Genomic DNA, 46,445 nt, shown 5'->3' with positions numbered 1-46,445 from the left:
CGGGGAGACACTCTGCCACCTCGACCGCACCGCCTACCGACGCCGCAACGTCGTCGAACGCTGCTTCAACAAGCTCAAGCAGAACAAAGCCCTCGCCACCCGCTACGACAAACGAGCCCGCCACTACAAAGCCCTGACCACCCTCGCCTGCCTACGACTCTGGCTCCCCACCGACATTGCGGACACCCCCTAGAGCCTGCCCCTTCGGGCACGGTGGGCTTGGCCCTTCGGGTACGGCGGGCTTGGCCCTTCGGGCACGGTGGGCTTGGCCCTTCGGGCACGCGGCCGGGTTCCTTCGGGCACGGCGGGCGGGGCCGCCCTCAGGTCGTCGGTACCGCCCGTACCGGATACACCCGCACCGCCACCCCCTCCTCGTCCAGACACCGCCCCGACTCCAGGTCGAACCGCTGCTTCAGCAGGGGGGACGCGACGAACGGGCGGCCCTCGTGGCTGCCGGTCAGACCGCGGGAGAGGACCGCCGCGCCGCTGAACGGATCACGGTTGTCGATGGCGTGGAGCCGGTCGGCGCGATCACGGAACAGGGCCACCTGCTCGCCGTCCGGCAGCAGGGCCGCCACACCCCGGCCGGGCAGCAGCCGGTCCAGGGCGCAGAGGGTGGACCAGACGTCGCCGGCCAGCCGGATCTGCACCACCACCGGGCCGACCGGGTCCGTGGCGCCGGGCGCGGGAGCGGTCGTTCCAGGGGTGCCGGTCGTTCCAGGGGTGGCGGTTGTTGCGGGGGTGGCGGTCATCGCTGGGCGGTTCCTTCCAGGACGGGGCCCGCGGGGCGCGGGCCGATCGCCAGCAGGGGGAGGTCGGGCTTGATCTGGTCGCGTTCGGGGACGAAACCGACGACCGGGTCGGGGGTGTCGGGCGCGTTCACGAAGGACACGAAACGGGCCAGCCGCTCGGGATCGGCGATGGTCTCGGCCCACTCGTCGCGGTAGTGGGTCACATGGGCGGCCATCAGCCGCTCCAGCTCGTCACCGATGCCGAGGGAGTCCCGCACCACCACGTCCCGTACGTGGTCCAGGCCGCCGGGCAGCCGCTCCAGCCAGGCCGAGGTGCGCTCCAGCCGGTCCGCCGTACGGATGTAGAACATCAGGAAGCGGTCGATCAGCCGGATCAGCCCGGCGTCGGACAGATCCTGGGCCAGCAGGTCCGCGTGGCGCGGGGACGCGCCCCCGTTGCCGCCGACGTACAGATTCCAGCCGCTCGCCGTCGCGATCACCCCGAAGTCCTTCGACCGGGCCTCCGCGCACTCACGGGCACAGCCCGACACCGCCGACTTGAGCTTGTGCGGCGCGCGCAGCCCCCGGTAGCGAAGCTCCAGGTCGATCGCCATCCGCACCGAGTCCTGGACGCCGTACCGGCACCAGGTCTCACCCACACAGGACTTCACCGTGCGCAGCGCCTTGCCGTACGCGTGCCCCGACTCGAAGCCCGCGTCCACCAACCGGGTCCAGATCAGCGGGAGTTGCTCCACCCGCGCACCGAACAGGTCGATCCGCTGACCGCCGGTGATCTTGGTGTAGAGGCCGAAGTCCCGGGCGATCTCGCCGAGGACGATCAGCTTCTCCGGGGTGATCTCGCCGCCGGGCACGCGGGGGACGACGGAGTACGAGCCGTTCCGCTGGAGGTTGGCGAGGAAGTGGTCGTTGCTGTCCTGGAGGGCCGCCTGTTCGCCGTCCAGGACGTAGCCGCTCGCGCCGATCGCGGGGGCGAGGGAGGCGATGAGCGAGCCGACGGCCGGTTTGCAGACCTCGCAGCCCTCACCGCCGCGCGCGTTCTCCCGGCCGTGGCGGTCGAGCAGTTCGCGGTGGGTGGTGATCCGCAGGGCGAGGACGATCTCGTACAACTCCTCGCGGGTCTGCGGGAAGCAGCCGCACAGGCCCTGGTCCACCTCGGCGCCGCCCGCCTCCCGTTCGGCGCCGACCAGCCGGCCCAGCATCTTGACGCAACTGCCGCAGCCGGTGCCGGCCCGGGTGCGCTTCTGCACCTCGGCGACGGAGACGCACCCGTGGTCGGTCACCGCGCACCGGACCGTGCCCTTGGTGACGTTGTGGCAGGAGCAGACGACCGCGTCGTCCGGGAGGGCGGAGGGGCCGAGGCGGTCGCCGCCGCCCGCGCCGGCCGGCAGCACCAGGGACTCGGCGGCGACCGGCGGGACCGAGCCGGTGAGGGCGCGCAGGGTGCCGTAGGCGTCGGCGTCGCCCACCAGGACGCCGCCGAGCAGGGTGCCGTCCCGGCCCATGACCAGCTTCTTGTACAGGCCCGAGCGGGAGTCGGAGTACACCACGTCCAGACAGTCGTCGGCCGTGCCGTGCGCGTCGCCGAAGGACGCCACGTCCACCCCCAGCAGCTTCAGCTTGGTGGAGAGGTCGGCGCCGGTGAAGGACACGGTCGCCGGGCCGGACCGCGCACCGGCCGCCGCGATCGTCGCCGCCGCCGTCTCCGCCTGCTCGTAGCCCGGCGCCACCAGCCCGTACACCCGGCCGTCCGCCGCCAGCGCGCACTCGCCGATCGCGAACACATGGGGATCGGTGACCGTACGGCACTGTTCGTCCACCGCGACGCCACCGCGTTCACCGACCGCGAGTCCGCAGGCGCGGGCCAGTGCGTCGCGGGGCCGGACACCGGCGCTGAACACCACCAGATCGACGGCGAGTTCACCGCCGTCGGACAGTCTCATGCCCGTCACCGCGCCCGCCGCGTCCGTGACGATCTCCTGGGTGCCCGTGCCGGTGTGGACGGTCAGCCCCATGCCCTCGACGGTGCGCAGCAGGGCCGCCCCGCCGCCCTCGTCCACCTGGACCGGCATCAGCCGGGGCGCGAACTCCACGATGTGCGTGTCCAGTCCGAGCCCCTGGAGCGCGCCCGCCGCCTCCAGGCCGAGCAGCCCGCCGCCGACCACCGCGCCGACCCGGGCCCCGGCCCGCGCGTACGCCTCGATCGCCAGCAGGTCCTCGATCGTGCGGTACACGAAACAGCCCTCGGCGTCCTTGCCGGGGACCGGCGGCACGAAGGGGGAGGAGCCGGTGGCCAGGACGAGGGTGTCGTAGGCGACGGTGAGCCCCGAGCGGGTGGTCACGGTCCTGGCCGTCCGGTCGACCGACTCGACCGGGTCCCCGGTCCTCAGCTCGATACCGTGCCGCGCGATGAACTCCGGCTCGGTCAGGGAGAGTTGTTCCGGAGTCCGGCCGGAGAAGTACGAGGTGAGCCCGACCCGGTCGTACGCCGGACGCGGCTCCTCACCGAGCACGACCACCCGGTGGCTGCCGACGGGTCCGCGCTCGGCGAGCGCCTCCAGGAAGCGCTGGCCGACCATGCCGTGGCCGACGAGCACGATCGTGGGGATGGCCCCCGAACTGCCGGTCATGCACGGGCCTCCGTCGTACGGGCCATCGCCATAGGGGCCTTCGTCGTACGGGCCTCAGCCCTGTGGGCCTTGGTGGTGCGGGCCTCAGTCATGTGGGCCTCCCTCGTGGGTTCCATGGGTGAGCAGATGGAGCAGCGGGCCTTCCTCGGGAAGCGGCTCCGTCCCCTCCCACGCGCGGGCGAGCGCGCCGACGCTGCCGAGTTCGCCGACCAGCACCCCGCCCACCAGCCGGTCGGCGCGGACGACGACCTTGCGGTACGTGCCCCGGGTGGCGTCGGTGAGCTGGACGACGTCGTCGCCGGGGAGGGGGACGGGGTCACCGAACGCGGCGAGGTCGAGATCGGGCCCCGCACCGGGTCCGAGTCCGGGTCCGGGGCCGGGGCCGGGGCCGGGGCCGAAGGGGGGAACAGGGGCGGGTGCCTCGCCGGTCAGGGTCAGCCGGGTCAGCGCGCGGGTGCCCGTGTACCGGGCCGTCCCGTCACCCGCGAGGAGTCGGGCGAGGGTGTCCGCCTGCTCCAGGGCGGGGGCGGCGAGTCCGTAGAGGGTGCCGTCGTGCCGGGCGCAGTCGCCGATCGCGTGGATGCGCGGGTCGGACGTCCGCAGCGCGTCGTCCACGAGGACGCCCTGGCGCACGGCCAGCCCGGCGTCCTCGGCGAGCCCCACGCGCGGCTGCACCCCGCAGGCCAGCACCACGAGGTCGGTGTCGAGCGCGTACCCGTCGGCCAGTTCGACCGCCTCTACGGTCCTCGCGCCGCCGTCCGCCCCGGCGGCGACCCGCACACCCCGCACCCGGCACTCGGTGTGCACTTCGACGCCCAGCCCCGTCAGATGGCGCCGGACGAGGGCGGAGGCGCCGGGGTCGAGATGGCGTTCCATGAGCCGCTCGGCCTGCTGGACGAGCACCACTCGGGCACCGCGTACGGCCAGTGCGCGGGCGGCGGAGACACCGAGCAGCCCGCCGCCGATGACGACCGCCCGCACCCCCGGCCGCAACGCCCGGGACAGGCCCAGACAGTCGTCCATGGTCCGGAACGCGTGCACCCCGTCCGGCAGTTCGGGCGCGGCGCCCGTGAACAGACCGCGCAGCGGCGGCAGCACCGGGTTGGAGCCGGTGGCCAGGACCAGGGTGTCGTACGGGATCGGCGTGCCGTCGGCGCAGCGCACCGTACGGGTGCGGCGGTCGATGCCGATGACCCGGGCGCGGGTCGGCGCCCCGCCGGAGGGGACGCCGATCACTTCCGGCGGGTACCGCCCCGCCAGCACCTCGGCGAGCAGCACCCGGTTGTACGGCCGGTGCCGCTCCTCGCCGACGAGCAGCGCGGGCCGGCCCAGTTCGCCCAGGCGGCGGGCGAGCCGGGCGCCCGCGAGTCCGGCGCCGATCACCACCACACGCGCATTCGAGGTCATGCACGGCAGCGTGCGCGGCGGGTGTTACCCGGCCGCATCCCCCCTGTTTCCCGCGCGGAACGCTGCGCTCAGCGGGGACGGGGGGTGGATGTGAGGACACGGCCCCCACCAGGGCATCTCCGAGCCCGGACCCGGACCCGGACCCGGGCCCGAACCTGGACCCGAGCCCGAGCCCGAGCCCGGACCCGGACCCGGACCCGGACCCGGACCCGGACCTTGACCTGGGCCGGGCCATACGTGAGTCCTTGCCCTGCGCGAGTCCTGGCGGAATAGCATTCCTCGAATGCGGACGGCGGCCCGGGATCGCGTTCCCTATCAAGAACCTGTCGAAAACCCTCAGTTCGGCAATGCCGTGGCAAGGTAGACACGTCAACCCGATGATGCCCCTATTCGCCAGGGCCGCACGGCAAGATCCAAGGGAGAGTCCATTGACGAGTCCTGATCCGGTGACGCGTGGCACCGGGCGACGCTCCGTCCTCAAGTACGCCGCCGCCGGCGCGATAGGCGTGGGCGCCTCGGCATTCGCGCACAGGGGCGCCTTCGCCGCGGCGTCGGCGGTCGACGGTGATGCCGCCCAGTATGTGCAGAAGTTGTACCAGGACGCGCTGGACGAGGGCGGCAAGCTTGTCGTCTGGGCCGGCGGCAGTTCCCCCAACCAGGAGGACAGGACGCGTGACGCGTTCGTCGCCGCCTTCCCCGGAATCGACGCCGTTTTCACCGTCCGCTACAGTCCGGTGCAAAGTGCCCTGGTCAATCGGCAATTGGCCCTGGGCGGTCTGGAACCGGACCTCATTCAGATACAGACCCTGTACGATTTCGACCACTGGAAATCCCAGAACGCACTCCTGCCGTACCGCCCGCCGGGCGCACCAGCGGTGTTTCCGCAGTACCGGGACCCCGACGACACCTATATCGGCATCATGGTCCGTTCGTTCGGCCGCGTCAGCAACAGCACCCTTCTCTCCGATGCCGAGGCGCCCAGGGACGCCAGTGACTTTCTGGCACCCGCGTTCCGCGACAAGATCGTGATTCCGGACCCGACCGCGGAAGACGTATCCTGTTCGCGTTCTACCTGGTGACGCAGAAATACGGTCTGCGCTACATGGAGCAGTTCATGGAGCAGCGGCCACTGATCGTCGCCAACGCGGGCGCGACCTCGGCGTCGCTGATCAGCGGGCAGCGGACGGCGACTCTCGCCCACATCGCGTCGTTGGCGCCCGTCCCGGGGCAGCCCCTTCGCTACGTCGTGCCACGGACCGACCAGTTCATGAGCTGGCCGCAGACGGCGGCGATCTTCCGCAAGGCGCGCCATCCGGCAGCGGCGAAGCTCTACCTCGCGTGGCAGATGACGGTGGCGCGACAGAGCGCCGGCTTGCAGTGGCCCACGCGCCGCGACGCCACGCCCGCCGCCGGCTGGAAGCACATCAACACATACAACAGCCGACTCGCCGGCTTCCGTGAGTTCCTCCGCGACCGCGCCGAGGTCGAACGCTACCGGTCGGTGATCAGAACCTTCGTCGCTCCCTAGCGGACGGAGCAGGCCGAGCGGACGGAGCCCGAGCAGGCCGAGCGGCCGAGCGGGCCCGAGACCGGCACGGAACCTCAGATGACGCTCAGGTACGTGGACGCCACACACACCCCGAACCTAAGGTCGCGATCATGCCCGACATATCGCTGACCATGCTGGCCGTCCTGTGCATCGCCGCCCTCGCGGCGGGCTGGATCGACGCCGTGGTCGGTGGTGGAGGGCTCCTGCTGCTGCCCGCCCTGCTGCTCGGGCTCCCCGGCTCGACCCCGGCCGCGCACGCCCTCGGCACCAACAAGGCGGTCGCTATCGTCGGCACCACGGGCGCCGCGATCACGTACGCCCGCAAGGCGCCCGTGGAGGTCGGCACCGCCGTCCGGATCGGACTCGCCGCGCTCGCCGGATCCTCGGGCGGTGCCTTCTTCGCGGCCGGGATGAGCACCGAGGTGCTCAAGCCGGTCATCATGGTGGTACTGCTCGGCGTCGCCGCCTTCGTGATCCTCAAGCCCGCCTTCGGCGCGGCCCCGGCGCCCGGCCCCGTCACCCGCCGCCGGGTCTTCGCCGCGATCGGCCTCGCCGGTCTCGGCATCGGCTTCTACGACGGTCTGGTGGGGCCCGGCACCGGCACCTTCCTGGTCCTCGCCCTGACCGCCGTGCTCCACCTCGACCTGGTGACCGCCTCGGCCACCGCGAAGATCGTGAACTGCTGCACCAACGCCGGCGCCCTCGCCATGTTCGCCTGGCAGGGCGCGGTGCTGTGGCAACTCGCCGCCCTGATGGCGGTCTTCAACCTCGCCGGTGGCATGCTCGGCGCGCACACCGCGCTGAAGAAGGGCAGCGGGTTCGTCCGGGTCGTACTGCTGACGGTGGTGTTCGCGCTCGTGGCGAACATGGCGTACGAGCAGTGGCTCGCGTAGCCGTTCCCCTCGGCCGACCCCCCGACCCCCCCGACCCCCCCGACCCCCCGACCCCCCGACCCCGACGCTCCGCCCAGCGCTCCGCCGGACCGCGAGCCCCGCGCCCCGCGGTCTACCGGGCCCATGCGCTACACGCTCTGCCCGGCGCCCCGCCTGACCAGCAGGTCCACCACACCGGTGGCGCCCTCGTCCGGGTGGCCCTCGGCCAGCCGCTGCTCCATCAGCCGCCAGATCGGCGTGAACAGCTCGGTGCTGACGCCCTGCTCCTCGGCGGTGCGGCGCATGGTCGCGTTGCCCGCCACCATCATGGCGAGGTTGGAGACCACGCCCTCGCGGTAGTCGCCGCTCTCCAACTGCTCCGCCACGCCGGACGCGAACGGCGCCATCGCCACGAGCCAGTCGATCAGCAGCGGCGCGAACTCCGTCGGCGCGATGTCCTCCCGGCGCAGCAGCGCGAAGGCGTGCAGCACCCCGCTGAACAGCCCGTCCAGCCCGCTCAGCAGCGCGATGTCGTGCAGCGCTGCGAAACCGGGGTCCTCACCCACGTACGTGGTGCCGCCCGGCACCGCGAGGGTCTCCCGGTGCTCCTCGAACAGCGCGGACGAACCGCTGTAGAAGACATAGCCGCCCGACTCGGGGTTCCCGATCATCGGCGGTACGGCCATGATCCCGGCGTCCAGGAAACGTGCGCCGCGCTCCTGGACCCAGGTGGCGCGGGTACGGCCGTCGGCCGGGGTGCCGGTGGTCAGGTTGACCACGTCGCGGCCGGTGAGGTCGGTGCCGTCGAGGGCCTCCCCGACGGAGGCGTCGTCGAGCAGGCAGACCACGACCAGCCGGTTCGCCGCCACGGCCTCGGCGGCGCTCGCGGCGACCTTCGCTCCGTCGGCGGCGAGGGCCTCGGCGCGGGCGGCGGTGCGGTTCCAGACGGTCACCGGGTGACCGGCGGCCAGCCAGGCACGGGCCAGGGCGGTACCCATGGCCCCGGCGCCGAGGAGAGTGACGGGGGTACGGGAGGAAGAAGAGGAAGAAGAGGAAGAAGAGAGGGAGGTGGCGGGGGAAGACGTCGTGTCGTTCATGACGTTTAGGCTCGTCGTAGGGACGTCCCCGCTCAAGTACGTACTTTGGAGTGGGCGGTTACCTCAAGGTAAGCGTCCTGCTGGGTGACGTGACGACGGAGTCGACGGAAGGGGCGGCCTGAAATGCCGAGCATGCGACGGCCGGGAGCGTACGTCTGCGGGATCGACGCCGCGATGGATGTGATCGGCGGCAAGTGGAAGGTGCTCATCCTCTGGGCGCTGGACGAGCGGCCCCACCGGTTCGGTGAACTGCGCCGGGGGCTGCCCGGGGTGACCGAGAAGGTGCTGGCCGCGCAGTTGCGGGAGCTTGAGGCGGACGGGATCGTGCACCGCGAGGAGTACGACGAGGTGCCGCCGCGGGTCGAGTACTCGCTCACCGAGCGCGGCACCTCGCTGAACGAGGCGCTGCTCCCGCTGGGGCAGTGGGGGCGCAGCCAGGTGCTGGGACTGGAGACACCGGAGCCGGTGCTGTCGCCGTGACCCCGCGGTCGCCATGACGGGTGCCCGGTCCGTCCGGTGGCGCCCGTCAGGACAATGACGTCCGTCGGATCAGTGGCTGCCCGTCAGATGGGCGAACACCACCACGTTCCCTTGGTAGCCGGTGTCCCGCGAGTAGCCGCCGCCGCAGGTGATCACCCGCAGTTCGGGCCGGTCGGCGGCGCCGTACACCTTCCGGTCGGGGAACGCGTCCGTGTCGTAGACCTCCACGGCGTCCACCGTGAACTCGGCGACCGTGCCGTCCCGCCGGTCCACCTCGATCCGGCTGCCCCGCTTGAGCGCGCCGAGCCGGTAGAAGACGGCGGGACCCTTCGCGTTGTCGACATGCCCGGCGACGACGGCGGTGCCGGTCTCGCCGGGCTGGGCGCCGGCCTCGTACCACCCCGCCAGGTTCTTCCGCTCGGCGGGCGGTACGTCCAGGCTGCCGCTCGTGGTGAGGCCGAGGCCCATCAGCGGGGCGTCCACGCCGATCGACGCGATACGCACCCGGTCCGGCGGGGACGGTGGCAGTGCGGGCGCGGCGGCCCCCGGCACGACAGGGGCGGAGCGGGCCGCCTCGGCGGCGGACGGCTGCGGCGGCGGTGCCGCGGGCCCCGTGCCGCTCAGCAGCCAGACGCCCGCGCAGAGCGCGACGACGGTGACCCCGGCTATCGCGGAGTCCCCCACGGTACGCATGACGACCCCTCTCCAGGCCCGGTCCCCGACGGACCCCTCCGCCTCGGTCTCTTCGGTCTCTCTGGCGGCCCGCCCGGTCGGCCCCCTCACCCCTCCGGGCCGCGAGGGGCGTCGGACCCGGAGGGGTGGGGGTCTGCGGTACCGGCGGACGGACAGCGGAGGGTGTCCGTCACATCCCGTCGCCTCTCGCCCGGCGATGCAGGAGCCAGGTACCGCCCGCGGCGGCGACGGCGAGCGCCGTCACACCGGCCGCGGTCTGTACGGGGTCGGGGCCCAGGGCGCCGCCGACCCCCGTCTTCACACTTCCGCGCGGATAGACCTGTCCATGGGCCGGCGTCAGCGCGACCACCAGGTCGCCCAGCGCCTCCCGCCGCCCGTCCAGGCACCGCGCGACGATCTCGTACGTCCCCGGCTGCGCGCTGGGCGGCACCCGGAACTGGCCGATCGCGTTGCCCTCGTCCGCGCTGGGCGCCAGGGTGAACCGTCCGGCGCCCACCGCGCCGGCGTCGCCGTCCGCGGTCCCGGCCCCGCCGCAGGCGCCCGTGCTCGCGGTGACATGGTCGCCGGGTGCCACGGTGCCCGGCGACACCTCCAGCACTCCGGTGGCCGGGTTCGTCCCGCCGCCGTACGCGGGGGCGGCGAGGCCGGCCACGCCGGTGGCGGCCAGCGCTCCGGCGGCGAGCAGCCGGGCGGTACGTCGCATCGGGGCTCCTTTGAGCTTCCACGGGGCGACGGCCCGCGGCACTTCTGTGCCGCTGTGGATGTCGAACGCGCCCCTGCCCTTCCGAGGAAACGGCCGACAGCATGCGCGCGCTTGTCGAGGAATCGGCCCGATGTGGGATGAACGGGTGGCGCTGATGCGGTCCGCAGGCCGAGGCGCGGGACGTTTCAGCAGGTCACGGGGAGGGGCCGGGCGGCCGACGGGGAACTGGGGGAAACGGGACGGCCCGAGGAGCCAAATGGGAGCCGAAGGGCGGCCGGGAGGGGACGAACGGGTGACCGAGGCACGGGCGCCCCCGCCCGCTTGACCTCAACCAATCTTGAGGTGCCAGCCTCTTGCCCCATGACCACAGAGACCCGAGAACACCCCATGACCGGTCGGACCCCCGCCACCGCACCGGCCCCGCTCGCCGTCACCGTCGTCGTCGGCAGCAACCGGCACGGCCGCTTCGGCCCGGTCGTCGCCTCCTGGCTGCTGGACCGGCTGCGCGCCCGCGTGGACCTGGAGCCCCGGACCGTGGACGTCGCCGAAGTGCACCTGCCCACCAGCATGGCGTCCACCCCCGAGGCCACCGCCGCACTCGACCAGGTCACCCCGCGGCTGGCGGTGGCGGACGCTTTCATCGTCCTGACCCCCGAGTACAACCACTCGTTCCCGGCCGGACTGAAGAACCTCATCGACTGGCACTACGACGAATGGCAGGCCAAGCCCGTCGCCCTCGTCTCCTACGGCGGACGCTCGGGCGGTCTGCGGGCGGTGGAGCATCTGCGCCAGGTCTTCGCCGAACTGCACGCCGTCACGGTCCGCGACTCGGTCTCCTTCCACAACGCCGGGGCCTCCTTCGACGACGCGGGCCGCCTGAAGGACCCGGCCGACGCCGACGCCGCCGCCAAGGCGATGCTCGATCAGCTCGTGTGGTGGGGGAGGGCGTTGCGCGAGGCCCGCCACACCACCCCCTACCAGGGATGACCCGCCGCCCGTACGCACAGGGGGGCGAGGGACAATCCCGTCCGTGACCCTCCCGTTCTTCGTCTACGGCACCCTCCGCCCCGGCGAGCCCAACCACGACGCCTTCCTGCGGGGACGCACCGGCGCGGAGGAACCCGCCCGCCTCACCGGCGCGGTCCTCTACGACGGCCCCGGCTATCCGTACGCCGTCCCGGAACCCGGCGGAGTGGTCCGCGGCGACCTGGTCACCGCCCTCCCGGACGCCTACGAGGCCCTGCTGACCACCCTGGACGAACTGGAGGAGTACGTCCCCGGCGACCCCCGCAGCCTCTACGAGCGGGCCGTGTGCGAAGTGACCCGCGAGACCGACGGCACCGCGGTCCGCGCCTGGGTCTACTTCGCCGCCCCGCCCGTCGCCGCGAGCCTACGCACCCGCGGCACCCGCATCACCAATGGCGACTGGCGAACCCGGGGCGGCGAGAGGCACCCCGGGTACGCCGAGGGATGACCGAGGACGCCGAAAGGCGGCTCGGGGACGCCGAGGGCCGAACCGGGGACGCCGAGGGTCGAACCGGGGACGCCGAGGGTCGAACCGGGGACGCCGAGGGTCGAACCGGGGGCGGCGAGGACCGAACCGGGGACGGCGAAAGCCGAACCGGCAACGGCGAGAGACAACCCGCGCCCCGCCCCCTCCCGGTCGGGTCAGGCGCCCCCTCCCGGCCCCGGGTCAGACGCCCCCCTCCCGGTCGGGTCAGCGCCCCCTCCCGGGCGGGTCAGGCGCCCTCCACCCGCACCGCGCACGCCTTGAACTCCGGCATTCCGGATGTCGGGTCCAGCGCCGGGTTGGTCAGGGTATTGGCGCGGCCCTCGCCCGGCCAGTGGAAGGGCATGAACACCGTGTCGGGCCGGATGGCGGAGGTGATCCGGGCCGGTGCCACCGCGCGCCCCCGCCGGGACACCACCGCCACCGGCTCCCCCTCGGCCACGCCCACCCGGGCCGCCAGCCGGGGATGCAACTCCACGAACGGCCCCGGCGCCGCCGCGTTCAGCTCGGGAACCCGCCGGGTCTGCGCCCCCGACTGGTACTGCGCCACCACCCGGCCCGTCGTCAGCAGCACCGGATACTCGGCGTCCGGCTCCTCGGCACCCGCCCGGTGCGACACGGCCACGAACCGCGCCTGCCCGTCCACCGTGGCGAACCGGTCGAGAAAGAGCCGTGGCGTCCCGGGATGAGGGACACCCTCACCCTCCCCACCCTCCCCGCCCGCCTCGCTGGCGGGACACGGCCAGAAGACTCCCCCCTCCTCCGCGAGCCGCCGGTAGGTGATCCCGGAGTAGTCCGCCGCCCCGCCCGCGCTCGCCCGGCGCAACTCCTCGAAGACCTCCTCCGGATCGACCGGGAACCCCTTCCCCACCCCCAGCCGGGCGGCCAGTCCGTGCAGCACCTCCAGATCGCTGCGCACCCCCCGCGGCGGAGCGACGGCCCGCCGCCGCAGCAGCACCCTGCCCTCCAGACTGGTCGTGGTCCCGCTCTCCTCCGCCCACTGGGTGACCGGCAGGACGACATCGGCGAGCGCCGCCGTCTCCGACAGCACCACATCGCACACCGCGAGGAACTCCAACGACCTGATCCGCTCCTCCACATGCGCGGCCCGCGGCGCCGACACCACCGGGTTGGAGCCCATCAGCAGCAGGGCGCGGAGGTCGGTGCCGAGCGCGTTCAGCAGTTCGTACGCGCTGCGCCCCGGCCCGGGGAGGGAGTCCGGGTCCACGCCCCACACCCCGGCGACATGCCGCCGCGCCGCCGGGTCGTCCAGCTTGCGGTAGCCGGGCAACTGGTCCGCCTTCTGCCCGTGCTCCCGTCCGCCCTGGCCGTTGCCCTGCCCCGTCAGACAGCCGTATCCGGACAGCGGCCGTCCGGCCCGCCCGGTCGCGAGACAGAGATTGATCCACGCGCCGACCGTGTCCGTGCCCTTGGACTGCTGCTCGGGCCCCCGCGCGGTCAGCACCATCGCCGCCTCGGGCGCGCAGAACATCCGCGCCGCCTCCCGCAGCCGGGGCACCGGCACCCCGGTGATCCGCTCCACGTACTCCGGCCAGAACTCCATCGCCGCGGCCCGCGCCTGCGCCCAACCGACCGTCCGCTCCCGGATGTACGCCTCGTCCGTACGTCCCTCCGCCACCACCAGGTGCAGCAGCCCCAGCGCGAGCGCCAGATCCGTGCCCGGCCGGGGCGCGAGATGGAGATCGGCCTGTTCGGCGGTCCGGGTGCGGCGCGGGTCGATCACCACGAGCGTGCCGCCGTTGGCCCTCAGTTCGGTCAGATAGCGCAGGGCGGGCGGCATGGTCTCGGCCAGGTTCGACCCGACGAGGATCAGACACCCGGTCCTCGGGACGTCCTCCAGCGGGAACGGCAGCCCCCGGTCCAGCCCGAACGCCCTCGTCCCCGCCGCCGCGGCCGAGGACATGCAGAACCGCCCGTTGTAGTCGATCTGTGAGGTGCCCAGCACCACCCGCGCGAACTTGCCCAGCGCGTACGCCTTCTCGTTGGTCAGCCCGCCCCCGCCGAACACCCCCACCGCGTCCGCGCCGTGCGCCGCCCGGATCCCGCCCAGCGCCCCCGCGATCCGGTCCAGCGCGCTCTCCCACGACGCCGGGACCAGCACCCCGCCCTCCCGCACCAGCGGCGAGTCCAGCCGCACCCCGGACGCCAGCACCGCGGGCGCCGTACGCCCCTTGCCGCACAGCGCGCCCCGGTTCACCGGGAAGTCGGCCCGCTCCACCACCTCGACCCCACCGCCCGCCACGGGCGTGAGCCCCATCCCGCACTGGAGGGCGCAGTACGGACAGTGGGTGGGCGTCACCGCGCCGGCGCTGTTCATACCGCTCAGCGTCGGCGGCCGGTGTTACAGGCCGTGACCGGCCCGCGTTACACGGCCGGGACGACGCTCTCCCCACCCGGCCGGACGGCCCGTGAGGTCGACGGCCACCCGGTCTCACTCCGCGGCGGCCAGCGCCTGCTCCACCCCCTCCTCCCGGGGCCCGAGGAACGTCGGGTCCGGCCGGAACACCACGTCGGCCGCCGCCTTGCCCGCCGCGAGGACCTCCCGGACCCCGCCGTAGTACCAGGTCCCGTCCCGCCGCTCGGCGACCCCGACCCCGTACGACTCCACGCCCGCGGCCTCGCACAGCGCCACCGCTCTGCGTATGTGGAAGTCCTGGCTGATCAGCACGGCCTCGTCCACCCCGAAGATCTCCTTGGCCCGGACGCAGGAGTCCCAGCTGTCGAACCCGGCGTAGTCGCTGACGATCCTGGTGTCCGGCACGCCCTGCCGGGACAGATAGGCGCGCATGGCGTCCGGCTCGTCGTACTCCTCACGGCTGTTGTCGCCCGTGACCAGCACGACCTTGACCTTCCCCGCCCGGTACAACTCGGCCGCCGCGTCCAGCCGGTGCGCCAGATACCGCGACGGCTCCCCGTCCCACCGCAGCCCCGCGCCGAACACCACGGCCACGTCGGTGCGGGGCGCGTCACCGACGGTGCGCATCTGCCCGTCCGTACCGAGCCGCAGCCAGGTGGCCGGCAGCAGCGCCACCACGCACAGGGCCATCACGACCTGCGTCAGCCGCCGCTTCCCCGCCGTGGTCCGCGGCAGCCGCGGTCGCCGGAGCCACGTAGGCCGTCGCATCCGCGCTCGCAGCCGCGGTCCCACCCGCCGAAACCCCGTCCCCGCCCTCACCAGGCCCCCCTCCCGTCCCCGCCCGTCCTCACCCCTCGCCAAGAAGAACGCCCCCACCACCGCCCAAGGTTCCCGCCCCCCGCACCGACCAGCCACCCCCGACACCCCCGTTCTCACACCACCACCCCGCCCCCGGTGAACCCCCGGCAAAGACCCGTGACGGTCAGGCAACGGCCGCGCAACCTCCCCGGACCAGGATCACCACATGAACCCCGACCCGGGCCCCGACTGCGGCTCCGCCCCCGCCCCGGGCCCCGCCCCCGCCCCGGACCCCGACCCCGCCCCCCACCCGGGCCCTGGGCCCGACCCCGCCCCCGACCCCGCCCTGGTCCTCGTGGCCCACGGCAGCCGCGACCCCCGCGCGCTCGCCACGGTCCGGGCCCTCGCCGCCCAGGTCCGCGCCCTGCGCCCCGCCCTCCGGGTCCACCTGGGCCACCTCGAACTCAACGCCCCCCTGCTCCCCGACACCCTCGCTGCCCTCGGCGACACGGAGGAGGCGGTCCTCGTCCCCCTCCTGCTCGGCCGGGGCCACCACGTGACCCGCGACCTCCCCGAGACAGCGGCGGCCCGCCCCGGCACACCCCGCACACCCCGCCCCCGTACGACCGTCGCCGCCCCCCTCGGCCCCCACCCCCTCCTGACCGACGCCCTCCACACCCGACTGACCGAGGCGGGCTGGCCCGTCCACCTGACGGAACGGGAGCGCCGTACGGCCGGGGTGGTCCTCGCGGCGGCGGGCTCCCTGGCCCCCGGGTCGGCGGCGGACACCACCCGGGCGGCCCACCTCCTCTCCGCCCGCCTGGGCGTCCCCGTCCTGCCCGCCTACGCCTCCGCGGCCCGCCCCACGATCCCGGAGGCCGTCACGGCCCTCACGGCGCTGGGCCGCCCCCGTGCCGCCCTCGCCTCGTACTTCACGGCCCCGGGCCGGCTCGCCGGACAGTGCGCGAACCACTTCCCGGGGGCGGCCTCGGCGCCACTGGGCACCCACCCCGCGATGGCCCGGCTGATCCTGGAGCGCTACCGGGAAGCGATCCCGGCCCACGGACCGGTGCGACACGACCCCACCGGAGCCGCTTACTGTCAATGACATGGAAGGCACCGAGCACCACCCCTATCCCGCCGACGCCACCGCGCGCTACGCCCCCGAACCCGACAAACGCCCCGGCCGCACCGCCTTCCAACGCGACCGCGCCCGCATCCTGCACTCCGCGGCGCTGCGAAGGCTCGCCGGGAAGACCCAGGTCGTCACCCCCGGCGGCACCTCCCAGGCATGGGACCCCAGCCCCCGCACCCGCCTCACCCACTCCCTGGAGTGCGCCCAGGTCGGCCGGGAACTCGGCGCGGCCCTCGGCTGCGACCCGGACCTCGTGGAGGCGGCCTGCCTCAGCCACGACCTCGGCCATCCCCCCTTCGGACACAACGGCGAGGCCGCCCTCAACGCGTTCGCCGAGGACTGCGGCGGCTTCGAGGGCAACGCCCAGTCCCTCAGACTGCTCACCCGGATCGAGCCCAAGCGGTTCACCCCGGACGGCTCCGTCGGCCTCAACCTCACCCGCGCCGCCCTGGACGCCGCCACCAAGTACCCCTGGCCCCGCGGCGCCCACCCCAGCGACCCGGAGTCCGTGAAGTTCGGCGTCTACGACGACGACCGCCCCGTCTTCGACTGGGTCCGCGAGGGCGCCCCCGCCACCCGCATCTGCTTCGAGGCCCAGGTCATGGACTGGTCGGACGACGTGGCGTACTCGGTGCACGACGTCGAGGACGGACTGCACGCCGGGCACATCGACCCCAACTGCCTGCACGCCGAACCCGAACGCAAAGCGATCTTCGAGGTGGCCGTGGGCCGCTACGTCCCGGCCGACACCGACCCCGCCGAACTCGCCGCCGCCCTCGACCGGCTGCTCGACACCCCCTGGTGGCCGCACGGCTACGACGGCTCCGCGGTCGCCCAGGCCCGCCTCAAGGACGCCACCAGCCAGCTCATCGGCCGCTTCTGCCTGGCCGCCGAGAGCGCCACCCGGCAGACGTACGGCCCCGGCCGGCTCACCCGGTACACCGCGGAACTCGTCGTACCGCGCGCGGCCCGGCTGGAGTGCGCGGTGCTCAAGGCGGTCGCCGACCGGTACGTCATGCAGCGCGACGAACAGGCCCGGCTGCGCGCCGACCAGCGGGTCGTGGTCGGCGAACTCGCCGAGGCGCTCACCGCCCGCGCCCCCGACGGCCTGGACCCCCAGTTCCGGGCCCTGTTCGACACCGCGGACGACGACCGGGCGCGCAAGCGGGTGATCGTGGACCAGATCGCCTCGCTCACCGACGCGTCGGCGCGCGCCCTGCACCACCGGCTGACGGTCCGCGGCGGAGGATGACGAGTGACCGTACGTCACCGCGAGGGGGCCGAAGGCACCCGAAGGTGACCCTGCGTGGCCTGATCGGGTCACCCCCTCTTCCCCCATCACGCTCCGTGCGGGACGCTCGCTCCTGGCGGCACCTTTATGAGGAGGCATCAAGTGGTCGACGTGGATCAGACTTTCGTCATCGTCGGAGGCGGACTCGCCGGGGCGAAGGCGGCCGAGACGCTCCGGGCGGAGGGTTTCAACGGGCGGGTGATACTGATCTGCGACGAGCGCGACCACCCGTACGAGCGCCCACCCCTGTCCAAGGGCTATCTGCTCGGCAAGGAGGAACGCGACAGCGTCTTCGTGCACGAGCCCGCCTGGTACGCGCGCAACGACATCGAGCTGCACCTGGGCCAGACCGTCGACCTGATCGACCGCGAGGCCAAGACGGTCCGCTTCGGTGACGACGGCACCCTCGTCCACTACGACAAACTGCTCCTGGCCACCGGCTCCGAGCCGCGCCGCCTGGACATCCCGGGCACCGACCTCGCCGGCGTGCACCATCTGCGCCGGCTGGCCCACGCCGAGCGGCTCAAGGGCGTCCTGGCCTCGCTCGGCCGGGACAACGGGCACCTCGTGATCGCGGGGGGCGGCTGGATCGGCCTGGAGATCGCGGCGGCGGCCCGCGAGTACGGCGCCGAGGTCACCGTCGTGGAGCCCGCGCCGACCCCGCTGCACGGGGTGCTGGGGCCCGAGCTGGGCGCGCTCTTCGCCGAACTGCACCAGTCGCACGGGGTCCGCTTCCACTTCGGGGCCCGCCTCACCGAGATCGTCGGACAGGACGGCATGGTCCTGGCCGCCCGTACCGACGACGGCGAGGAGCACCCGGCGCACGACGTGCTCGCCGCGATCGGCGCCGCGCCGCGCACCGGGCTCGCGGAGGCGGCCGGTCTGGCCGTCGCCGACCCCTCCCAGGGCGGCGGGGTGATCGTCGACGAGCGGCTGCGCACCTCCGACCCCGACATCCACGCCGCCGGTGACGTGGCCGCCTTCCCGCACGCCCTGTTCGGGGCGCGGGTGCGGGTGGAGCACTGGGCCAACGCGCTCAACGGCGGACCGGCCGCCGCCAAGGCGATGCTGGGCCAGGAGGTGACGTACGACCGGGTGCCGTACTTCTTCTCCGACCAGTACGACCTGGGCATGGAGTACAGCGGCTGGGCCCCGCCGGGCTCCTACGACCAGGTCGTCGTCCGGGGCGACGCGGGCAAGCGGGAGTTCATCGCGTTCTGGCTGACGGAGGGGCGGGTGCTGGCCGGGATGAATGTGAACGTGTGGGACGTCACAGAGGGCATCCAGAACCTCATCCGCTCCCGGGCGACCGTGGACGCCGAGGCGCTGGCCGACCCCCACACGGCACTGGAGTCGCTGCTGCCGTAGGCGACGGGGATGTCGGTGCGCCCCCGTAGACTCTCCTCGTGGCTGGACGGATCAACGACGAGGACGTGAAGGCGGTTCGGGACGCGGTCCCGATCGACGCCGTGGTGTCCGAGTACCTCCAGTTGCGCAACGCGGGCGGGGGCAACCTCAAGGGCCTCTGCCCGTTCCACGACGAGAAGTCGCCGTCCTTCCAGGTCAGCCCGAGCAAGGGACTCTTCCACTGCTTCGGCTGCCAGGAGGGCGGCGACACCATCACCTTTGTGATGAAGGTCGACCACCTCACCTTCTCCGAGGCGGTCGAACGCCTGGCCGGCCAGGCGGGCATCACCCTGCGCTACGAGGAGGGCGGCTACAACCCCTCCCACCAGCGCGGCGAACGCATCCGCTTGGTCGAGGCCCACAAGATCGCCGCCGAGTGGTACGCGGAACAGCTCGCCACCGCCCCCGAGGCCGAGACCGGCCGGGTCTTCCTCGCCGAACGCGGCTTCGACCAGGCCGCCGCCGTCCACTTCGGCGTCGGCTACAGCCCCCAGGGCTGGGACCACCTCACCCGCTATCTGCGCGGCAAGGGCTTCACCGACAAGGAGATCCTCCTCTCGGGCATCGCCCAGGAGGGCCGCCGCGGCCCCATCGACCGCTTCCGGGGCCGGCTGATGTGGCCCATCCGCGACATCGGCGGCGACGTCGTCGGCTTCGGCGCCCGCAAACTCTACGAAGCGGACAGCGGTCCCAAGTACCTCAACACCCCCGACACCGCGATCTACCGGAAGTCCCAGGTCCTCTACGGCATCGACCTCGCGAAGAAGGACATCGCCAAGGCCAGCCGCGCCGTCGTGGTCGAGGGGTACACCGACGTCATGGCCTGCCATCTCGCCGGGGTGACCACCGCCATCGCCACCTGCGGCACCGCCTTCGGCGGCGACCACATCAAGATCCTCCGCCGGCTGCTGATGGACAACGGCTCGGCGCGGGTCATCTTCACCTTCGACGGCGACTCCGCCGGCCAGAAGGCCGCCCTGCGGGCCTTCGAGGACGACCAGAAGTTCGCCGCCGAGACCTACATCGCCATCGCCCCCGACGGCATGGACCCCTGCGACCTGCGCCTCGCCAAGGGCGACGACGCCGTCTCCGACCTGGTCCAGCCCCGCACCCCGCTCTTCGAGTTCGCGCTCCGCCAGATCGTGCGGCGCTACGCCCTGGACACCCCCGGCGGCCGGGGCGCCGCGCTGGACGAGGCCGCGCCCGTCGTCGCCAAGATCAAGGACCACAGCGTGCGGCGCGAGGTCGCCGTCCAGCTCGCCGGGCTGGTCGGCATCGTCGACCAGGAGTTCGTCGTGGACCGCGTCGGCCATCTGGTGCGCCGCGGCGGCGGGTTCGTCCCCGGCGGCAACCGCTCCCGGGGCCGCAGACCGGAGCTGGAGCCCGCCGCCCGCCCGGCCGCCCCCGGCCCCTCCCTCACCCTGCGCAACCCCGTGTACGCCACCGAGCGGGAGCTTCTGAAACTCGCCCTGCAACGCCCCGAACTGGTCTCCCCGGCCTTCGACGCCTACGGCGCCGACGAGTTCACCGCCGCCCCCTACGCCGCCGTGCGCCAGGCCATCCTCGACGCGGGCGGCGCCGAGGCCGGACAGCACGACCCCCAGGAGTACCTGGTCAGGGTCAGGGACGCGGCACCCGACGACACCGTGCGCGCCATGGTCACGGAACTCGCGGTCGAGGCGATCATGCGCAAGACCGTGGACGAGCACTATGCCGGTGTCCAACTGGTCGCCGTCCGCCGCCGCGCGGTCGCCCGCCGCCTCACCGAACTGCAGAGCCTGCTGACCCGGGTCAGCCAGGACGACCCCGCCCAACAGGCGTCCGTCGCCAACGAGATGATGATTCTGACCAGGTACGACCGCGCCCTCCAGGACACCGGGCCGGACGCCCTCTGAGTCCTCGGCCCGCTCGGGGAGTCACCTCGCGGACGCAAAAAGTCACCGCACGCCCCTCGTGGCGACGATGTGTCGTACCCCACACTGGGTTGCGGTGCCTGAGTCCTCGGAGCGCGGCCGATCCGTCCCCCACGGGTCCCTCACCCCCGCGGTTCCGCTCATCGCGTACGGGACGGACAGCGGCGAGGCCGCCGACCCCGTCCCCCAAGCAGCGCTGCCGCCCTCAGCAGCGATCATCCTGGAGGTCGCCCCCGTGCAGACCCAGACCCTCGCACAGAAGAACGAGAGCACCACCGCCGGCGCCCAGCCGGACCCGGAATCCGGCGTCCTGGTGGCCGTCCCCCCGCAGCACCGCCCCGCCGTCCACCCCGACACCACCGACGCCCCGGACACCGCGGACAGCCCCGAACCGGAACACGTGGAGCCCCCCGCCGAGGCCCTGACCGGCACCCCGCCGTACCCCGAGACGACCGAGACGACGGAGACGACGGAGACCACCGAGCCCTCGGAGACGACGGAGACGACCGAGCCCACCGAGCCCTCGGAGACGACGGAGACCACCGAGCCCTCGGAGACCCTCGAACCCACCGAGCCCTCGGACACCCCCGAACCCCCGCGCGCCCGGGTGGACACCGGCGGCCCCACCTCCGACCTCTTCCGCCAGTACCTGCGCGAGATCGGTCGCATCCCGCTGCTCACCGCCGTCGAGGAGGTCGAACTCGCCCGCCGTGTCGAGGCCGGACTCTTCGCCGAGGAGAAACTCGGCAGCACCCCCGACCTCGACAGCCGGCTCGCCCTCGATCTCGACCAGCTCGTCGTCATGGGCCGGATGGCCAAACGCCGGCTGATCGAAGCCAACCTGCGGCTCGTCGTCTCCGTCGCCAAACGCTATGTGGGGCGCGGGCTGACCATGCTCGACCTGGTCCAGGAGGGCAACCTGGGCCTGATCCGCGCGGTGGAGAAGTTCGACTACGCGCGCGGGTACAAGTTCTCGACGTACGCCACCTGGTGGATCCGCCAGGCCATGTCCCGCGCCCTCGCCGACCAGGCGCGCACCATACGGGTGCCCGTCCATGTGGTCGAGCTGATCAACCGGGTCGTCCGGGTCCAGCGCCGGCTCCTCCAGGAACGCGGCTACGAGCCCACCCCGCAGGAAGTGGCCGCCCAGCTCGACCTGCTGCCGGAACGGGTCGGCGAGGTGCTGCGCCTCGCCCAGGAACCGGTGTCGCTGCACGCCCCGGTGGGCGAGGAGGACGATGTCGCGCTCGGCGACCTCATCGAGGACGGCGACGCGGCCAGCCCCGTCGAGTCGGCGGCGTTCCTGCTGCTCAGAGAGCACCTGGAAGCCGTCCTCTCGACGCTGGGGGAGCGTGAGCGCAAGGTCGTGCAACTGCGCTACGGGCTGGCCGACGGCCGGCCTCGGACCCTGGAGGAGATAGGGCGGATCTTCGGCGTGACCCGGGAACGGATCCGCCAGATCGAGTCCAAGACCCTCAACAAGCTCCGCGACCACGCCTTCGCCGACCAACTGCGCGGCTACCTCGACTGAGAGGCGCCCGTCCACGCCCGGTCCACGCCTCGTGCCCCCGGCCCGTCCCCGGCCCGTCCCCGGCTCGTCTCCCCTCACTCGCTCCCCGTCCGCCGGTGGGTCCGTCCCGCTCAGTCCACCTCCGCCACCGCCTGCGCGAACTGGGCCCGGTACAGACGGGAGTACGCCCCCCGCGACTCCAGCAGGTCCGCGTGGGCGCCCTGCTCCACGATCGCGCCGTTCTCCATCACCAGGATGGTGTCCGCGTCGCGGATGGTGGAGAGCCGGTGGGCGATCACGAACGACGTACGGCCGTGCTGGAGCTTCGCCATCGCCTTCTGGATGAGGACCTCGGTCCGGGTGTCCACCGAACTGGTCGCCTCGTCCAGCACCAGGATCACCGGGTCGGACAGGAACGCCCGCGCGATGGTGATCAACTGCTTCTCGCCCGCGCTGACACCGCTGCCCTCGTCGTCGATCACCGTGTCGTAGCCGTCGGGAAGGGTCCGGACGAAACGGTCCGCGTGGGCGGCGCGGGCCGCCTCCTCGATCTCCCCGCGGGTGACCTCACGGGCCGAGCCGTACGCGATGTTCTCGGCGATCGTGCCGCCGAACAGCCAGGTGTCCTGGAGCACCATGCCGATCCCGGAACGCAGCTCGTCGCGGGACATCCCGGCGATGTCGACCCCGTCCAGGGTGATCCGGCCGCCGGAGACCTCGTAGAACCGCATCAGCAGATTGACCAGCGTCGTCTTGCCCGCGCCGGTCGGGCCGACGATGGCGACCGTCTGCCCCGGTTCGACGGTGAGGGAGAGATCCTCGATCAGCGGCTTGTCGGGCTCGTAGCGGAACGCGACCCGCTCCAGCGCCACCCGTCCGCGCAGCTCCTCCGGCCGGACCCCCGGGACCGGGTCCGCGGACTGCTCCTCGGCGTCGAGCAGTTCGAAGATCCGCTCGGCGGAGGCCACCCCCGACTGGACCAGGTTCGCCATCGACGCGACCTGCGTCAGCGGCATCGAGAACTGCCGTGAATACTGTATGAACGCCTGGACGTCGCCGATCGACAGCGAACCCGACGCCACCCGCAGCCCGCCGACCACCGCCACCAGCACATAGTTCAGGTTGGACACGAACATCATCAGCGGCTGCATGATCCCGCTGTTGAACTGCGCCTTGAACCCGGCCTCGTACAGCTCGTCGTTCTGCTCGGCGAACTGCCGCGCCGACTCGTCCTGCCGCCCGAACACCTTCACCAGGGTGTGCCCGGTGTACATCTCCTCGATGTGCGCGTTCAGCTTGCCGGTGGTGCGCCACTGCGCCACGAAGTGCGGCTGCGACCGCTTGCCGACCCGCGTGGCGACCAGGAACGACAGCGGCACGGTGACCAGCGCGACCAGCGCCAGGATCCAGGAGACGTAGAACATCATCACCAGCACACCGATGACGGTGAGCACCGAGTTGATCAGCTGGCCCATGGTCTGCTGGAGGGTCTGGCCGATGTTGTCGATGTCGTTGGTGGCGCGGGAGAGCACCTCGCCGCGCTGGCGCTTGTCGAAGTACGACAGCGGCAGCCGCGACAGCTTCGTCTGCACGTCCTCCCGCATCCGGTACATCGTGCGGTTGACGGCCCGGTTCACCAGCCGGGTCGCCATCGCCATCAGTAGCCCGGCGACGAGGAAGACGCCGAGCGCGAGCAGCAGCACCTGGCCCACGGCGGTGAAGTCGATGCCCTCGCCGGGGGTGAAGTCGGTGCCGCTCAGCATGTCGGCGATCCGGCCGTCCCCGCGCTCGCGCATCGAGGCGAGGACGTCCTCCTTGCTGGCGCCGGCCGGCAGCTCACGGCCGACGATCCCCGAGAAGACCAGGTCGGTGGCGTCGCCGAGGATCTTCGGCCCGATCACCGACAGACCCACGCTGACCAGCACACACAGCAGCAGCGCGTAGATCGTCAGCCGTTCGGGGCGGAACTGCCCGACCAGCCGCTTGGCCGACGGCTTGAACTCCAGCGAACGGTTCTCCGGGCCGGTCCCGGCCATCATCCGCCCCATGGGCCCGGCCATCAGGCAGCCTCCGCTTCCGTGAGCTGGGAGAGCACGATCTCCCGGTACGTCTCGTTCTCCGCCATCAGCTCGTGATGCCGGCCGCTGCCCACGACCCGCCCCTCGTCCAGGACCACGATCCGGTCGGCGTCGCGGATGGTCGACACCCGCTGGGCGACGATCACCACGGTCGCCTCGGCGGTCTCCTCGCCGAGCGCGGCGCGCAGCGCGGCGTCGGTGGCGTAGTCGAGCGCGGAGAAGGAGTCGTCGAAGAGGTAGATCTCCGGCCGCTGGACCAGGGTCCGCGCGATGGCGAGCCGCTGGCGCTGACCGCCGGAGACATTGGTGCCGCCCTGCGCGATCGGCGCGTCCAGGCCGCCTTCGAGCCGCTCCACGAACTCCCTGGCCTGCGCCACCTCCAGCGCGTGCCACAGTTCGTCGTCCGTCGCGTCCGGGTTGCCGTAGCGCAGATTCGTGGACACGGTGCCCGCGAACAGATACGGCCGCTGCGGTACCAGGCCCACCGTCCTGGCCAGCAGCCGCGGCTCCAGATCGCGTACGTCGGTGCCGTCGACCAGCACCTCCCCGTCGGTGGCGTCGACCAGCCGGGGCACCAGACCGAGCAGCGTGGACTTGCCGCTGCCGGTCGAGCCGATCACCGCGGTGGTCTCGCCGGGCCGGGCCACCAGGTCGATGTGCTTGAGCACCGGCTCCTCGGCGCCCGGGTAGCGGAACCCGGCCCCGCGCAGTTCCAGATGGCCGTGCCGGCGCAGCTCGGTGACCGGCGCGAGCGGCGGCACCACGCTCGACTCGGTCTCCAGCACCTCCTGGATCCGCTCGGCGCACACCTCCGCGCGCGGCACCATCATGAACATGAAGGTGGCCATCATCACGGACATGACGATCTGCATCAGATAGGCGAGGAACGCCGTCAGATCACCGATCTGCATCTGGCCGCTGTCGATCCGGTGGGCGCCGAACCACACCACCGCGATCGAGGACAGATTCACCACCGTCATCACGATGGGGAACATCAGCGCGAGCAGGTTCCCGGACTTCACCGAGACCTCGGTCAGCTCGGTGTTCGACTGACGGAACCGCTCCTGCTCGTATGTGTCCCGGACGAACGCCCTGATCACCCGGTTGCCGGTGATCTGCTCGCGCAGCATCCGGTTCACCGTGTCGAGCCGCACCTGCATCGACCGGAACAGCGGACGCAGTGCCCGCACGATCAGCGTCACGCTGATCCCGAGCACCGGCACCACCGCCACCAGCACCGCCGACAGCGGTACGTCGAGCCCCAGCGCCAGCACGATCCCGCCCACGCACATGATGGGTGCCGACACCATCAGCGTGAAGGTCATCAGGGCCAGCATCTGCACCTGCTGGACGTCGTTCGTGGTCCGGGTGATCAGCGAGGGCGCCCCGAAGTGTCCCAGCTCACGCGCGGAGAACGACTGGACCCGGTCGAACACCGCGGCCCGGATGTCCCGGCCGAGCGCCGCCGCGGTTCGGGCGCCGTAGAACACGGCCCCGATGTTGCAGACCACCTGCGCCAGCGAGATGGCGATCATCAGGGCGCCGTAGCCCATGATGTAGCCGGTGTCGCCGTTGACCACGCCGTTGTCGATGATGTCGGCGTTCAGGGTCGGCAGATAGAGGGAGGCGCAGGTCTGCAGGAACTGCAGCAGCACCAGCAGGGTGATGGGTTTTCGGTAGGGCCTGAGGAAGGTCCGCAGAAGTCGTATGAGCACGCTGGGTCTCTCGGAGTGGGCGGGGCGGGGGCGGGATCGGCACCCTTGGCCACCATCGTCCGACACTCCAGTGGTGTTACCTCAACCGATTAAGCCGTCGGCGGTGGTCAAACCGGCCTTACGGGTTCGGTTCCTACCGGCCTCTTACGTTCCACTCAGACATCTGTACAGCTTCTTACGCTGTCCTGTGCGGCTTCTTACGACGGCGGAACGGGGTCCGCGGCGGGGCACACCTCGGAGCCCCCGGAGGCACCGGGGGCTCACATCCCGTGGACGCCCGCGAGGGTCACGTCCGGCAGGCGTCCGCGTGGCTCACGTCGGGCAGGCGCCCGGGTGGGTCACGTCCGGAGGGCGTCCGCGTGGCTCACGTCCGGAAGGCGCCCGGGTGGGTCTGCTCGCGCACCGACACGAACTGCTGCCGTACCGCCTGCCCCACGGCCAGCTCCTCGCCCGGCTCCAGCACCTGCGCGTGCGCGCCCTGCCAGACCGGGGGGGTGCGCGGGTCGAGGGTGCCCCGGGAGACCCCGAGCGCCCAGGCCGCCTGGCGGGCGGCGCCGATCGCCCCGTAGTCCGCGGGCTGCGGCACCACGACCTGCGCCCCGAACAGCGCGGGCGCCGCCGTCTGCACCGCCGCCAGCTCGGCGGCCGGCCCGAGCAGGAACACCCGGCGCACGTCGACGCCGCGCCCGCGCAGCACGTCCAGCGCGTCGGCGAGCCCGCAGAGCATGCCCTCGAACGCGGCCCGCGCGAAGTGCTCGGGCTTCATCGACTCCCGTCGCAGCCCGGAGAGGGTGCCCGCGGTGTGCGGCAGATGCGGGGTGCGCTCGCCCTCCAGATAGGGGAGCAGCACCAGCCCGTGCGCGCCGGGCGTCGACTTCATCGCCAGATCGGACAGGTTCTCCAGATCGGGCGCCCCGAGCAGCTCGGCGGCGCCGCGCAGGGTCCGTACGGCGTTGGAGGTGGTCACGACCGGCAGATGCATCCCGGTCGCGTCGGCGAGGGAGGTGATCATCCCGCTGGGGTCCTGGAGGGCCTCGGGGTGGACGGCCGTCACGGAGCCGGAGGCGCCGAGCGAGACGACCGCGTCCCCGACGCCGAGCCCCAGCCCGAACGCGGCGGCCATGGTCGCGCCGGTCCCGGCGGAGATCAGCAGCCCCTCCGGGGTCGTACCGGCGGCCTCGGCCGGGCCGATCACCTCCGGCAGCATCGCCTGGTGCCCGAGCGCCAGCTCCACCAGATCGGGCCGGTAGGACCCGGTCGCGGCCGACCAGTACCCGGTGCCGGAGGCGCCGCCGCGGTCGGTGGTCCGGCGGACCGGGCGGCCGAGGAGCTGCCAGACCAGCCAGTCGTGCGCCTGCATCAGCACGGCGGTGCGGCGGGCGTGCTCGGGCTCGGTACGGCTGAGCCAGCGCAGCTTGGTGACCGGGTGGGCGGCCTGCGGCACACTTCCCACGGCCTGGGCCCACGCCTCGCGCCCGCCGAGCGCGTCGACCAGATCGGCCGCGGCGACCTGGGCGCGCTTGTCGCCGCCGGTCAGCGCCGGGCGCACGGTGTTGCCGTGGGTGTCCAGCGGGATCACGGTGTTCTGCTGGGCGGCGACCCCGATGGCCTGCACGCCCTCCAGCAGCCCGCCGCCGGCGGCCTCGCCCAGGGACAGCAGCCAGGTCTGTGGATCCACGTCGCTGGGACGGGCGTTGCCCTCGGGGAGCGGGTGTGGCGCGTAGCCCGTGCGCAGCACGGAACCGGTGTCCGCGTCACAGACGACGATACGAGTGGAATCGGGTGAGCTGTCCAGCCCGGCGACTATCCCCATACCCCTGATTTTGCCGTATGGACGGGGCGGATTCGGCCGGGGAGGTCACACCGGCTCCGGCGGACCGCCCCGACCGGGTCTCCGGATCAGGTGTTGCTGGTGCCCCAGTCGTCCTCGGCACCCGCGTGGGAGGTGCGTTCGCGCAAGGAGCGGACGCGGTCGGCGACGGAGTCGGGGACATGGTCGCCGACCTTCTCGCTGACGACGTGGTACGCCTTGCCGGCGAACTCGCGGCCCTGCTGGGCGGCGGTCTCGGCGGTGTTGCGGACGGCGGGGTTCTGGGCGAACTGGCGGGCCTGTTTCTTCAGCTGCTCGTAGCGCTCACGGCCGGCCCTCGTACCCAGCACGTAACCCACCGCGAGTCCGGCGACGAACGCGAGCTTGTAGCGCACGGCGGCCACCCTTTCTTGATGTGTCCAGCAGTCGGCGTCGGCCCGGGGGAACCGATTGGCGGAGCACCCCCCTGCTTGCGCTAATGTATGTGTCGCAGCGAGCACCCGCCCCCTGGCGAATACCCAGGTAGGTACGTTCGATGCAACGAGGCATTCCTCCGTAGCTCAATTGGCAGAGCAGCCGGCTGTTAACCGGCAGGTTACTGGTTCGAGTCCAGTCGGGGGAGCTCGGTCCTCCGTAGCTCAATTGGCAGAGCAGCCGGCTGTTAACCGGCAGGTTACTGGTTCGAGTCCAGTCGGGGGAGCCTGGTGAACGAGGACCCCGCGAGGGTCCTTTTTCATGTCCGGTGGAACCGTCGACGGCGCGGCGGAGTCCTGAGATCAAGAGCGCCGTGGGAAGCCGACCATCCGGAGCAGGAGATCGTATGAGCGGCTATGCTGCGGCAGACGGCGCGCACAAATGTGCGCGACACGCCGCTATGGGGCGGTAGCTCAGCCGGTTAGAGCAGCGGACTCATAATCCGTCGGCCGTGGGTTCGAGTCCCACCCGCCCCACCAGCGGATGTCCGAGCAGAATCGATCTGACCAGCGGAAACGTGACAGCGCGGGCCACCACGCCGACGCAGCGGCCCAGTTCATCCACCTGGACCAAGATCCAGTGGACACGCAGGGGACACGGGCGGTTCCGGGGGACGGCGGGCAGGATCGGCCCGGCCTCGGCTCGGATGGCTCAGCTTCTCCCGGTGCCAACGGCCCGCAGGTCACGGGGCGGCGGAGCGTGTCGACCGGTGAGGCGTCGCCGACCGCCGAGGAGGGCGGTGTCCAGGGGACGCGCCCTCCCCTTCCCCGGGGTCCGCAGCGGTGCCGGGCGTTGACCGGTGATTCAGTACCGCGTCAGCCGTTCAAGGGCAGCCGTCATCAGACCAGTTCCAGCCCGCCGTCGACGGTGAGGACCTGTCCGGTGAGCCAGGTGTTCGCCGGGTCGGCCAGGTGCACGATCCACCCGGCGATCTCCTCCGGCTCGCCCCGACGACCGAGGGGGATGCGGGCGGCTTCCGCCTTCTTGGCCTGCTCGATGGCCGTGTCGGGCAGACCCGCGGCGGCCAGGGCCTCGCTCTCGGTCGGACCGGGGCCGACGGCGTTGACCCGGATGCCGTCGGGGGCGAGTTCCACCGCCCAACTGCGGGTGAGGTGTTCGACGGCGGCCTTGGAGGCCCCGTAGTGGGCGGCGCCCGGGGCGGGCTTGTGGCCGTAGGTGCTGGACACATTGACGATCGTGCCCCTGCTCCGGCGCAGATGGGGCAGGGCCGCCTGGGCCAGCAGGGTGGGGGCGGTGACATGGAGGTCGAACAGGGCCGCGATCACCGCGGCGTCGGTGTCGGCCAGCGGCATCATGCGGAAGAGCCCGGCGTTGTTGACCAGCGCGTCCAGTTGACCCCAGCGGTCGACCGCCGCGGTGACGGCCTTCTCCGGGGCGCCCGGGGCGCTCAGATCGGCCGAGTGGACGGCGATACCGGGGTGCCCGGCGGCGGTTTCCTCCAGCGCGTCGACACGGCGGCCGACTCCCAGCACACGCGCGCCCGCCTCGGCGAAGGCGCGCGCGGTGGCACGGCCGATACCGGTGCCGGCGCCGGTGACGACGACCACGCGATCCGTGAGGCCGGCGGGGGACTTGGTGTTCATGACCACCTCTTGATGTTCGCTCTTCATGGGTCGACGCCCCATGTTCCTTGCCCATGGGGCGATGTGGCTGGTGGGGACGGGCGGCGCGCGCCCACGCGGTGACCGGCTCACCCGGCAGGGACAGAGCCAGGCCGGCGGTCCGATCGGCGCCGGAGCCGTTCACCGGGAAGCCGATGGGGGCGTGCCCCGGGCCTGGGCGGTCAGCACGTACGCGCCGCAGGTGGGGACGGCGAGGACGTAGGCCCCGTCCTCGCCCGAGACGGACCTGCCCGCAGACCCTCGGCGTCCACGACCCGGTCCCGGAATCCACGCTCCGGGCGGCCGTCCTCCTCGCCACCCGCACGGGAGCGCGGGGCGCGGTCGGCCGGGAGCAGCAGGGCGAAGACCACGGCGACGGCGACGGCGCCGAGGGCGATCAGGAAGGAGAGACGGAATCCGTCCATGGTCGGGACGGTGACGCCGTCGACGGTCCGCGAGGTGTCGGCGAGGACCATGCCGATGACGGCGCTGGACACCGACGTACCCACGGAGCGCATCAGCGTGTTGAGGCCGTTGGCCTCGCCGGTCGCCTCGATCGGGACGGCGCGGGTGATCAGCGCGGGCTGTGCGGAGAAGGCGAGCCCGATCCCCGCGCCGAGCAGCACCGTGATCACCAGGGACTGCCAGGCGGCGCTCATCAGGCCGAGCCCGGCGCCGTAGCCGACGCCGGTGATCAGCAGGCCGGTGATCAGGGTGGCTCTGAGGCCGTACCGCGCCGCGAGCCGGCTGTAGAGCGGTGCCGCCAGCAGCATGGTCAGGCCCAGCGGGGCGACCAGCAGACCGGACCCGACCATGGACTGGCCCAGCCCGTAGCCGGTGCTGGTGGGCAGCTGGATGAGTTGCGGCAGCACCAGCGAGACGACGAAGAAGGAGACGCCGATCATGACGGAGGTCAGGTTGGTGAACAGCACCGCGGGCCGGGCGGTGGACCGCAGGTCCACCAGCGGCGCCGCCCGGCGCAGCTCCATCCAGCCCCACACCGCCAGAACCTGCGCGGACATGGCGAACATGCCGAGGGTGAGGAGGGAGGTCCAGCCCCAGTCGCCGCCCTTGGTGATCGGCAGCAGGAACAGCACCAGCCCGGCGGACAGCCCGAGCGCGCCCGGCAGATCGAAGGTGCCCTCGGCCCGGACCGTCGACTCCGGTACGTACAGCAGGATGAGCACGATCACCACCGCCCCGAGCCCGGCGGTGCCGAGGAACAGGGTGTGCCAGTCGCGGTGCTGCGCCACCAGGGCCGCGACCGGAAGCGCCAGGCCACCGCCGATGCCCATCGAGGAACTCACCAGTCCCATCGCCGGGCCGAGCCGCTCGCGCGGCACCGTGTCCCGGATCAGGCCGATGCCCAGCGGCACGGCGCCCATCGCGAAGCCCTGGAGGGTACGGCCGACCACCATCGGGACCAGGCTGCTGGTGAGCGCGCTGATCAGCGCGCCGACGACCATGACGGAGAGGCATCCGACCACCGTCTTGCGCTTGCCGTACAGATCGCCGAGCCGACCCGTGACCGGTGTGGACACGGCTCCCGCCAGCAAGGTCGACGTCAGGACCCAGGTGGCGGCGCCGGGGGAGGTGTCGAGCAGGTGCGGCAGATCCTTGACGACCGGTATGAGCAGGGTCTGCATCACCGCGACCACGATGCCCGCGGAGGCGAGCACCGGGACCACGAGGCGGCCCGCGTCCCGGGTGGGCTGGTCGTCGGGCGGGTGTGTCATCGAGAGGTGCCTCCAGGCGGACAAGGGCGGCGGCGTGAACGTGGTGTCGGGGCGGCGCCGGTGAGGGCGGCGTGAAGGTGGGCGAAAGGGCCCGCGCGGGCTGCCGCCGCCATGACGACGGCAGCCCGCCGGAGGGGGCCGAGGGGACGGACCCGCCGGTCGCCTATACGTCCGGCTCGCTGGGGTCGGCCCGGTGGTGGCCCCAGTAGCTCGCCGCGTCGTAGCGGGCCGGTGCCCAGGTGGCGTCGTCGATCAGCTTGCCGCCGTACCCGTACTCGACCTGGAAGCCGGAGGGCGTCTTCACATAGAAGGACAGCATCTCGTCGTTGGTGTGCTTGCCGAAGGACGCGGCGACGGGGGCCGCGCCCGCCAGGACCTTGTCCCAGGCCCTGCCCACGAGGTCGAGTTCGGTGACCTCGAACATCAGGTGCCCGACGCCCGACAGCGCCGGGAGCGAGGCGAAGGCGAAGGAGTGGTGGCGCTCGTTGGCGTGGAGGAACGTGCCGGTCATGCCGGGGGCGAACTCGATGACGTCGCTCAGCCTGAAGCCCAGGAGGTCCTGGTACAGCCGCCTGTGGGCCGCGTCCTCGGCGGTGAACTGGAAGACATGGCCCATACCGCCGCGCCCGGTGACGAAGCGGGCCCCGGTGGGCGACACGAACCGCTCGTTCGCCTCCAGGAGGCCCCAGAAGAGTTCCAGCCGCTGACCGCCGGGGTCGTCGAACTCCACGAGCCCGCTCACCTGACGTGCTTTCACCGCGTCCTCGGCCGCCCGCTCGACGGAGTAGCCGTCGCTCTCCAGCCGCGCCGCGATCTCCTCCAGTTCCTCGGGGCCCCGCACCTCCCAGCCGATCGCGGTGACCCCGTCCGTGTCGCCGCGCCGGATGTCGAGGCGGTAGGTCTTGTCGTCCATCCTCAGCCGGAGCCGGTCCGGTGTCTCCACGGCCGCCTCCAGTCCGAGGAGGTCACTGGCGAACGCCTTCCACGCGCCGAGGTCCCGTGCCTCGACGATCACATATCCAAGACCGATGACCTCAGCCATGATCCGTCCTTTCCTCAGGTGCTGCCGGATGCAGCCGGGTGGTACGGGGTGCCGGGCAGGGGCGTCCCGTGGCGCTCACGGCGCGGAGACGAAGCCCGCGACGAGGCGGTTGAACTCGTCGGCGTGTTCGAGCTGGAGCCAGTGGCCGCACCGGTTCATCAGGACCAGGCGGGAGTCGGGGATCAGGGAGACCAGCTTCAGCGAGTGCTCGAAATGCACCACCCGGTCGTCCCTGCCGTGGAAGTGGAGGGAAGGGACCCGCAGAGCGGCGAGGTCGTCCGCGGTGACCCCCGGGTCCACACCGCCGGCGAGGCCGCCCGCGAGGAAGTTGGCCAGATGGTCGGGGCGGCGCCGGGCGTCGTCCGCACGCCGGCGGACCAGCTCGTCGGTGGCGAACGCGGAGTCGTACGTCATGATCTCGACCAGTTCGCGGAGCGTCCCGGGCGACGGATCGCGGTAGCCCTTGAGGAGGATCTTCATGCCCTCGCTCAGGCCGCCGCCCGGACTGAAGAGCGACAGACGTACCCCCGGCGCCCCCGAACCCATGGTGACCAGATGCGAGATCCGGTCGGGATGCCGGACCGCGAAGGCGATCGAGGTGAGCCCTCCCATCGAGTTGCCGACGAAGGCCGCCTTCTCGATCCCCAGGGCGTCCAGCAGTTGCAGGGCCGCTTCGACGTGGTCACGGTCCTGCGGTACGACGGCGTCGGAGGCGCCCCAGCCGGGCATGTCGACGGCGATCACCCGGAAGCGGTCGGCGAGGGCCGCCAGGTTGGCGCCGAAGTTGCTCCAGCCGGTGGCCCCCGGGCCGCTGCCGTGCAGCAGCAGCAGGGTCGGCCCCTCGCCTGCCTCGTTGTAGTGGATCTTCCAGCGCTTCGTCCGGACGGTACGGCTGGTTCCCTCGGCCGTCAGCGTCTGCGGCATCTGTCTCTCCTCCGTCACTCGTGCTCACCGGACGGACCTCGGCCGACGGCCCCGGGCCGACCGCTGATCGGGTGAGCCGATCTCCGCTCCACCCTGCGCCCGGGGCGCGACCGGCCAGAAGGGCGCTGTTCCACACCGCGGCACACCCACGGGGCCGGTGCCTCCGTACCGCTACCGGCGCCGGTCGACGCCTCGGTGGGGATCCTCGTGCGGTATTCGCGGGGCTGGTGCCTCCGTACCGCCACCGCCGCCGGTCGACGCCCCGGTGGGGATCCTCGCGCGGAGGGCCGGTTCGGTGCGGGGCACGGCCACCGCCGCCCGGAACGGCTTGACAGCGACCCAGGGCAGGCGTAAATCTCGTACATGTAAATGATGATTTACATGGTGGGTGTCGGCGAGGGAGGCGACTCAGATGACGGTGCTGTCCGGCGTTCCCGCCGACGCGTCCGGGGTACGGCCGCGGCGGTCCGACGACCTGCCCAGGACCGGGCCGGCGGACACCTCCGCCGCGAAGGTGCTGGTCCTGCTCGACGCCTTCCGGGGGCCGAAGACCGTCCTGGGCGTGACGGAGTTGGCGCACGCGGTCGGGGTCCCGAAGTCGACCGCCCACCGACTGCTGGCGATCATGGTCGACAGCGGCTTCGTCCGGAAGATCGGCGGGCGCTACGGCCTCACCGAGCGCCTGTTCGAGGTCGGGAACCGGGCCGGGTCCAGCGCCATCCGGTCCACCGGCCTCCGGCGGCGGGCGATGCCGTATCTGACCGAACTGCACTCCGGGAGCCGGGACACCGTCCATCTGGCCACGCTCAGCGGCACGGACGTGCTTTACCTGGAGAAACTGTTCGGGCACAGCACCGGCAGCTCTCCCACGGCCGTCGGAACCCGATGGCCCGCGCACGCCACCGCACTGGGCAAGGCCATGCTCGCCCACGCCTCGGACGAACAACTGGCACCCGTCATGGCCGGCCCGTTCCAGCGGTTCACCGCGCGGACCGTCCGCAGCGCCGACCGGCTCGAACGGGAACTCACGCGGGTGCGTGAGGAGGGCCTCGCCTACGACGAGGGCGAGTTGCGCGACGGCATGCACTGTGTCGCCGTACCGATCCTCGACCCCGAGACCCGGACCGCCGTGGCCGCCGTCTCCGTCTGTTCCCTGCGCACGCAGAGCCTGAAGCGCCACGCGCCGCGCCTCCTCGCCATGGCCCGCGACCTCTCCCGCGCCGCCGCCTGACCACCACGCCGCCGCCTGATCGCGCTGCCGCCTGACCGCGCCGCCGCGCCGCGCCGATTCCAGGCCGGTCCCGGAGAGCGGCAGGGGCGTGCCGCCCCGTGGAACCCCGCGGTGTTCCCCGACGGACCGCGCGCCGACCATCGGGGCATGACAGAGACCCTCACCCTCACGGAACCGGTGCTGGAGGAGGCCGCCCAGCGGCTGCTCCGCGCGGAGGCATCCCGCACACCCTGCGCCCCCGTACGGGACCTCATCGGCCCCGACGACCTCCGGGCCGCCTACGACGTCCAGCGCCGTGTCGTCGCGGCCCGGCGGGCCGGTGGCGCGGTCGTGGTCGGGCGGAAGATCGGTCTGACCTCGGACGCCGTCCAACGGCAACTGGGCGTCGACCAACCGGACTTCGGCATCCTTCTCGACTCCATGTCCTACTTCGGCGGCGACACGATCCCGGTCGACTCGGTCATGCAGCCGCGGGCCGAGGCGGAGATCGCCTTCGTGCTCGCCGAGGACCTGCGCGACGGCCCGCTCGATACCGCGCAGGTGCGGGCCGCGATCGACCACGCGGTGGCCGCCCTGGAGATCTGCGGGAGCCGGATCCGGGACTGGGACATCAGCTTCGCGGACACCGTGGCCGACAACGCGTCCAGCGGCGCCTTCGTGCTCGGGCCCCGGCGGATGCGGCTGGACGAGTTCGAGCCGAGGGACGTGGTGATGTCGCTGTCGATCGACGGCGCGGAGGTGGCGACCGGGAACGGCGCCGCCTGTCTCGGGGACCCGCTGGAAGCGGTGGTGTGGCTGGCCCGGCAGGCCCGGGAACTGGGCGAGCCGCTGCGTGCCGGGCAGGTGATCCTCTCCGGTGCCCTCGGCCCGATGCGGCCGGTGACCGCCGGCGACCAGGTGACCGCGCGTGTCCCGCCCCTCGGCGCGGTCACCGTGAGCCTCGCCGCGGGGGACATCTCGGATGTCGTCGGACGGAACACCTCGGATGTCGCCGGACGAAACACCCCGGACCTCGCCGGACGGAACACCTCGGATGTCGCCGGACGAAACACCTCGGATGTCGCCGGACGAAACACCCCGGACCTCGCCGGACGGAACACCCCGGACGTCGTCGGACGGAACACCTCGGACGTCGTCGGACGGAACACCCCGCGCCTCGCCGAAGGAGAGTCATGAACAGGACGCGGGTGGCGATCATCGGCTCGGGCAACATCGGCACCGACCTGATGATCAAGGTCATACGGACGGCCGGGCATCTCCGGATGGGCGTCATGGTCGGCATCGACCCCGCGTCCGACGGCCTCGCGCGGGCGGCCCGGCTGGGCGTCACCACCACGGCCGACGGCGTCGAGGGGCTGGTCGCCCTGCCCGAGTTCGCGGACATCGGCATCGTCTTCGACGCGACGTCGGCCAAGGCGCACGCGCACCACGCCCACCGGCTCGCCCCCCACGGCAAGCGGCTCATCGACCTGACCCCCGCCGCGATCGGACCGTATGTGGTCCCGGCGGTCAATCTGAGCGATCACCTCGGTGCCGCCGACGTGAACATGGTGACCTGCGGAGGGCAGGCCACGATCCCCGTCGTGGCCGCCGTCTCCCGGGTCGTCCCGGTGGCGTACGCGGAGATCGTCGCGTCCATCGCCGCCAGGTCCGCGGGCCCCGGAACGCGCGCCAACATCGACGAGTTCACCGAGACCACCTCGGCGGCCCTCGTCGACGTGGGCGGGGCCCGACGGGGCAAGGCCGTCATCGTCCTGAACCCCGCCGAACCACCGCTGATCATGCGGGACACCGTGTTCTGCCTGGTCGACGCCCCCGACGCCCGGCGGCACCACGAGATCCGGGAGTCCATCGGGAAGATGGTGGCCGACGTCGCGGCCTATGTCCCCGGCTATCGCCTCAAGCAGGAGATCCAGATCGCCGAGATCCCCGCCGACCTCCCGGTCCGGACCCTGGTGGCGGAGGACGCGCCGCGACCCACCCATCAGGTCTCGGTGTTCCTCGAAGTCGAGGGCGCCGCACACTACCTGCCCGCCTACGCAGGGAACCTCGACATCATGACGTCGGCTGCGCTCCAGGTCGCCGAGCGCATGGCCGCGGAAACGGGGGCCCGATGACCCCCTCGGTCTTCGTCCAGGACGTCACCCTGCGGGACGGCATGCACGCCGTCCGCCATCGGATCACCCCCGACACGGTCCGTCGGATCGTCGCGGCTCTCGACCAGGCCGGCGTGGACGCGATCGAGGTCGCCCACGGGGACGGTCTCGCGGGCGGCTCGGTCACCTACGGCCCCGGCTCACACACCGACTGGGAGTGGATCGAAGCAGCCGCCTCCGTGGTCGAACGGGCCCGGCTGACCACCCTCCTGCTGCCCGGGGTCGGCACGGTCCACGACCTCAGACGGGCCTGGGACCTGGGGGTGCGCTCGGTGCGGGTGGCCACGCACTGCACCGAGGCCGATGTCGCCGCCCAGCACATCGCCACCGCCCGCGAGATCGGGATGGACGTGTCCGGCTTCCTGATGCTCTCCCACCGGGCCGAGCCCCGGGAACTGGCCCGACAGGCCGGGCTGATGGAGTCCTACGGCGCGCACTGCGTGTACGTCACCGACTCCGGCGGCCGGCTCACCATGAAGGGGGTCGAGGCCAGGGTCCGCGCCTACCGGGACGTCCTGGACCCGGCCACCGAGATCGGCATCCACGCCCACGAGAACCTCTCCCTGTCCGTCGCCAACTCGGTCGTCGCCGTCGAGAACGGCGCGCACCGGGTCGACGCGTCCCTCGCGGGCCACGGCGCGGGCGCGGGCAACTGCCCCGTCGAGGCGTTCATCGCGGTCGCCGACCTGTCCGGACTCCGGCACGGCTGCGATCTGTTCAAGCTCCAGGACGCCGCCGACGACCTGGTCAGACCCCTCCAGGACCGGCCCGTCCGAGTCGATCGGGAGACCCTCACCCTCGGCTACGCGGGGGTCTACTCGTCCTTTCTGCGGCATGCCGAGAACGCCTCCCGGCAGTACGGCGTCGACGTCCGCGACCTCCTCATGGAGTGCGGCCGGCGAGGGCTGGTCGGCGGCCAGGAAGACATGATCACCGATATCGCCCTCACCCTGCTCGCCGCCCCCACCCCGGCCGCCTGACCAGACGCGTCCCCCGCCCGCGGGCCCGGTCCGGAAACCCGGCGCCGAACTGTTCCACCCCTCAGAACGGGACCGTTCGCCTTCCGGACCCGCTGCCGCAGGCTTCTCCTCACCAGAGTCGCATCGCCTCCACCAGGAGCGGACATGATTGACCTGAACACCATGGTCGACCCCGATCGGGGATGGAACGATCCGCGGATCTACACGGATCAGGACCTGTACGAGCGTGAACTGGAGCACGTCTTCGGGCGGACCTGGCTGTTCCTCGCCCACGACTCCCAACTGCCGGAACCGGGCAGCTTCCTCCAGACCTACATGGCCGAGGACCCGGTCCTGGTGGTCCGGCAGCGGGACGGGTCCGTGAAGGCGTTCCTCAACCAGTGCCGGCACCGGGGCATGCGGATCTGCCGGACGGACGCCGGCACCAGCAAGACCTTCACCTGCACGTACCACGGCTGGGCCTACGACCTGGCGGGCAACCTGATCAACGTACCGCTGGAGGACGTGGCCTACCGCAACGAGATCGACAAGAGCCGGTGGGGCGCCCTGAAGGTCCCGCGGATCGCGAACTACCGCGGCTTCCACTTCGGCACCTGGTCGGAGGAGACCCCCGAGTTCGAGGACTACCTCGGCGACATGGCCTTCTACTTCGACGCGGTCGTCGCCCGCTTCGCCAACGGCCTGGAACTGGCGCCCGGAACCACCAAGTGGGTCATCGACTGCAACTGGAAGTTCGCCGCCGAGCAGTTCGCCAGCGACATGTACCACGCGCCCGTCTCCCACGCCTCCGCGATGATGGCGCTGACGGACGACCCCCACGCCTCCGGCGGCAACGTCGACCCGAACGCCCCCGGCCGCCAGTACGGCGCCGACGGACACGGATCGGGGGGCTTCTTCGCCCCGGAGGCCGTCATGCCGGCGCCCTACCTCGGAGACGCCACGTACGCGTGGATGAAGACCAGGGAGGAGGAGCACATCGCGCAGGTCGGGATCGAGCGGGTGCTGAAGGTCAACAACCACAACACCATCTTCCCGAACTTCTCCTGGCTCGCCTTCGGCCTCTCCACCATGCGGGTCTGGCACCCGCGCGGCCCCGGGCAGATCGAGGTCTGGTCCTGGAGCTACCGCCCCAAGGACGCTCCGGACGACGTGAAGACGGAGATGCGGCGGATGACCGAGCGGACGTTCAGTCCGGCCGGTTCCTTCGAGACCGACGACGGCGAGAACTGGACCGAGATCCAGCAGGTGCTGCGCGGTCACAAGGCCCGCACCACCAGATTCCACACGGCCATGGGCCTCGGGCACGAGGAGGAGGACGTCCACGGTCTGCCCGGCTCGTCCAACCATGTGTACGCCGAGCACGCGGCCCGCGGCTTCTACCGCCGGTGGCGCGACCTGGTCACCGGCACGCCCTGGGCGCAGATCCACCAGCCGGACGGAGCGCGGGAGGCCACCGACGGCACCCCCGCGGAGAGGGCGTGACCACCATGACGACCATCGACCGCACCGGGACACCGGCCACCGCGTTCCGCACCACCGACCCGCGGATCCAGCACGACGTCGAGCAGTTCCTGTACGCCGAGGCCGAACTCCTCGACCAACGCCGCTTCCAGGAGTGGAACGACCTCTTCACCGAGGACGTCCACTACTGGCTGCCCACCCGGACGACCCGCACCAACCGGGAACGCGACCGCGAGATCGCCGGCCGGGACGAGAGCGCCCTCATCGACGACGACGCGTTCTTCCTGACCGGCCGGGTCCGCCGTTACAGCTCCGGCATCTCCTGGTCCGAGGAGCCGCCCTCCCGCACCCGCCGGCTCATCACCAACATCCGGGTGGCCCCGGGCACGGAACCCGGCGAACTGCACGTCGTCTCCAACTTCTACGTCTACCGCAGCCGTCTGGAACGGCACCAGGACTGGTTCGTCGGCGAACGCTTCGACACCCTGCGTCCCGCCGCCCCGGACACCGGCTACCCCTACCGGATCGCGGCTCGGAAGATCGTCCTGGAGCAGACCACCCTCCTGGCACCGAGCCTCAGCATCTTCCTGTGAGCCACGCCATGACCCAGCACACGCTCCCCCCGGACCTCCCTGAGCTGCGCCACCGCACATGGGTCCGCGCCTGCACGGTGGCGGAACTCCCGCAGGACGAAGGCCGCAAGCTGGCCACGGTTCCCCCCACCTCCGTCTTCGCCGCGGAGGGCGAGGTGTTCTGCATCGACGACACCTGTACCCACGAGACGTTCTCCCTCGCCGACGGATGGGTCGACGGCTGCGTGGTCGAGTGCACCCTGCACCTGGCCAAGTTCAGCCTCCGTACGGGCGAGGCCGTCTCCCCTCCGGCCAGCAGACCGGTGGCCGTCCACCCGGTGGAGCGCGTCGACGGGGTCGTCTTCGTCGCGCTCCCCCTGACCTATCTGGTGAAGGAGGGCCGCCCATGACACGGCTCGCCGACCTGTCCGTGGTGGTCACCGGGGCCGGTTCCGGCCTCGGCCGGGCCATCGTCGGCCGCTTCACCGCCGAGGGCGCGAGCGTCGTGGCCTTCGACCGGTCCCGGGAGAAGCTCGACAAGCTCCGGGCCGACCTCGGCGACGCGGTGGTCACGGTGACCGGTGATGTCACCCGCTACGACGACAACCTCCGGGCCTGCGAGGCGGCCGTCGAGTGGCGCGGCAAGCTCGACACGTTCATCGGCAACGCCGGCCTGTGGGACTTCAACCGCTCGCTGCCGGACAGCGACCCGCAGTCACTCGACTCGGGGTTCGACGAATTGTTCGCGGTGAACGTGAAGGGCTATCTGCTCGGTGCCAAGGCCGCCCTGCCGGCGCTCACCGCGTCGAGGGGATCGATCGTGTTCACCCTGTCCAACGCGTCGTTCCACCCGCGCGGCGGCGGCCCTCTCTACGTCGCCTCCAAACACGCCGGTGTCGGCCTGGTCAGACAACTGGCCTACGAACTCGCCCCCGAGGTCCGTGTCAACGCGGTCGCCCCCGGCGGTATGGCCACGGACCTGCGCGGACCACGTGCGATGGGGCTGGCCGGGACGTCCATCGAGGAAGCCCTCCCCATCCGGGAGGTCATGCGGACCCACTCGGCCCTGCAACTCGACATCCGGCCCGAGGACTACGTCGGCTCGTACGTCCTGCTCGCCGCACGCGGCGAGTCGGGCACCGCGACCGGCACCGTCATCGACATCAGCAGCGTCGGCACGCCCAGCCGTACCGCGGCGCTGTGAACCGGCCGGGGTGCTCCCCGGCCGTCCACCACCGGTGCGCGCGGGCCGCCACCGGGGCCGTGTCCCCCGGCCGGGCCCGCGCGCGCCGCGAACGAGAGGGACACCGTGTCCGAGCCCCACCACGTGATCGTCGGCGGCAGCATCGCCGGAGTGTCGGCCGCCCTGGCGATGCGCCGACACGGATTCGACGGCGCCCTCACCGTCGTGGACGCCGAGCCGCTCATCCCGTACGAGAAGCCGCCCCTGTCGAAGGTGGCGGACCCGGAGCGGGCCGTGCGGCCCATCCTGCCCGAGGAGCGGTACCGGGAGCACCGTATCGACCTGGTCGTCGGACTGCCGGTCCACCGGCTGGACGAGGTGCGGCGGCGGGTCGTCCTGGCGGACGGGGGAGAGTTGCCGGCCGACCGGGTGCTGATCACCACGGGTGTCTCCGCGCGCCGGCTGGGAACGCCGGGGGAGCGGCTGGCGAACATCCACACGCTGCGCACCGCGGCCGACGCCCGGCACCTCTTCGCCGCCCTGGACCGGGGCGGCCCGCTGGTCGTGGTCGGCGGCGGATTCATCGGCCTCGAAGCCGCCGCGGTGGCCCGCACCCGGGGCCTCGACGTGACGGTGGTCGAGGCGGCGGAACTGCCCCTGCTCGGCGCACTGGGTCCCGCGGTCGCCCCGCTCATGACCCGACTGCACCGGGACAACGGCGTACGGGTCGTCAGCGGCCGGACCGTGGAGAGATACGTCGGCCGCGACACCGTCGAGGCGGTCGTCCTCACCGGGGGCGAACGACTGCCCGCCGCCGCCGTCGTGGTGGGCGTCGGCGTGGTCCCGAACGACCGCCTCGCCTCGGCCGCCGGCGCCACCTGCGAGGGCGGGGTCGTCGTGGACGAGCACGGCCGCACCGACCGTCCCTGGCTCTGGGCGGCCGGCGATGTGGCCAGCCACATCCACCCGCGCACGGGTGTCCGTGGGCGGATCGAGCACTGGGACGTCGCCATGCGGCACGGCGCGGCCGTGGGCGCGTCCATGGCCGGTAGTCCCACGATCAACGACGCGGCCCCCTACTTCTGGTCCGACCAGTACGGCAAGTCCCTCCAGATGTACGGCCGGTGCCGCGGATCCGACCAGGTGGTGCTGCGGCAGGGGGCCACCCCGGAGCGGTTCCTCGCGTTCTGGCTCCGCGCGGGACGGCTCACCGCCGTCGCCGGACTCGACGAGGCGAAAGCGGTCCGCGCCGCGCGAGCGATCCTCGACACGGACGGGGCGCCGGCCCCCGAGACGCTCGCGGACCCGTCGACCGACCTGCGTGCGCTGGCCCGCCGGATGGCCCGCTCCGCCGCCGTCCCGAGCCGGTAGCCGGACATGTCCGGCAGACGGCGGACCGCCCCGGCCACCGGCCGCTTCGAGCGGCCGGGCCCCGCCCCCGGGAGCGCGCAGTTCGCCGATGCGGGCTCGGACAACCCCTGTGGCAGACTGATGGACATGAGTGCCGCAGGTCCATCGAAGGGGGCGCGACCGGCTCGTCCGGCCCGTTCGAAGGGGAGCGGCACGCCTCGCGCCAAGGACTCCGCGGCGACGCGCAACGACATCCTGCGGGCGGCGGCACGGCGTTTCGCGGACCGTGGCTACGCCCATGTGACCCTTCAGGAGATCGCGGACGACGCGGGCGTCACGGCGGCTCTGGTGAACCGGTACTTCGGGTCCAAGCGGGCGCTCTTCGACCTGGTGGCCCAGGACCACATCGACCCGGTGGACCCCTTGACGGAGGTCGGCTCGTTCGCGTCCGACCTCATGGCCTACTGGCAGGACGTCGATCGCAGGACACCCGCCGTCGCCCTCGTCCGGTCCGTCGACCTGGACGGCGGGAAGCTCCTCAGGCGCGAGCTGGAACGGAGGATGCGCGGGCCCTGGCGCAACCTCCTCGCCGGGGACGAGGAAGCCGCGGCCAAGATCCGCCTGCTCGAATCCCTGACGCTGGGCCTCGGCCTGTTCGGCATCGGTGCTCTCCTCGGCGAGGAGGAGACCCTCTCGCCCGAGACCCTGGCGGCGATGGAGCGTCGGCTCGCCGCGATGATCGAAGCCTGCCTGGCCGACTGACGGCCACCTCGATGTGCGCCCGCTCCACCGGGAGATGGCCGAAACCCAGCTCGCGTGGGCCCGCCGATACGCCGGCCCGTGTCAGCAGGACTCCTCGAACTTGACCGCGTCGAGGGTGATGGGCCGGCCGTCCAGGTCCTCTCCCGGGGCGGGTTCCTGGCGGCACACCTGCCAGTTGGACTCGACGAGGATCATCCGGCCCTCGCCGGAGATGTCGGTGACCGCGATCTCCGTGCCTTCGGCCAGGGCGTCGCGGGCGACGGACACGGCCTTTCCCGTGAAGTCGGGCATCGTGGAACCGGCGGCGTCGGGCGTCTCGATGTCCTTGTCCGGGCAGTTCTCCTCCCGTTTCACGGTACCGAAGTCGATCCGGGTGTCGGTGGGGTGCCGGCCGGCCTCGGGGGCCTGGGAACAGACCTTCCAGTTGCGGTCCATGGCCTGGACGCGGTCGCGGCCGAGGGCGTCGTGGGAGATGAGGTCGTAGAAGTCGGCCTTCTGCGCCTCGTCCTGAGCGGACTGCAGATCCATACCGGTCAGATCGGGCAGTCTGCCCGCCTCGCCGTCTCCTTCGCCTCCGTCGTCGCTGTCCTCGGGTGCCTCGTCACGGCCCGCGGACGACCCGGCGGAGGCGGTGTCACCCGTGGTCTCGGTGCCGCAGCCGGTGACCGCGAGGGCCAGTAGGACCGTCGCGGTGGCTGCCGCGGTACGTACGCGCATGGTGTCCCCCCAGGGATGTGCGGATGACGAGTCATCATCCGGGGCCCAAGGGGGCGATGAGGGCTACGTGATGAGTCTGTGATGGATTCGTGTGCGTACGGTCGGAGTTGCCGCGCCGCGGGCGGTCTGCGCCGCTGATTCCGGAGGGCGGGGCGGGCGTTCTCCGCTCTCCGCGGTTCCCTCGCCGTCGCGCCCGAGGGTCGCCCCCTCGCTCTCGGACGGGTCGCCCCTTCCCTTCTCGATACCCCTAGGGGGTATGTTATGGTGCAGCGGCTAGATACCCCTAGGGGGTATGCAGGGAAATGGAAGGGGTGGAGTCATGTCCGTCGGTAACTCCAAGCGGTGGTGGGCGCTCGCCGTGCTCGCCACGGCTCAGTTCATGGTGATCATGGACACGTCGATCATCGGGGTGGCGCTGCCCGAGATGCAGAAGGACCTGGGCTTCTCGCAAGGCGAGTTGCAGTGGGTCTTCAACGCGTACGTCATCGCCTTCGGCGGGCTGCTGCTGCTCGGCGGGCGGCTGTCCGACCTGCTCGGGGCGCGGCGGGTCTTCAACGCCGGGTGGGTGGTGCTGATCGGCGGGTCGGTCATCGCCGCCGCCGCTCAGACGGCCTGGGTCGAAGTGGTCGGCCGGGCCGTGCAGGGGGTCGGCGGGGCACTCATCGCGCCCGCCGCCATGACCCTGCTGATGATTCTCTTCGCGCACGACCCGAAGGAACTCGGCAAGGCCATGGCGCTCTACGGGGCCGCCGCGCCCGCGGGCGGTACCGCCGGGGTGTTCCTGGGCGGAGTGTTCACGGAGTGGCTCAGCTGGCCGTGGATCTTCATCATCTACGTGCCGATCGGTGTCGCCACCCTCGCCGCCACCAAGCTGCTGCCCGCCGTCGAGAGCCGGCGCGGAGGGGTGGACGTGCTCGGGGCCGCCGCCGTCACCGCGGGGCTCGCGCTCGCCGTGTTCGCCGTGGTCCGGGCGCCCGAGGAGGGGTGGACCACCACCGGGACCGTCGTCCAGCTCATCGGTGCCGCCGTGCTGCTCGGCCTCTTCTTCGTGATCCAGCGGTCCGTCCGCGAACCGCTCATGCCGCTCGGCATCTGGCGGGTGCCCCGGCTGGGTTCCGCCAACCTCGCCATGGCGCTCCTCGGTGCCGCCTGGATCCCCATGTGGTACTTCCTCAACCTGTACCTCCAGCAGGTCCTCGGGTACGGGGCCTTCGCCTCCGGTGCCGCGCTGCTGCCCATGACCGGGCTGCTGATGGTCTTCATGACCGCCATCACCGCCCGGCTGCTCGGCCGGTTCGGGGCCAAGCCGCTGATCGGCACCGGGCTGCTGGTCCTCGCGGCCGGACTGCTGTGGCTGTCCGCCGTCGAGCCCACCGGCACCTTCGTGGCCGACGTCCTGCCCGCCTCGCTGGTCGCCGCGCTCGGCATGTCCCTCGCCTACATCCCGGCGATGATGGCCGCCCTGTCCGGCGCCCCGCAGGAGCAGGCCGGTCTGGCCTCCGGCATCGTCAACACCACCTACCAGGTCGGCTCCGCCCTCGGCCTCGCGGCACTGACCGCCGTGGCCACCTCCCAGGGCGCCGGACGCCTCGGTGACCTGCCCGCCCTGACGGACGGATTCAGCGCCGCGTTCGTCTGGGCCGCCGTGATCGCCGGGGTCGGCGGGCTCGTCACCCTGCTGGTCATGCGGGGAGACAAGGCCGTCGCCGCGCAGCAGGACGCCGCCGGGGAGGCCCGGGGCGGCCGGGTCGGTGTCTGACCGGGAGGTCAGGGACGGCACCCACCAACGCCTTCGGGCCCGGCGATTCCTCGCCGGGCCCGAAGGCGTTCGATCCGTACCGGAGCGCGGGTCAGGCCGCCGTGCGGCCCGCGTAGTCGTAGCCGGCCTCGGCCACGGTCCTGGCGATCAGGGCGTCCAGCGTCTCGTCCGGCTCGGTGGCGGTGGTCACGGTCACCAGGCCGGTGCCTATCTCGACCTCGACCGCGCTGATCCCGTCCAGTCCGCCCACGGCCTTGGTCACGATGCCCTGGCAGTGGGCGCTGCCGACGCCGTCGACCTTGTACGTCGTCCTGATCTCGGTGGTGTTGCAGCTTCCGTCGGTGGAACAGCAGTTCGACATGGGGTCTCCAGGGTGGTGGGTCGTGGATCGCGAACCCAAGGGCTTATACCCCTTGGGGGTATTTGCAACGGGGTCAATGTATACCCCCCTGCCGTATGCGGCGGCAAGCGGGGCGGGTCGGGGCTCGCGATGATCACTGCTTGCCCTTGATACCCCCAGGGGGTATGTTGAGGTGCGAAGGGGCTCGCAGGAGGAGCCCGGAGAGAGTGAGGAGTGGGTCATGAACAGCGCCGCACAGGTCCCCGGGAACGGTCAGCACCACGGTCAGCACCACGGACACCACCAGGAGCACGCGGGGCACGGCGCGCACACCGGCCACACCGGGCAGGGCGGCCCTGGCGCGCACGGCGGCCATGACGCGCACGCCGGGCACGGTGACGTCGCTCCCGGG

At 72.2% G+C, this 46,445-nt stretch carries 40 protein-coding genes, 3 tRNA genes and 2 pseudogenes (1 of these 45 only partly in view); 27 read left to right on the top strand and 18 right to left on the bottom strand.

What is annotated here, in order from left to right:
- Positions 1-193, top strand: a pseudogene (locus ACIQNG_RS28945) (hypothetical protein); the annotation flags it as partial.
- A gap of 127 nt (positions 194-320) precedes the next feature.
- On the opposite strand, the gene nirD reads toward ACIQNG_RS28945, so the two are convergent.
- From nirD to ACIQNG_RS28930, 3 genes are all read right to left on the bottom strand, one after another.
- Entirely contained in the window at positions 321-752 is a 432-nt protein-coding gene (gene nirD / locus ACIQNG_RS28940) for a nitrite reductase small subunit NirD (RefSeq protein WP_401489087.1), read from the bottom strand.
- Positions 749-3,379: a nitrite reductase large subunit NirB gene (gene nirB, locus ACIQNG_RS28935; protein WP_401489085.1), complete on the bottom strand. Its 2,631-nt coding sequence runs from the start codon at positions 3,377-3,379 to the stop codon at positions 749-751. The genes nirD and nirB overlap by 4 nt, the downstream gene beginning before the upstream one ends.
- 84 nt (positions 3,380-3,463) lie before the next feature.
- Complete coding sequence (locus ACIQNG_RS28930; RefSeq protein WP_401489083.1) at positions 3,464-4,786, bottom strand: NAD(P)/FAD-dependent oxidoreductase; 1,323 nt, start codon at positions 4,784-4,786, stop codon at positions 3,464-3,466.
- A gap of 428 nt (positions 4,787-5,214) precedes the next feature.
- Here ACIQNG_RS28930 and ACIQNG_RS28925 point away from each other — a divergent pair, with 428 nt between their 5' ends.
- The 3 genes from ACIQNG_RS28925 to ACIQNG_RS28915 all read left to right on the top strand — a co-directional run bounded on the left by ACIQNG_RS28925 (position 5,215) and on the right by ACIQNG_RS28915 (position 7,228).
- A complete protein-coding gene (locus ACIQNG_RS28925) occupies positions 5,215-5,865 on the top strand; it encodes an ABC transporter substrate-binding protein (protein WP_401489081.1) in 651 nt (216 codons plus the stop codon).
- On the top strand, positions 5,862-6,314 hold the full coding sequence (locus tag ACIQNG_RS28920) for a hypothetical protein (RefSeq protein ID WP_401430286.1): 453 nt from the start codon (positions 5,862-5,864) through the stop codon (positions 6,312-6,314). The genes ACIQNG_RS28925 and ACIQNG_RS28920 overlap by 4 nt, the downstream gene beginning before the upstream one ends.
- A gap of 131 nt (positions 6,315-6,445) precedes the next feature.
- Positions 6,446-7,228 (top strand): sulfite exporter TauE/SafE family protein, encoded by a 783-nt coding sequence (locus ACIQNG_RS28915; RefSeq protein WP_401430284.1) that lies wholly within the window; start codon positions 6,446-6,448, stop codon positions 7,226-7,228.
- Between the two features lie 128 nt (positions 7,229-7,356).
- Here ACIQNG_RS28915 and ACIQNG_RS28910 read toward each other — a convergent pair whose 3' ends face one another.
- Positions 7,357-8,205, bottom strand: coding sequence for an NAD(P)-dependent oxidoreductase (locus ACIQNG_RS28910; protein WP_401489097.1), 849 nt, complete (start codon positions 8,203-8,205; stop codon positions 7,357-7,359).
- Between the two features lie 222 nt (positions 8,206-8,427).
- Here ACIQNG_RS28910 and ACIQNG_RS28905 point away from each other — a divergent pair, with 222 nt between their 5' ends.
- Entirely contained in the window at positions 8,428-8,784 is a 357-nt protein-coding gene (locus ACIQNG_RS28905; protein ID WP_401489079.1) for a winged helix-turn-helix transcriptional regulator, read from the top strand.
- 69 nt (positions 8,785-8,853) lie between these two features.
- Here ACIQNG_RS28905 and ACIQNG_RS28900 read toward each other — a convergent pair whose 3' ends face one another.
- Complete coding sequence (locus ACIQNG_RS28900) at positions 8,854-9,477, bottom strand: class F sortase (protein WP_401489077.1); 624 nt, start codon at positions 9,475-9,477, stop codon at positions 8,854-8,856.
- Between the two features lie 169 nt (positions 9,478-9,646).
- Positions 9,647-10,180, bottom strand: coding sequence for a hypothetical protein (locus ACIQNG_RS28895; protein WP_401430278.1), 534 nt, complete (start codon positions 10,178-10,180; stop codon positions 9,647-9,649).
- Between the two features lie 387 nt (positions 10,181-10,567).
- Between ACIQNG_RS28895 and ACIQNG_RS28890 the strand changes: the two genes are divergently transcribed.
- Both ACIQNG_RS28890 and ACIQNG_RS28885 read left to right on the top strand, forming a co-directional pair.
- Entirely contained in the window at positions 10,568-11,167 is a 600-nt protein-coding gene (locus tag ACIQNG_RS28890) for an NADPH-dependent FMN reductase (protein ID WP_401489075.1), read from the top strand.
- 43 nt (positions 11,168-11,210) lie between these two features.
- Positions 11,211-11,654: a gamma-glutamylcyclotransferase family protein gene (locus ACIQNG_RS28885; protein ID WP_401489073.1), complete on the top strand. Its 444-nt coding sequence runs from the start codon at positions 11,211-11,213 to the stop codon at positions 11,652-11,654.
- Between the two features lie 265 nt (positions 11,655-11,919).
- Here ACIQNG_RS28885 and ACIQNG_RS28880 read toward each other — a convergent pair whose 3' ends face one another.
- Positions 11,920-14,028 carry a molybdopterin oxidoreductase family protein gene (locus ACIQNG_RS28880; RefSeq protein ID WP_401489072.1) on the bottom strand — a complete coding sequence of 703 codons (2,109 nt, stop codon included), beginning with the start codon at positions 14,026-14,028 and terminating at the stop codon, positions 11,920-11,922.
- A gap of 114 nt (positions 14,029-14,142) precedes the next feature.
- The gene (locus ACIQNG_RS28875) at positions 14,143-14,835 is read right to left on the bottom strand and encodes a vancomycin high temperature exclusion protein (RefSeq protein WP_401430270.1); all 693 of its coding nucleotides are present in this window, start codon (positions 14,833-14,835) and stop codon (positions 14,143-14,145) included.
- Positions 14,836-15,091: 256 nt separating this feature from the next.
- Here ACIQNG_RS28875 and ACIQNG_RS28870 point away from each other — a divergent pair, with 256 nt between their 5' ends.
- The 5 genes from ACIQNG_RS28870 (at position 15,092) to ACIQNG_RS28850 (ending at position 22,142) form a co-directional block, all read left to right on the top strand.
- A complete protein-coding gene (locus ACIQNG_RS28870; protein WP_401489071.1) occupies positions 15,092-15,973 on the top strand; it encodes a sirohydrochlorin chelatase in 882 nt (293 codons plus the stop codon).
- A gap of 1 nt (position 15,974) precedes the next feature.
- On the top strand, positions 15,975-17,252 hold the full coding sequence (locus tag ACIQNG_RS28865; protein ID WP_401489069.1) for a deoxyguanosinetriphosphate triphosphohydrolase: 1,278 nt from the start codon (positions 15,975-15,977) through the stop codon (positions 17,250-17,252).
- A 141-nt stretch (positions 17,253-17,393) separates the two neighbouring features.
- Positions 17,394-18,659, top strand: coding sequence for an NAD(P)/FAD-dependent oxidoreductase (locus ACIQNG_RS28860; protein WP_401489067.1), 1,266 nt, complete (start codon positions 17,394-17,396; stop codon positions 18,657-18,659).
- A gap of 38 nt (positions 18,660-18,697) precedes the next feature.
- On the top strand, positions 18,698-20,593 hold the full coding sequence (gene dnaG, locus ACIQNG_RS28855) for a DNA primase (RefSeq protein WP_401489065.1): 1,896 nt from the start codon (positions 18,698-18,700) through the stop codon (positions 20,591-20,593).
- Positions 20,594-20,687: 94 nt separating this feature from the next.
- Complete coding sequence (locus tag ACIQNG_RS28850) at positions 20,688-22,142, top strand: sigma-70 family RNA polymerase sigma factor (RefSeq protein WP_401489063.1); 1,455 nt, start codon at positions 20,688-20,690, stop codon at positions 22,140-22,142.
- Between the two features lie 110 nt (positions 22,143-22,252).
- Here the strand turns inward: ACIQNG_RS28850 and ACIQNG_RS28845 are convergent, their stop codons facing one another.
- The 4 genes from ACIQNG_RS28845 to ACIQNG_RS28830 form a co-directional block, all read right to left on the bottom strand.
- The gene (locus tag ACIQNG_RS28845) at positions 22,253-24,181 is read right to left on the bottom strand and encodes an ABC transporter ATP-binding protein (protein ID WP_401489062.1); all 1,929 of its coding nucleotides are present in this window, start codon (positions 24,179-24,181) and stop codon (positions 22,253-22,255) included.
- On the bottom strand, positions 24,181-25,914 hold the full coding sequence (locus ACIQNG_RS28840; RefSeq protein WP_401489060.1) for an ABC transporter ATP-binding protein: 1,734 nt from the start codon (positions 25,912-25,914) through the stop codon (positions 24,181-24,183). Before ACIQNG_RS28840 ends, ACIQNG_RS28845 begins: the two co-directional genes overlap by 1 nt.
- A gap of 364 nt (positions 25,915-26,278) precedes the next feature.
- Entirely contained in the window at positions 26,279-27,727 is a 1,449-nt protein-coding gene (locus ACIQNG_RS28835; RefSeq protein ID WP_401489058.1) for an FGGY family carbohydrate kinase, read from the bottom strand.
- 86 nt (positions 27,728-27,813) lie between these two features.
- Positions 27,814-28,119 (bottom strand): YtxH domain-containing protein, encoded by a 306-nt coding sequence (locus ACIQNG_RS28830; RefSeq protein WP_401430252.1) that lies wholly within the window; start codon positions 28,117-28,119, stop codon positions 27,814-27,816.
- 154 nt (positions 28,120-28,273) lie between these two features.
- On the opposite strand from ACIQNG_RS28830, the gene ACIQNG_RS28825 reads away from it, so the two are divergent.
- The 3 genes from ACIQNG_RS28825 to ACIQNG_RS28815 all read left to right on the top strand — a co-directional run bounded on the left by ACIQNG_RS28825 (position 28,274) and on the right by ACIQNG_RS28815 (position 28,677).
- A tRNA-Asn gene (locus ACIQNG_RS28825) sits at positions 28,274-28,346 on the top strand.
- Between the two features lie 5 nt (positions 28,347-28,351).
- Positions 28,352-28,424, top strand: a tRNA-Asn gene (locus ACIQNG_RS28820).
- A 176-nt stretch (positions 28,425-28,600) separates the two neighbouring features.
- Positions 28,601-28,677, top strand: a tRNA-Ile gene (locus ACIQNG_RS28815).
- Positions 28,678-29,037: 360 nt separating this feature from the next.
- On the opposite strand, the gene ACIQNG_RS28810 is transcribed toward ACIQNG_RS28815, so the two are convergent.
- From ACIQNG_RS28810 to ACIQNG_RS28795, 4 genes and pseudogenes are all read right to left on the bottom strand, one after another.
- Positions 29,038-29,802, bottom strand: a complete 765-nt coding sequence (locus tag ACIQNG_RS28810) for an SDR family NAD(P)-dependent oxidoreductase (RefSeq protein WP_401489056.1) — start codon at positions 29,800-29,802, stop codon at positions 29,038-29,040.
- Positions 29,803-29,896: 94 nt separating this feature from the next.
- Positions 29,897-31,556 (bottom strand): annotated as a pseudogene (locus tag ACIQNG_RS28805) (MFS transporter); the annotation flags it as partial.
- A gap of 163 nt (positions 31,557-31,719) precedes the next feature.
- Positions 31,720-32,598, bottom strand: a complete 879-nt coding sequence (locus ACIQNG_RS28800; protein ID WP_401489054.1) for a VOC family protein — start codon at positions 32,596-32,598, stop codon at positions 31,720-31,722.
- Between the two features lie 75 nt (positions 32,599-32,673).
- Positions 32,674-33,522, bottom strand: coding sequence for an alpha/beta fold hydrolase (locus ACIQNG_RS28795; protein WP_401489052.1), 849 nt, complete (start codon positions 33,520-33,522; stop codon positions 32,674-32,676).
- A 412-nt stretch (positions 33,523-33,934) separates the two neighbouring features.
- Between ACIQNG_RS28795 and ACIQNG_RS28790 the strand changes: the two genes are divergently transcribed.
- From ACIQNG_RS28790 to ACIQNG_RS28745, 10 genes are all read left to right on the top strand, one after another.
- Positions 33,935-34,753: an IclR family transcriptional regulator gene (locus tag ACIQNG_RS28790; protein ID WP_401489050.1), complete on the top strand. Its 819-nt coding sequence runs from the start codon at positions 33,935-33,937 to the stop codon at positions 34,751-34,753.
- 147 nt (positions 34,754-34,900) lie between these two features.
- Positions 34,901-35,929, top strand: a complete 1,029-nt coding sequence (locus ACIQNG_RS28785; RefSeq protein ID WP_401489048.1) for a 2-keto-4-pentenoate hydratase — start codon at positions 34,901-34,903, stop codon at positions 35,927-35,929.
- Entirely contained in the window at positions 35,926-36,870 is a 945-nt protein-coding gene (locus ACIQNG_RS28780; RefSeq protein ID WP_401489046.1) for an acetaldehyde dehydrogenase (acetylating), read from the top strand. Before ACIQNG_RS28785 ends, ACIQNG_RS28780 begins: the two co-directional genes overlap by 4 nt.
- Positions 36,867-37,889 carry a 4-hydroxy-2-oxovalerate aldolase gene (dmpG, locus tag ACIQNG_RS28775; RefSeq protein ID WP_401489044.1) on the top strand — a complete coding sequence of 341 codons (1,023 nt, stop codon included), beginning with the start codon at positions 36,867-36,869 and terminating at the stop codon, positions 37,887-37,889. The genes ACIQNG_RS28780 and dmpG overlap by 4 nt, the downstream gene beginning before the upstream one ends.
- A 144-nt stretch (positions 37,890-38,033) precedes the next feature.
- Positions 38,034-39,371 carry an aromatic ring-hydroxylating dioxygenase subunit alpha gene (locus ACIQNG_RS28770; RefSeq protein WP_401489042.1) on the top strand — a complete coding sequence of 446 codons (1,338 nt, stop codon included), beginning with the start codon at positions 38,034-38,036 and terminating at the stop codon, positions 39,369-39,371.
- A 5-nt stretch (positions 39,372-39,376) separates the two neighbouring features.
- Positions 39,377-39,943: an aromatic-ring-hydroxylating dioxygenase subunit beta gene (locus ACIQNG_RS28765; RefSeq protein WP_401489095.1), complete on the top strand. Its 567-nt coding sequence runs from the start codon at positions 39,377-39,379 to the stop codon at positions 39,941-39,943.
- The gene (locus ACIQNG_RS28760; protein WP_401489040.1) at positions 39,940-40,332 is read left to right on the top strand and encodes a bifunctional 3-phenylpropionate/cinnamic acid dioxygenase ferredoxin subunit; all 393 of its coding nucleotides are present in this window, start codon (positions 39,940-39,942) and stop codon (positions 40,330-40,332) included. Before ACIQNG_RS28765 ends, ACIQNG_RS28760 begins: the two co-directional genes overlap by 4 nt.
- The gene (hcaB, locus tag ACIQNG_RS28755; protein WP_401489038.1) at positions 40,329-41,126 is read left to right on the top strand and encodes a 3-(cis-5,6-dihydroxycyclohexa-1,3-dien-1-yl)propanoate dehydrogenase; all 798 of its coding nucleotides are present in this window, start codon (positions 40,329-40,331) and stop codon (positions 41,124-41,126) included. Before ACIQNG_RS28760 ends, hcaB begins: the two co-directional genes overlap by 4 nt.
- Positions 41,127-41,231: 105 nt before the next feature.
- On the top strand, positions 41,232-42,476 hold the full coding sequence (locus tag ACIQNG_RS28750) for an NAD(P)/FAD-dependent oxidoreductase (RefSeq protein WP_401489036.1): 1,245 nt from the start codon (positions 41,232-41,234) through the stop codon (positions 42,474-42,476).
- A gap of 126 nt (positions 42,477-42,602) precedes the next feature.
- Entirely contained in the window at positions 42,603-43,217 is a 615-nt protein-coding gene (locus tag ACIQNG_RS28745; RefSeq protein WP_401489035.1) for a TetR/AcrR family transcriptional regulator, read from the top strand.
- An 81-nt stretch (positions 43,218-43,298) separates the two neighbouring features.
- Here ACIQNG_RS28745 and ACIQNG_RS28740 read toward each other — a convergent pair whose 3' ends face one another.
- Entirely contained in the window at positions 43,299-43,934 is a 636-nt protein-coding gene (locus tag ACIQNG_RS28740) for a hypothetical protein (protein WP_401438293.1), read from the bottom strand.
- 319 nt (positions 43,935-44,253) lie between these two features.
- Between ACIQNG_RS28740 and ACIQNG_RS28735 the strand changes: the two genes are divergently transcribed.
- Positions 44,254-45,693, top strand: a complete 1,440-nt coding sequence (locus tag ACIQNG_RS28735) for an MFS transporter (protein ID WP_401438290.1) — start codon at positions 44,254-44,256, stop codon at positions 45,691-45,693.
- Positions 45,694-45,784: 91 nt separating this feature from the next.
- Here ACIQNG_RS28735 and ACIQNG_RS28730 read toward each other — a convergent pair whose 3' ends face one another.
- Complete coding sequence (locus tag ACIQNG_RS28730) at positions 45,785-46,054, bottom strand: heavy-metal-associated domain-containing protein (RefSeq protein WP_401489033.1); 270 nt, start codon at positions 46,052-46,054, stop codon at positions 45,785-45,787.
- Positions 46,055-46,274: 220 nt separating this feature from the next.
- Between ACIQNG_RS28730 and ACIQNG_RS28725 the strand changes: the two genes are divergently transcribed.
- Positions 46,275-46,445: the beginning of a hypothetical protein gene (locus ACIQNG_RS28725; protein ID WP_401489031.1), read on the top strand. It continues 705 nt past the right edge of the window; only the first 171 of its 876 coding nucleotides appear in the window; the start codon lies at positions 46,275-46,277; its stop codon lies off the right edge, out of view.

The sequence above is a fragment of the Streptomyces sp. NPDC091377 genome (genome assembly GCF_044757045.1).
Taxonomy (GTDB): Bacteria; Actinomycetota; Actinomycetes; order Streptomycetales; family Streptomycetaceae; genus Streptomyces.
Note: the sequence above shows the minus strand (reverse complement) of the source record. Positions and strands in the feature narration are given on the sequence as shown.

What these genes read in the sequence shown, in the direction of transcription:
- nirD (WP_401489087.1), bottom strand. Translation starts at nt 752, where the DNA reads ATGACCGCCACCCCCGCAACAACCGCCACCCCTGGAACGACCGGCACC.
- nirB (WP_401489085.1), bottom strand. Translation starts at nt 3,379, where the DNA reads ATGACCGGCAGTTCGGGGGCCATCCCCACGATCGTGCTCGTCGGCCAC.
- ACIQNG_RS28930 (WP_401489083.1), bottom strand. Translation starts at nt 4,786, where the DNA reads ATGACCTCGAATGCGCGTGTGGTGGTGATCGGCGCCGGACTCGCGGGC.
- ACIQNG_RS28915 (WP_401430284.1), top strand. Translation starts at nt 6,446, where the DNA reads ATGCCCGACATATCGCTGACCATGCTGGCCGTCCTGTGCATCGCCGCC.
- ACIQNG_RS28910 (WP_401489097.1), bottom strand. Translation starts at nt 8,205, where the DNA reads ATGGGTACCGCCCTGGCCCGTGCCTGGCTGGCCGCCGGTCACCCGGTG.
- ACIQNG_RS28905 (WP_401489079.1), top strand. Translation starts at nt 8,428, where the DNA reads ATGCCGAGCATGCGACGGCCGGGAGCGTACGTCTGCGGGATCGACGCC.
- ACIQNG_RS28900 (WP_401489077.1), bottom strand. Translation starts at nt 9,477, where the DNA reads ATGCGTACCGTGGGGGACTCCGCGATAGCCGGGGTCACCGTCGTCGCG.
- ACIQNG_RS28895 (WP_401430278.1), bottom strand. Translation starts at nt 10,180, where the DNA reads ATGCGACGTACCGCCCGGCTGCTCGCCGCCGGAGCGCTGGCCGCCACC.
- ACIQNG_RS28890 (WP_401489075.1), top strand. Translation starts at nt 10,568, where the DNA reads ATGACCGGTCGGACCCCCGCCACCGCACCGGCCCCGCTCGCCGTCACC.
- ACIQNG_RS28880 (WP_401489072.1), bottom strand. Translation starts at nt 14,028, where the DNA reads ATGAACAGCGCCGGCGCGGTGACGCCCACCCACTGTCCGTACTGCGCC.
- ACIQNG_RS28875 (WP_401430270.1), bottom strand. Translation starts at nt 14,835, where the DNA reads ATGCGACGGCCTACGTGGCTCCGGCGACCGCGGCTGCCGCGGACCACG.
- ACIQNG_RS28870 (WP_401489071.1), top strand. Translation starts at nt 15,092, where the DNA reads ATGAACCCCGACCCGGGCCCCGACTGCGGCTCCGCCCCCGCCCCGGGC.
- ACIQNG_RS28865 (WP_401489069.1), top strand. Translation starts at nt 15,975, where the DNA reads ATGGAAGGCACCGAGCACCACCCCTATCCCGCCGACGCCACCGCGCGC.
- ACIQNG_RS28845 (WP_401489062.1), bottom strand. Translation starts at nt 24,181, where the DNA reads ATGGCCGGGCCCATGGGGCGGATGATGGCCGGGACCGGCCCGGAGAAC.
- ACIQNG_RS28835 (WP_401489058.1), bottom strand. Translation starts at nt 27,727, where the DNA reads ATGGGGATAGTCGCCGGGCTGGACAGCTCACCCGATTCCACTCGTATC.
- ACIQNG_RS28810 (WP_401489056.1), bottom strand. Translation starts at nt 29,802, where the DNA reads ATGAACACCAAGTCCCCCGCCGGCCTCACGGATCGCGTGGTCGTCGTC.
- ACIQNG_RS28800 (WP_401489054.1), bottom strand. Translation starts at nt 32,598, where the DNA reads ATGGCTGAGGTCATCGGTCTTGGATATGTGATCGTCGAGGCACGGGAC.
- ACIQNG_RS28795 (WP_401489052.1), bottom strand. Translation starts at nt 33,522, where the DNA reads ATGCCGCAGACGCTGACGGCCGAGGGAACCAGCCGTACCGTCCGGACG.
- ACIQNG_RS28790 (WP_401489050.1), top strand. Translation starts at nt 33,935, where the DNA reads ATGACGGTGCTGTCCGGCGTTCCCGCCGACGCGTCCGGGGTACGGCCG.
- ACIQNG_RS28785 (WP_401489048.1), top strand. Translation starts at nt 34,901, where the DNA reads ATGACAGAGACCCTCACCCTCACGGAACCGGTGCTGGAGGAGGCCGCC.
- ACIQNG_RS28780 (WP_401489046.1), top strand. Translation starts at nt 35,926, where the DNA reads ATGAACAGGACGCGGGTGGCGATCATCGGCTCGGGCAACATCGGCACC.
- dmpG (WP_401489044.1), top strand. Translation starts at nt 36,867, where the DNA reads ATGACCCCCTCGGTCTTCGTCCAGGACGTCACCCTGCGGGACGGCATG.
- ACIQNG_RS28770 (WP_401489042.1), top strand. Translation starts at nt 38,034, where the DNA reads ATGATTGACCTGAACACCATGGTCGACCCCGATCGGGGATGGAACGAT.
- ACIQNG_RS28765 (WP_401489095.1), top strand. Translation starts at nt 39,377, where the DNA reads ATGACGACCATCGACCGCACCGGGACACCGGCCACCGCGTTCCGCACC.
- hcaB (WP_401489038.1), top strand. Translation starts at nt 40,329, where the DNA reads ATGACACGGCTCGCCGACCTGTCCGTGGTGGTCACCGGGGCCGGTTCC.
- ACIQNG_RS28745 (WP_401489035.1), top strand. Translation starts at nt 42,603, where the DNA reads ATGAGTGCCGCAGGTCCATCGAAGGGGGCGCGACCGGCTCGTCCGGCC.
- ACIQNG_RS28740 (WP_401438293.1), bottom strand. Translation starts at nt 43,934, where the DNA reads ATGCGCGTACGTACCGCGGCAGCCACCGCGACGGTCCTACTGGCCCTC.
- ACIQNG_RS28735 (WP_401438290.1), top strand. Translation starts at nt 44,254, where the DNA reads ATGTCCGTCGGTAACTCCAAGCGGTGGTGGGCGCTCGCCGTGCTCGCC.
- ACIQNG_RS28730 (WP_401489033.1), bottom strand. Translation starts at nt 46,054, where the DNA reads ATGTCGAACTGCTGTTCCACCGACGGAAGCTGCAACACCACCGAGATC.